Origin of the sequence: Pseudomonas sp. UBA5666, from assembly GCF_002420785.1 — a bacterium.
Classification (GTDB): domain Bacteria; phylum Pseudomonadota; class Gammaproteobacteria; order Pseudomonadales; family Pseudomonadaceae; genus Aquipseudomonas; species Aquipseudomonas fulva.
In genome coordinates this window covers 1-54,053 of sequence record NZ_DIIQ01000018.1, presented here as the reverse complement: position 1 = coordinate 54,053, position 54,053 = coordinate 1, and the positions used below count along the sequence as shown (strand labels likewise).

60 protein-coding genes (1 of these 60 running past the window's edge) are annotated in these 54,053 nt (G+C 62.8%); 26 read left to right on the top strand and 34 right to left on the bottom strand.

Features of this window, described 5'->3' with window-relative positions; genetic code table 11:
- From B2Y33_RS10905 to B2Y33_RS10850, 12 genes are all read left to right on the top strand, one after another.
- Positions 1–662, top strand: partial view of a CheR family methyltransferase gene (locus B2Y33_RS10905; protein WP_028686910.1) — the 3' portion only. The gene continues 604 nt to the left of window position 1, outside the view; 662 of the gene's 1,266 nt are visible here — the last part of the coding sequence; its start codon lies beyond the left edge, outside the window; its stop codon occupies positions 660–662.
- Complete coding sequence (locus B2Y33_RS10900; protein WP_028686909.1) at positions 659–1,327, top strand: chemotaxis protein CheW; 669 nt, start codon at positions 659–661, stop codon at positions 1,325–1,327. Before B2Y33_RS10905 ends, B2Y33_RS10900 begins: the two co-directional genes overlap by 4 nt.
- Complete coding sequence (locus tag B2Y33_RS10895) at positions 1,324–3,627, top strand: hybrid sensor histidine kinase/response regulator (RefSeq protein WP_206405456.1); 2,304 nt, start codon at positions 1,324–1,326, stop codon at positions 3,625–3,627. The genes B2Y33_RS10900 and B2Y33_RS10895 overlap by 4 nt, the downstream gene beginning before the upstream one ends.
- Complete coding sequence (locus tag B2Y33_RS10890; protein ID WP_027913836.1) at positions 3,624–4,637, top strand: chemotaxis response regulator protein-glutamate methylesterase; 1,014 nt, start codon at positions 3,624–3,626, stop codon at positions 4,635–4,637. The genes B2Y33_RS10895 and B2Y33_RS10890 overlap by 4 nt, the downstream gene beginning before the upstream one ends.
- A 51-nt stretch (positions 4,638–4,688) precedes the next feature.
- On the top strand, positions 4,689–5,693 hold the full coding sequence (locus tag B2Y33_RS10885; RefSeq protein WP_206405455.1) for a response regulator: 1,005 nt from the start codon (positions 4,689–4,691) through the stop codon (positions 5,691–5,693).
- Positions 5,694–5,833: 140 nt separating this feature from the next.
- Positions 5,834–6,929, top strand: a protein-coding gene (gene prfB / locus B2Y33_RS10880) for a peptide chain release factor 2 (protein ID WP_097223500.1) whose coding sequence is annotated in 2 segments (ribosomal slippage) — positions 5,834–5,905 and positions 5,907–6,929 — 1,095 coding nt in all. Because the reading frame shifts where the segments join, the coding sequence is not laid out codon by codon here.
- Between the two features lie 92 nt (positions 6,930–7,021).
- A complete protein-coding gene (gene lysS / locus B2Y33_RS10875; RefSeq protein WP_028686905.1) occupies positions 7,022–8,524 on the top strand; it encodes a lysine--tRNA ligase in 1,503 nt (500 codons plus the stop codon).
- 188 nt (positions 8,525–8,712) lie between these two features.
- On the top strand, positions 8,713–9,417 hold the full coding sequence (locus B2Y33_RS10870) for a TetR/AcrR family transcriptional regulator (protein ID WP_027913840.1): 705 nt from the start codon (positions 8,713–8,715) through the stop codon (positions 9,415–9,417).
- Positions 9,418–9,444: 27 nt separating this feature from the next.
- Positions 9,445–9,993, top strand: coding sequence for a hypothetical protein (locus B2Y33_RS10865; protein ID WP_206405454.1), 549 nt, complete (start codon positions 9,445–9,447; stop codon positions 9,991–9,993).
- 103 nt (positions 9,994–10,096) lie between these two features.
- Positions 10,097–11,395: a flavohemoglobin expression-modulating QEGLA motif protein gene (locus B2Y33_RS10860; protein ID WP_177438137.1), complete on the top strand. Its 1,299-nt coding sequence runs from the start codon at positions 10,097–10,099 to the stop codon at positions 11,393–11,395.
- Positions 11,367–12,290, top strand: a complete 924-nt coding sequence (locus B2Y33_RS10855) for an alpha/beta hydrolase (protein ID WP_206405453.1) — start codon at positions 11,367–11,369, stop codon at positions 12,288–12,290. The genes B2Y33_RS10860 and B2Y33_RS10855 overlap by 29 nt, the downstream gene beginning before the upstream one ends.
- Entirely contained in the window at positions 12,287–12,613 is a 327-nt protein-coding gene (locus B2Y33_RS10850) for a hypothetical protein (protein WP_206405452.1), read from the top strand. Before B2Y33_RS10855 ends, B2Y33_RS10850 begins: the two co-directional genes overlap by 4 nt.
- 88 nt (positions 12,614–12,701) lie before the next feature.
- Here B2Y33_RS10850 and B2Y33_RS10845 read toward each other — a convergent pair whose 3' ends face one another.
- The 3 genes from B2Y33_RS10845 to B2Y33_RS10835 form a co-directional block, all read right to left on the bottom strand.
- A complete protein-coding gene (locus B2Y33_RS10845; protein ID WP_027913844.1) occupies positions 12,702–13,484 on the bottom strand; it encodes an OmpA family protein in 783 nt (260 codons plus the stop codon).
- Positions 13,485–13,534: 50 nt separating this feature from the next.
- Entirely contained in the window at positions 13,535–13,948 is a 414-nt protein-coding gene (locus tag B2Y33_RS10840; RefSeq protein WP_023534068.1) for a DUF4398 domain-containing protein, read from the bottom strand.
- 279 nt (positions 13,949–14,227) lie between these two features.
- Positions 14,228–14,569, bottom strand: coding sequence for a hypothetical protein (locus B2Y33_RS10835; protein WP_027913845.1), 342 nt, complete (start codon positions 14,567–14,569; stop codon positions 14,228–14,230).
- Between the two features lie 197 nt (positions 14,570–14,766).
- Between B2Y33_RS10835 and ppc the strand changes: the two genes are divergently transcribed.
- From ppc to B2Y33_RS10800, 7 genes are all read left to right on the top strand, one after another.
- Positions 14,767–17,394, top strand: a complete 2,628-nt coding sequence (gene ppc, locus B2Y33_RS10830; RefSeq protein ID WP_027913846.1) for a phosphoenolpyruvate carboxylase — start codon at positions 14,767–14,769, stop codon at positions 17,392–17,394.
- Between the two features lie 256 nt (positions 17,395–17,650).
- Positions 17,651–18,301: an adenylate kinase gene (gene adk, locus B2Y33_RS10825; protein ID WP_140174108.1), complete on the top strand. Its 651-nt coding sequence runs from the start codon at positions 17,651–17,653 to the stop codon at positions 18,299–18,301.
- Between the two features lie 166 nt (positions 18,302–18,467).
- Entirely contained in the window at positions 18,468–19,142 is a 675-nt protein-coding gene (gene tsaB, locus B2Y33_RS10820; protein ID WP_206405451.1) for a tRNA (adenosine(37)-N6)-threonylcarbamoyltransferase complex dimerization subunit type 1 TsaB, read from the top strand.
- Between the two features lie 130 nt (positions 19,143–19,272).
- Positions 19,273–19,563, top strand: a complete 291-nt coding sequence (locus B2Y33_RS10815; protein WP_049695516.1) for a hypothetical protein — start codon at positions 19,273–19,275, stop codon at positions 19,561–19,563.
- Positions 19,564–19,566: 3 nt separating this feature from the next.
- Positions 19,567–20,436 carry a DUF72 domain-containing protein gene (locus tag B2Y33_RS10810; protein WP_027913850.1) on the top strand — a complete coding sequence of 290 codons (870 nt, stop codon included), beginning with the start codon at positions 19,567–19,569 and terminating at the stop codon, positions 20,434–20,436.
- Between the two features lie 30 nt (positions 20,437–20,466).
- Complete coding sequence (locus tag B2Y33_RS10805; protein ID WP_028686900.1) at positions 20,467–21,300, top strand: isocitrate lyase/PEP mutase family protein; 834 nt, start codon at positions 20,467–20,469, stop codon at positions 21,298–21,300.
- Entirely contained in the window at positions 21,297–21,986 is a 690-nt protein-coding gene (locus tag B2Y33_RS10800; RefSeq protein WP_206405450.1) for an extensin family protein, read from the top strand. The genes B2Y33_RS10805 and B2Y33_RS10800 overlap by 4 nt, the downstream gene beginning before the upstream one ends.
- A gap of 2 nt (positions 21,987–21,988) precedes the next feature.
- On the opposite strand, the gene B2Y33_RS10795 is transcribed toward B2Y33_RS10800, so the two are convergent.
- Positions 21,989–22,609, bottom strand: a complete 621-nt coding sequence (locus tag B2Y33_RS10795; RefSeq protein ID WP_027913853.1) for a hypothetical protein — start codon at positions 22,607–22,609, stop codon at positions 21,989–21,991.
- A 104-nt stretch (positions 22,610–22,713) separates the two neighbouring features.
- Between B2Y33_RS10795 and B2Y33_RS10790 the strand changes: the two genes are divergently transcribed.
- The gene (locus tag B2Y33_RS10790) at positions 22,714–23,490 is read left to right on the top strand and encodes a class I SAM-dependent methyltransferase (RefSeq protein ID WP_027913854.1); all 777 of its coding nucleotides are present in this window, start codon (positions 22,714–22,716) and stop codon (positions 23,488–23,490) included.
- Positions 23,491–23,568: 78 nt separating this feature from the next.
- Here B2Y33_RS10790 and B2Y33_RS10785 read toward each other — a convergent pair whose 3' ends face one another.
- Positions 23,569–24,210: a TetR/AcrR family transcriptional regulator C-terminal domain-containing protein gene (locus B2Y33_RS10785; protein ID WP_027913855.1), complete on the bottom strand. Its 642-nt coding sequence runs from the start codon at positions 24,208–24,210 to the stop codon at positions 23,569–23,571.
- Between the two features lie 173 nt (positions 24,211–24,383).
- On the opposite strand from B2Y33_RS10785, the gene B2Y33_RS10780 reads away from it, so the two are divergent.
- Both B2Y33_RS10780 and B2Y33_RS10775 read left to right on the top strand, forming a co-directional pair.
- On the top strand, positions 24,384–25,481 hold the full coding sequence (locus tag B2Y33_RS10780) for an efflux RND transporter periplasmic adaptor subunit (protein WP_027913856.1): 1,098 nt from the start codon (positions 24,384–24,386) through the stop codon (positions 25,479–25,481).
- Positions 25,482–25,487: 6 nt separating this feature from the next.
- Positions 25,488–28,556 carry an efflux RND transporter permease subunit gene (locus tag B2Y33_RS10775; RefSeq protein ID WP_206405449.1) on the top strand — a complete coding sequence of 1,023 codons (3,069 nt, stop codon included), beginning with the start codon at positions 25,488–25,490 and terminating at the stop codon, positions 28,554–28,556.
- Positions 28,557–28,613: 57 nt separating this feature from the next.
- Here the strand turns inward: B2Y33_RS10775 and B2Y33_RS10770 are convergent, their stop codons facing one another.
- Together B2Y33_RS10770 and plsB are read right to left on the bottom strand one after the other, a co-directional pair.
- Entirely contained in the window at positions 28,614–29,300 is a 687-nt protein-coding gene (locus B2Y33_RS10770; protein ID WP_206405448.1) for a DUF4197 domain-containing protein, read from the bottom strand.
- A gap of 28 nt (positions 29,301–29,328) precedes the next feature.
- Positions 29,329–31,815 carry a glycerol-3-phosphate 1-O-acyltransferase PlsB gene (plsB, locus tag B2Y33_RS10765; protein ID WP_028686894.1) on the bottom strand — a complete coding sequence of 829 codons (2,487 nt, stop codon included), beginning with the start codon at positions 31,813–31,815 and terminating at the stop codon, positions 29,329–29,331.
- Positions 31,816–32,059: 244 nt separating this feature from the next.
- Between plsB and B2Y33_RS10760 the strand changes: the two genes are divergently transcribed.
- Positions 32,060–32,269: a cold-shock protein gene (locus tag B2Y33_RS10760; RefSeq protein WP_023534051.1), complete on the top strand. Its 210-nt coding sequence runs from the start codon at positions 32,060–32,062 to the stop codon at positions 32,267–32,269.
- 60 nt (positions 32,270–32,329) lie between these two features.
- Here B2Y33_RS10760 and B2Y33_RS10755 read toward each other — a convergent pair whose 3' ends face one another.
- From B2Y33_RS10755 to B2Y33_RS10740, 4 genes are all read right to left on the bottom strand, one after another.
- Complete coding sequence (locus tag B2Y33_RS10755; protein ID WP_023534045.1) at positions 32,330–32,710, bottom strand: hypothetical protein; 381 nt, start codon at positions 32,708–32,710, stop codon at positions 32,330–32,332.
- Positions 32,711–32,727: 17 nt separating this feature from the next.
- Positions 32,728–33,540, bottom strand: a complete 813-nt coding sequence (locus tag B2Y33_RS10750) for a putative RNA methyltransferase (RefSeq protein ID WP_110607004.1) — start codon at positions 33,538–33,540, stop codon at positions 32,728–32,730.
- A complete protein-coding gene (dapE, locus tag B2Y33_RS10745) occupies positions 33,540–34,691 on the bottom strand; it encodes a succinyl-diaminopimelate desuccinylase (protein WP_027913861.1) in 1,152 nt (383 codons plus the stop codon). Before dapE ends, B2Y33_RS10750 begins: the two co-directional genes overlap by 1 nt.
- Before the next feature lie 181 nt (positions 34,692–34,872).
- Positions 34,873–37,470, bottom strand: coding sequence for a glycosyltransferase (locus tag B2Y33_RS10740; protein ID WP_027913862.1), 2,598 nt, complete (start codon positions 37,468–37,470; stop codon positions 34,873–34,875).
- Between the two features lie 118 nt (positions 37,471–37,588).
- On the opposite strand from B2Y33_RS10740, the gene tcdA reads away from it, so the two are divergent.
- Positions 37,589–38,398, top strand: a complete 810-nt coding sequence (gene tcdA / locus B2Y33_RS10735) for a tRNA cyclic N6-threonylcarbamoyladenosine(37) synthase TcdA (RefSeq protein ID WP_023534048.1) — start codon at positions 37,589–37,591, stop codon at positions 38,396–38,398.
- A 13-nt stretch (positions 38,399–38,411) separates the two neighbouring features.
- Here the strand turns inward: tcdA and B2Y33_RS10730 are convergent, their stop codons facing one another.
- The 12 genes from B2Y33_RS10730 to B2Y33_RS10675 all read right to left on the bottom strand — a co-directional run bounded on the left by B2Y33_RS10730 (position 38,412) and on the right by B2Y33_RS10675 (position 45,753).
- A complete protein-coding gene (locus B2Y33_RS10730; protein ID WP_206405447.1) occupies positions 38,412–38,822 on the bottom strand; it encodes a SufE family protein in 411 nt (136 codons plus the stop codon).
- Entirely contained in the window at positions 38,819–40,024 is a 1,206-nt protein-coding gene (locus B2Y33_RS10725) for an aminotransferase class V-fold PLP-dependent enzyme (RefSeq protein ID WP_027913865.1), read from the bottom strand. Before B2Y33_RS10725 ends, B2Y33_RS10730 begins: the two co-directional genes overlap by 4 nt.
- An 81-nt stretch (positions 40,025–40,105) precedes the next feature.
- On the bottom strand, positions 40,106–41,140 hold the full coding sequence (gene dapD / locus B2Y33_RS10720; RefSeq protein ID WP_027913866.1) for a 2,3,4,5-tetrahydropyridine-2,6-dicarboxylate N-succinyltransferase: 1,035 nt from the start codon (positions 41,138–41,140) through the stop codon (positions 40,106–40,108).
- Between the two features lie 31 nt (positions 41,141–41,171).
- On the bottom strand, positions 41,172–41,519 hold the full coding sequence (locus B2Y33_RS10715) for an ArsC family reductase (RefSeq protein WP_027913867.1): 348 nt from the start codon (positions 41,517–41,519) through the stop codon (positions 41,172–41,174).
- A gap of 67 nt (positions 41,520–41,586) precedes the next feature.
- A complete protein-coding gene (locus tag B2Y33_RS10710) occupies positions 41,587–42,693 on the bottom strand; it encodes a phage integrase Arm DNA-binding domain-containing protein (protein ID WP_288632921.1) in 1,107 nt (368 codons plus the stop codon).
- Positions 42,674–42,916, bottom strand: a complete 243-nt coding sequence (locus tag B2Y33_RS10705) for an excisionase (protein WP_206405446.1) — start codon at positions 42,914–42,916, stop codon at positions 42,674–42,676. The genes B2Y33_RS10710 and B2Y33_RS10705 overlap by 20 nt, the downstream gene beginning before the upstream one ends.
- A 37-nt stretch (positions 42,917–42,953) precedes the next feature.
- Positions 42,954–43,277 (bottom strand): hypothetical protein, encoded by a 324-nt coding sequence (locus tag B2Y33_RS10700; protein WP_206405445.1) that lies wholly within the window; start codon positions 43,275–43,277, stop codon positions 42,954–42,956.
- A 56-nt stretch (positions 43,278–43,333) separates the two neighbouring features.
- Positions 43,334–44,257 carry a phosphohydrolase gene (locus B2Y33_RS10695; protein ID WP_241195007.1) on the bottom strand — a complete coding sequence of 308 codons (924 nt, stop codon included), beginning with the start codon at positions 44,255–44,257 and terminating at the stop codon, positions 43,334–43,336.
- Positions 44,258–44,308: 51 nt separating this feature from the next.
- Positions 44,309–44,509 carry a hypothetical protein gene (locus B2Y33_RS10690; protein ID WP_206405444.1) on the bottom strand — a complete coding sequence of 67 codons (201 nt, stop codon included), beginning with the start codon at positions 44,507–44,509 and terminating at the stop codon, positions 44,309–44,311.
- On the bottom strand, positions 44,506–44,871 hold the full coding sequence (locus B2Y33_RS10685; RefSeq protein WP_206405443.1) for a phage protein NinX family protein: 366 nt from the start codon (positions 44,869–44,871) through the stop codon (positions 44,506–44,508). Before B2Y33_RS10685 ends, B2Y33_RS10690 begins: the two co-directional genes overlap by 4 nt.
- A 235-nt stretch (positions 44,872–45,106) precedes the next feature.
- Positions 45,107–45,373: a hypothetical protein gene (locus B2Y33_RS10680; RefSeq protein WP_206405442.1), complete on the bottom strand. Its 267-nt coding sequence runs from the start codon at positions 45,371–45,373 to the stop codon at positions 45,107–45,109.
- Entirely contained in the window at positions 45,370–45,753 is a 384-nt protein-coding gene (locus tag B2Y33_RS10675) for a hypothetical protein (protein WP_206405441.1), read from the bottom strand. The genes B2Y33_RS10680 and B2Y33_RS10675 overlap by 4 nt, the downstream gene beginning before the upstream one ends.
- Positions 45,754–45,933: 180 nt before the next feature.
- Between B2Y33_RS10675 and B2Y33_RS10670 the strand changes: the two genes are divergently transcribed.
- Complete coding sequence (locus B2Y33_RS10670; protein ID WP_206405440.1) at positions 45,934–46,233, top strand: hypothetical protein; 300 nt, start codon at positions 45,934–45,936, stop codon at positions 46,231–46,233.
- A 46-nt stretch (positions 46,234–46,279) separates the two neighbouring features.
- Here B2Y33_RS10670 and B2Y33_RS10665 read toward each other — a convergent pair whose 3' ends face one another.
- The 3 genes from B2Y33_RS10665 to B2Y33_RS10655 all read right to left on the bottom strand — a co-directional run bounded on the left by B2Y33_RS10665 (position 46,280) and on the right by B2Y33_RS10655 (position 48,615).
- Positions 46,280–47,137, bottom strand: a complete 858-nt coding sequence (locus B2Y33_RS10665; RefSeq protein ID WP_241195008.1) for a hypothetical protein — start codon at positions 47,135–47,137, stop codon at positions 46,280–46,282.
- Positions 47,138–47,414: 277 nt separating this feature from the next.
- Positions 47,415–48,134 carry a DNA cytosine methyltransferase gene (locus tag B2Y33_RS10660; RefSeq protein WP_241195009.1) on the bottom strand — a complete coding sequence of 240 codons (720 nt, stop codon included), beginning with the start codon at positions 48,132–48,134 and terminating at the stop codon, positions 47,415–47,417.
- Between the two features lie 67 nt (positions 48,135–48,201).
- Positions 48,202–48,615, bottom strand: coding sequence for a hypothetical protein (locus tag B2Y33_RS10655; RefSeq protein WP_206405439.1), 414 nt, complete (start codon positions 48,613–48,615; stop codon positions 48,202–48,204).
- Between the two features lie 183 nt (positions 48,616–48,798).
- Here B2Y33_RS10655 and B2Y33_RS10650 point away from each other — a divergent pair, with 183 nt between their 5' ends.
- Positions 48,799–49,686 (top strand): hypothetical protein, encoded by an 888-nt coding sequence (locus B2Y33_RS10650; RefSeq protein WP_206405438.1) that lies wholly within the window; start codon positions 48,799–48,801, stop codon positions 49,684–49,686.
- Positions 49,687–49,769: 83 nt separating this feature from the next.
- On the opposite strand, the gene B2Y33_RS10645 is transcribed toward B2Y33_RS10650, so the two are convergent.
- The 8 genes from B2Y33_RS10645 to csrA form a co-directional block, all read right to left on the bottom strand.
- Complete coding sequence (locus B2Y33_RS10645; protein ID WP_206405437.1) at positions 49,770–50,585, bottom strand: DUF2303 family protein; 816 nt, start codon at positions 50,583–50,585, stop codon at positions 49,770–49,772.
- 26 nt (positions 50,586–50,611) lie between these two features.
- Entirely contained in the window at positions 50,612–50,959 is a 348-nt protein-coding gene (locus B2Y33_RS10640) for a hypothetical protein (RefSeq protein ID WP_049696056.1), read from the bottom strand.
- 88 nt (positions 50,960–51,047) lie between these two features.
- Positions 51,048–51,506 (bottom strand): hypothetical protein, encoded by a 459-nt coding sequence (locus B2Y33_RS10635; protein WP_206405436.1) that lies wholly within the window; start codon positions 51,504–51,506, stop codon positions 51,048–51,050.
- Positions 51,503–51,769 carry a hypothetical protein gene (locus tag B2Y33_RS10630; protein ID WP_206405435.1) on the bottom strand — a complete coding sequence of 89 codons (267 nt, stop codon included), beginning with the start codon at positions 51,767–51,769 and terminating at the stop codon, positions 51,503–51,505. Before B2Y33_RS10630 ends, B2Y33_RS10635 begins: the two co-directional genes overlap by 4 nt.
- Before the next feature lie 14 nt (positions 51,770–51,783).
- Positions 51,784–52,167 carry a response regulator transcription factor gene (locus B2Y33_RS10625; protein ID WP_206405434.1) on the bottom strand — a complete coding sequence of 128 codons (384 nt, stop codon included), beginning with the start codon at positions 52,165–52,167 and terminating at the stop codon, positions 51,784–51,786.
- 187 nt (positions 52,168–52,354) lie between these two features.
- Complete coding sequence (locus B2Y33_RS10620) at positions 52,355–52,549, bottom strand: hypothetical protein (RefSeq protein ID WP_206405433.1); 195 nt, start codon at positions 52,547–52,549, stop codon at positions 52,355–52,357.
- Positions 52,546–52,983: a tellurite resistance TerB family protein gene (locus tag B2Y33_RS10615; RefSeq protein ID WP_206405432.1), complete on the bottom strand. Its 438-nt coding sequence runs from the start codon at positions 52,981–52,983 to the stop codon at positions 52,546–52,548. The genes B2Y33_RS10620 and B2Y33_RS10615 overlap by 4 nt, the downstream gene beginning before the upstream one ends.
- A gap of 67 nt (positions 52,984–53,050) precedes the next feature.
- A complete protein-coding gene (gene csrA / locus B2Y33_RS10610; protein ID WP_206405431.1) occupies positions 53,051–53,230 on the bottom strand; it encodes a carbon storage regulator CsrA in 180 nt (59 codons plus the stop codon).
- Positions 53,231–54,053 lie beyond the last annotated feature (823 nt).

Here is a 54,053-nt window from a genome sequence, read left to right as displayed (position 1 = left end):
TCGTGTTCTGCCGCAACCTGCTCATCTATTTCGATGTGCCTACTCAGCAACGGGTGTTCGAAACCCTCAAGCGCCTGCTTCATCCTCAAGGCGTGCTGTTCATCGGGCCTGCCGAAGGCAGCCTGCTGGCTCGCCTTGGCATGCGCCCGGTGGGTATTGCCCAGTCGTTTGCCTATGTCCGCCAGGACGATGTGACCCAGCAACGCCCGGCGCCGGCCGTGCCGATTCAACGCGACCCCATCAAGCCGTTGACCGGCTACCGCTCGGCCAGCGCCCCGGTGCCGCGCTTGCGCGGGTCCCTTGGGCCTGTGCCTGACCGGCAGACCGTCGAAGCCCCCCGGACCGGCCCCCACGAATTGCTGGCAAGCATTGCCGAGCATGCCAATGCCGGCAATAGCCAGCAGGCGCGTGATGCCTGCCAGCGCTACCTTCGCCAGTACCCGCCGTCGGCCCAGGTGTACTACTGGTTGGGCCTGCTCAGCGACACCGAAGGTGATTTGCAACAAGCACAGGTTCACTACCGCAAGGCGCTGTACCTTGAGCCGCAGCACCCAGAAGCGCTCGTTCACCTGGCCGCGCTGTTGCAGGCCCAAGGTGACCAGGCCGGGGCCCTGCGTTTGCAGAGCCGTGCCATGCGTGCCGGTCGGGAGGCTGACCGATGAACGATGAGGCTGTGACCGACCTGCTCGCCGAAACCGATGTGCGCATCGACGACTGCTGGAATCGCATCGGTGTGCATGGCAACAAGCAGTGCCCGCTGCTTGAGCGTCATGTCCATTGCCGCAACTGCGAGGTGTACGCCGCCGCTGCCACGCGTCTGCTGGACCGCTATGCACTGGTGCAGGACACCGATGCCCAGCCGGACTTGGAGCCAGTCGAGCAGGCCTGTACAGGGCGCTCGATGCTGTTGTTCCGCCTGGGGGAGGAGTGGCTGGCGTTGCCTACCGCATGCCTGGCCGAGATCGCGCCCTTGCAGGCCGTGCATTCGCTACCCCATCAGCGCTCGCGCGTGCTGTTGGGCGTTGCCAATGTACGCGGTGCCTTGGTGCCGTGCCTGTCGTTGCAGGAGCTGCTGGGTACGCCTGGCAGCGTGACTGAACAGCGCAGCACTCGTGGCTTGCCGCGCATGCTGATCCTGGCGGCCGAGGGTGGCCCGGTGGTCATGGCCGTCGAGGAAATCGACGGCATTCATCGGCTTGATCGGCCCATGGACCCTGCTCACGACGCCATGCGCTTCACGGCAGCGGTGCTGCAATGGCGCGGGCGCAGCGTGCGTGTGCTGGATGAACAACAGCTGTTGTCTGCCGTACAGCGGAGCCTGTCATGACACCTGAGCAAATGCGCGACGCCTCGTTGCTCGAACTGTTCAGCCTTGAAGCCGAGGCCCAGACGCAGGTGCTCAACGCCGGGCTGCTGGCCCTTGAGCGCAACCCCACGCAGGCCGACCAGCTAGAAGCCTGCATGCGCGCGGCCCATTCCCTCAAAGGGGCTGCACGCATCGTTGGGGTGGATGCCGGTGTCACCGTTGCGCACGTGATGGAGGACTGCCTGGTGGCAGCCCAGGAAGGTCGCCTGCGCCTGAGCGCGGAGCATATCGACGCGCTGCTGCAGGGCACCGACCTGTTGATGCGCATTGCCACACCTGGCGACACCGCCGCCCAGGACGATGTGCCCGGCTTCCTGGTGCTGATGGCCGCCGTATTGGAGCCCGGGGGGCCGAGCGCAGCACCTGCCGTTCCCGCACAGGCCGGTGCACCGATGGCGCCGCCGCCGGTGGCGAGCCAGGCACCGGCGGCGGCGCCTGTACCAGCGTCTGAGCCGCCAGACGATGCTGAGCCTGCGCCGCGTCGCAAGGCCGGCAAGCGCACAGTAGAGGGGGGCGAGCGGGTGCTGCGGGTGACCGCCGACAGGCTCAACAGCCTGCTCGACCTGTCCAGCAAGTCCTTGGTGGAAACCCAGCGTCTCAAGCCCTACCTGGCCACCTTGCAGCGTCTCAAGCGCATGCATGGCCAGGGCATGCAGGCGCTCGATGGGCTGCGCCTGCAACTCGAAGACAGCGGCCAGGGTGGCGAGGTGCTCGAGGCCTTGGCCCAGACCCAACGCTTGTTGGCCGAAACCCAGCAGATCCTGCGTCAGCAAGCGGCCGACCTGGACGAGTTCGGCTGGCAGGCCAGCCAGCGTGCACAACTGCTCTACGACACCGCCCTGGCCTGTCGCATGCGACCATTTGCCGATGTGCTGGCCGGGCAGAGCCGCATGGTGCGCGACTTGGGCCGCGCCCTGGGCAAACCGGTGCGCCTGATCATCGAAGGGGAGAAAACCCAGGTCGATCGTGACGTCCTGGAAAAACTCGAAGCGCCGCTGACCCACTTGCTGCGTAACGCGGTCGATCATGGCATCGAACTGCCAGACAGGCGGCTGTTGGCGGGCAAGCCCGAAGAAGGGCTGATCCGCCTGCGCGTCTCGCACCACGCCGGGATGCTGAGCCTTGAGCTGATGGACGACGGTGCCGGCGTGGACCTGGATCGCCTGCGTGCCAGCATCGTGGAACGTGCCCTGTCTCCGGCCGAAACCGTCGAGCGCATGAGTGACGATGAATTGCTCACCTTCCTCTTCCTGCCGGGTTTCAGTCTGCGGGATACGGTGACCGAAGTGTCCGGGCGGGGTGTGGGGCTTGACGCCGTGCAGCACATGATCCGCGAATTGCGCGGGGCAATCGAATTGACCCAGACGCCTGGGTTGGGGTGCCGCTTCCACCTGCAGGTACCGCAAACCTTGTCGGTCGTGCGCAGCCTCGTCGTGGAAGTCGGCGGGGAGGCCTATGCCTTCCCTCTGGCGCATATCGAACACACCCTGGCGGTGGACGCCAACGACATCGTGCAGATAGAAGGGCGGCAGCACTTCTGGCATGACGGCCAGCACATCGGCCTGGTAGCCGCCAGCCAGTTGCTGCACCGGCCGGCCGGGCAAACCGATCAGAACAGCCTGCGGGTCGTGGTCATCCGCGAGCGCGAGCGCTTGTATGGCGTGGCGGTCGAGCGGCTGATCGGCGAGCGGGTGCTGGTGGTGATGCCGCTCGATCCGCGTCTGGGCAAAGTGCAGGACATTTCTTCAGGGGCGCTGCTGGACGACGGCTCGGTGGTGCTGATCGTCGATGTGGAGGACATTCTGCGCTCGGTCGACAAACTGCTCAGCACCGGTACGCTCGAGCGCGTCGAGCGCGGCGGTGCCGGCGCCTCTGGCCTGGCGCGCAAACGCATCCTGGTGGTCGACGACTCGCTGACCGTGCGTGAGCTGCAGCGCAAGCTGCTGGGCAATCGCGGCTATGACGTCGCGGTGGCGGTCGATGGCATGGATGGCTGGAACGCTCTGCGCGGCGACGATTTCGACTTGCTGATCACCGACATCGACATGCCGCGCATGGACGGCATCGAGTTGGTCATCCTGGTGCGCCGTGACCAACGCTTGCAATCGCTGCCCGTCATGGTGGTTTCCTACAAGGACCGGGAGGAAGACCGACGGCGCGGCCTGGATGCCGGGGCCGACTACTATTTGGCTAAAGCCAGTTTCCACGACGATGCGTTGCTGGATGCTGTAGTCGAACTGATCGGAGGTGCTCACGGATGAAGATCGCCATCGTCAATGACATGCCCTTGGCAGTGGAGGCCTTGCGCCGTGCCGTCGCGCTGGAACCTGCCCATGAGGTGGTGTGGGTGGCCAGCAACGGCGCCGAAGCCGTGCAACGCTGTCAGGAGCAGCAACCGGACCTGATCCTGATGGACTTGATCATGCCGGTGATGGATGGCGTGGAAGCGACTCGCCGGATCATGGCCGACACCCCGTGCGCCATCGTCATCGTTACGGTCGATCGCAAGCAGAATGTGCACCGGGTATTCGAAGCCATGGGGCATGGTGCACTGGATGTGGTCGACACACCGGCGCTGGGTGCGGGCGACGCCCGCGAAGCCGCCGCGCCATTGCTGCGCAAGATTCTCAACATCAGCTGGCTGATTGGACAGCAGCGCCCGCCGACGCCCAGGCCGGTTGCCGCACCGCTGCGTGAAGCGAGCCAGCGACGAGGGTTGGTGGCCATCGGTTCCTCGGCAGGTGGTCCGGCGGCCCTGGAAATACTGCTCAAAAGAGTGCCAGCCGGGTTCCCGGCCGCGATCGTGCTGGTCCAGCATGTGGATCAGGTCTTTGCCGCCGGCATGGCCGAATGGCTCAGCAGTGCGGCCGGGCTGCCGGTGCGCCTGGCGCGCGAAGGCGAGCCACCGCAACCTGGCCAGGTGCTGCTGGCCGGAACCAACCACCATCTGCGCCTGCTACAGAACGGGCAACTGGCCTACACTGCCGAACCGGTCAATGAAATCTACCGCCCCTCCATCGACGTTTTCTTCGAAAGCGTGGCGCGCTACTGGTCAGGCGAGGCAGTGGGGGTATTGCTCACCGGCATGGGGCGTGACGGAGCACAGGGGCTCAAGATGATGCGCCAACGGGGTTTTCTGACCATTGCCCAGGACCAGGCCAGCAGTGCTGTCTATGGCATGCCCAAGGCTGCTGCGGCGATCGATGCCGCAGTGGAAATCCGCCCGCTTGAAGGCATAGCCGGGCGTCTGACGGAAATTTTTTCACAATGATGAAGCGTAACGAATCATGCCGCCCGGCCGGCAGTGTTCAGGTGAACAGCCATGAATGAGCTCCCCATCGAAGGGTTCGCCGCCGCCGATGAAAATTCGGCGATGGTGCTGCTGGTCGACGATCAGGCCATGATCGGGGAAGCCGTGCGGCGGGGCCTGGCCCATGAGGACAACATCGATTTTCATTTTTGCGCCGACCCGCACCAGGCGGTGCAGCAGGCCATGCGCATCAAGCCCACGGTGATCCTGCAGGACCTGATCATGCCCGGGCTCGATGGCCTGACGCTGGTGCGTGAGTACCGCAGCAACCCGGCCACCCAGGACATCCCGATCATCGTGCTGTCGACCAAGGAAGAACCGCTGGTCAAGCGCGCCGCGTTCGCGGCCGGGGCCAACGATTACCTGGTCAAACTGCCCGACACCATCGAGCTGGTGGCGCGCATTCGCTATCACTCGCGTTCCTACCTGACCTTGTTGCAGCGCGACGAAGCTTACCGCGCCCTGCGGGTCAGCCAGCAGCAGTTGCTCGATTCGAACCTGATGCTGCAACGGCTGATGAACTCCGATGGCTTGACGGGCCTGTCCAATCGACGCCATTTCGATGAGTACCTGGAGCTTGAGTGGCGACGGGCGATGCGCGAGCAGCAACAGTTGTCGCTGTTGATGATCGACGTCGATTATTTCAAGGCCTACAACGACACCTTTGGCCACCTGGCCGGAGACGAAGCGCTGCGGCGCGTGGCAGAAGCCATCCGTGGCTCGTGCTCGCGGCCTAGCGACCTTCCGGCCCGCTACGGCGGCGAGGAGTTCGCCCTGGTGTTGCCCAACACCTCCCCAGGTGGCGCCAGGCTGGTTGCCGAGAAACTGCGCCAGAGCGTGCTGGGCCTGGCGATCGAGCACACGGCACCGGCTGCCGGAGCGTACCTGACCGTCAGCGTGGGCCTGGCCACGCAGGTTCCCGCTATCGGCAGCCTCTGTCGGCAATTGATCTCGGCGGCGGACAAAGGGCTGTACCAGGCCAAGAACGGTGGCCGCAACCAGGTGGGTGTCGCCTAGCGCGCTGGGCGAGGGGTGCTCCTTTCGAGCGGCTGCACCCGGCGGCTGGTTGTCGATGCCTGCCAGGCGGGTCTGCCGCCACGCGGCCGACTCGGTTATACTCGCAGGCTTTTCACCGAATTCGCACGAGTAGCCTGCCCATGGAAATCCAACCGATCCTGAACACCATCAAGGACCTCTCCGACCGCTCCCAGTCCATTCGGGGGTATCTTTGACTACGATCTCAAGCATGACCGCCTGATCGAAGTCAATCGCGAGCTGGAAGACCCCAACGTCTGGAACAAGCCCGAGTACGCCCAGGCCCTGGGCCGTGAGCGGTCCATGCTGGCGCAGGTCGTCGAGACGCTGGACAAGCTGTCCAACGGCCTGGCCGATTGCAAGGACCTGCTGGACATGGCCGTCGAAGAGGGCGACGAGGGCGCTGTCGGCGACGTCGTGACCGAACTGCATGGCCTTGAAGAAAACCTGGCCCAGCTCGAGTTCCGTCGCATGTTCAGCGGCGAGATGGACATGAACAACGCCTACCTCGACATCCAGGCCGGCTCCGGCGGGACCGAGGCGCAGGACTGGGCCAACATTCTGTTGCGCATGTACCTGCGCTGGGCCGACAAGCGTGGTTTCGACGCCACCATCATCGAACTCTCCGAGGGCGAAGTGGCTGGCATCAAGGGCGCCACCGTGCACATCAAGGGCGAATATGCCTTCGGCTGGCTGCGCACCGAGATCGGCGTGCACCGCCTGGTGCGCAAGAGCCCGTTCGACTCCGGCGCCCGCCGCCACACCTCGTTCTCGGCCGTGTTCGTCTCGCCCGAAATCGACGACAAGGTCGAAATCGAGATCAACCCGTCGGACCTGCGCATCGACACCTACCGCTCCTCGGGCGCCGGCGGCCAGCACGTGAACACCACCGACTCGGCAGTGCGTATCACCCACGTGCCGACCAACACCGTGGTGGCGTGCCAGAACGAACGCTCCCAGCATGCCAACAAGGACACCGCCATGAAAATGCTGCGGGCCAAGTTGTACGAGCTGGAGATGCAGAAACGCAATGCGGCCTCGCAGGCGCTGGAAGACAGCAAGTCGGACATTGGCTGGGGCCACCAGATCCGCTCGTACGTGCTGGACGACTCGCGCATCAAGGACCTGCGTACCGGCGTGGAACGCAGCGACTGCCAGAAAGTGCTGGACGGTGACCTTGACCAGTACCTGGAAGCGAGCCTCAAACAGGGGCTGTAAGCCACACCCTATCGCCGCGCCACCGGCCTCGTGCCGGTAGCGCGCGCCCTGCCCGCCAAGGGCAACGAATACCTGATGGAAACAAAGACGACATGAGCGACCTGAAGACCGAATCGCAAGACCTGCAACAGGAAGAAAACGCCCTGATCGCCCTGCGTAAGGAAAAGCTTGCAGCAGAACGCGCCAAGGGCAATGCCTTCCCCAACGACTTCCGTCGCGACAGCTACTGCAACGACCTGCAGAAACAGTACGCGGACAAGACCAAGGAAGAGCTGGAAGCAGCCGCGATCCCGGTCAAGGTGGCGGGCCGCATCATGCTCAACCGTGGCTCGTTCATGGTCATCCAGGACATGACCGGCCGCATCCAGGTCTACGTCAACCGCAAGACCCTGCCCGAAGAAACCCTGGCTGCGGTCAAGACCTGGGACCTGGGCGACATCATCAGCGCCGAGGGCACCCTGGCTCGCTCGGGCAAGGGTGACCTGTACGTCGAAATGACCCAGGTGCGCCTGCTGACCAAGTCGCTGCGTCCGCTGCCCGACAAACACCACGGCCTGACCGACACCGAGCAGCGCTACCGCCAGCGCTACGTCGACCTGATGGTCAACGAAGAGACACGCCACACCTTCCGCGTGCGCTCCCAGGTCATCTCGCACATTCGCAAGTTCCTCATCGAGCGCGACTTCCTCGAAGTCGAGACGCCGATGCTGCAGACCATCCCGGGCGGTGCAGCGGCCAAGCCGTTCGAAACCCACCACAATGCGCTGGACATGGCCATGTTCCTGCGTATCGCGCCTGAGCTGTACCTCAAGCGTCTGGTCGTCGGTGGTTTCGAGAAGGTCTTCGAAATCAACCGCAACTTCCGCAACGAAGGGGTTTCGACGCGCCACAACCCCGAGTTCACCATGCTCGAGTTCTACCAGGCCTACGCCGACTACCGCGACAACATGGACCTCACCGAGGAACTGTTCCGCGAGCTGGCGCAGCTGGTGCTGGGATCTACCGATGTGCCGTACGGTGACAAGGTCTTCCACTTCGGCGAGCCCTTCGTGCGCCTGTCGGTGTTCGACTCGATCCTCAAGTACAACCCGGAGCTCACCGCTGCCGATCTGCAGGATGTCGACCGCGCCCGCGACATCGCTCGCAAGGCCGGTGCGAAGGTGCTGGGCCATGAAGGCCTGGGCAAGCTGCAGGTGATGATTTTCGAAGAGCTGGTCGAGCACAAGCTGGAGCAGCCGCACTTCATCACCGAGTACCCGTTCGAGGTCTCGCCGCTGGCCCGTCGCAACGACGAGAACCCTGCGGTGACCGACCGTTTCGAACTGTTCATCGGCGGGCGCGAAATCGCCAACGCCTACTCCGAGCTCAACGATGCCGAAGACCAGGCCGAGCGCTTCCTGGCCCAGGTGGCCGAGAAGGATGCCGGTGACGACGAGGCCATGCATTACGACGCCGACTTCGTGCGCGCGCTGGAATACGGCATGCCGCCAACGGCGGGCGAGGGCATCGGCATCGACCGCCTGGTGATGCTGCTGACCAACTCGCCATCGATCCGCGATGTGATCCTGTTCCCGCACATGCGTCCGCAGGGCTGAGTGAAGTCGAAAAAGCCGCCTTTTCAGGCGGCTTTTTCTTGCCTGAAGCATTATGTTGTCATTACCGGCCCGCTCGCGATCCAAGCGCCTGCGAAGCAATCTGCGATTCCAACGCCTGGGGGCAGATCGGACGCGAACGGGCATGCTCCGACCAGACACCGTACATGAGGTACTCCATGACAACCGCCATGGCTCAACAAGGGGCTGCAGGCATCGCCACTGCCGTTGCCGAAAGCGTGCGCTACCAGGGCCGCAAGACGGCCCGGCAAGGCAGTGAGCAGCGTCGCCAACTGATTCTGGACGCCGCCATGCGCATCGTGGTGCGCGATGGCGTGCGGGGCGTGCGACACCGTGCCGTCGCCGCAGAGGCAGGGGTGCCGCTGTCGGCCACCACCTACTACTTCAAGGACATCGAGGACCTGCTCACCGACACGTTCGCCCAGTACGTCGAACGCAGCGCCGCCTACATGGCCAAGCTCTGGCTCAACACCGAAGCAGTGTTGCGCCAACTGCTGGCCCAAGGTGACGGCAGTCCCCAGGCACGGGCAAAACTGGCCGATGAAGTGGCGCGCATGACGGCCGATTACGTGCAGCGCCAACTGCTCACCCGCCGCGATTTCATGATGGCCGAGCAGGCGTTTCGCCAGGAAGCGCTGCTGTGCCCACGCCTGGCCGAGCTGGTCTGTGCTCACGAGCAGATTCTGCTGCACGGTACGCGCCAACTGCTGCAGGTCGTTGGCTCGCGACAGCCCGAACAGGATGCACAGATGTTGACGGCGATTATCGAGCAGATGGAATATCAGGGCCTGCTCAAGCACGCCGAGGCGCAGGCCGATGGGCCGATGCTGGCGATGCTTACCCGATACTTGCAGTTGGTGCTGGCGTCGGCTTGAGCCCGACCTTTTCGAGGAAGAAACCTGATGAAAGCCTGGCGTGTGGTGCTGTTGACGCTGTCATTCCTGATGCTGGGCGGTTGTCTGGTGACCTTTTCCGAACCGCTACCCGGTAAGTCCTCGGCCCCCAAGGGGCTGGTGGGCAGCTGGACCACCAAGAACGCCTGGGGCGAGCCGCTGAAGCTGGTCATCACGCGTGCCGACGCAGGTGCCTACAAAGCGGTGGCCACACCCAAGGGCAAATCTGCCCAAACCTATGTATTCAATGTGGCCCAGCAGGGTAACCGCTGGTACCTGTCGGCGCGAGTGCCTGGCGACCTGGGCGGCAACTACGTGATCGGTGGTTTCGATATCGTCGATGGCAAGGAGCTGGTGGTCTATAACCTCGATCTGCAGCAAGTGCAGCAGGCCGTGGACAGCAATGAATTGAGCGGGCACAGCACCGAGGTGGCGCAGGACAACGGCGAGGGTCTGCTGGTCGACAGCCCACCAGCGCGTGTCCTGGCCTACCTCAACGACCCAGCGAATTCGGACCTGTTCGTGGAGGCAGTGCGCTTCAAACGCGCTGGCCAGTGACAGGGCAAGTCTCTGGTGATTCGCGGATGCGCCAAGGGCGCACTCTCGCCTCGGCTGCTCGACACTTGAGTCGGCCGACACGAGCGGGACATGGCTTGGCCTGATGGCCGATAAGGATTTCTTTGTGGACGAGTACCAGCAAACCATTCGCGCACTCTCCGACCGCATCGTGGCTGCGCAAACGCCGATTCGCGTGCTCGATGCAGTCAAGTGGGACGATGGCATCCGTCGCGGCTTCTTCGAGGCCAAGGGCAAGATCCCGCCTGCCGTGGACCGTGCCTATTACCAGGCGCGCTCACTGGGGTTCGACTCCAGCGCTGTGAAGGCGGAGTTCCAGGCCATCGAGCGTGACATCATTCGCCAGCTTGGCCAGTTCAGCCCCGTGGGGCAGATCATGAAACGCATGTGCCGCGAGTACCGCATGGTCGTGCGCATGCTCGAGGCCAGGGGTACGCAAGATTTCGGTCTGATTTCCCAGGAGCTGTACGGCGCTGCCTCCGATGTTTTCCATGCCGGTGACCCGACCCTGGCCGACCTTGGCCTGATGCTGTCGGACTACCTGAACAACATCGATGGACGCGGTGACCTCAAGGACGAGCCGAAGGACCTGACGGCCAAGCAGGCGGTGGAAATCCTCCAGTGCCGGTTGAACAAGGTGTTCGGTGAAGCCGAGGGGACCATTCGCGTGTTCGAGTCCGACGGTATCGTGGCCGATGCCGCCGCCGGTGCCGACTACATCAAGGTGCGTGCCGATGCCATGTTCAACGCGCGCGATGTACGGGCCCTGGAAGTGCACGAGGGGTTGGTGCACGTGGGCACTACCCTCAATGGCCTGAACCAGCCTATCTGCACGTTCCTGGCCAAGGGCCCGCCGTCCTCGACGGTGACCCAGGAAGGCCTGGCCATCCTGATGGAAGTCATCGCTTTCGCCTCCTACCCCAGCCGCCTGCGCAAACTGACCAACCGCACCCGCGCCATACACATGGTCGAGGACGGTGCGGACTTCATGCAGGTGTACCGGTTCTTCCAGGAGCAGGGCTTCGACATGGGGCAGAGCTACAGCAATGCCAGCCGGGTATTCCGTGGGTCGGTGCCCAATGGCTTGCCATTCACCAAGGACTTGTCCTACCTCAAGGGCTTCATCATGGTTTACAACTACATTCAGTTGGCCGTGAAGAAGGGCAAGCTGGAGCAGATACCGCTGCTGTTCTGTGGCAAGACCACCCTCGAAGACATGCGCACCCTGCGCCAGCTTGTCGAGGAGGGCCTGGTGGAGCCGCCCAAGTACCTGCCTGAGCAATTCCGCGACTTGAACGCCTTGTCGGCCTGGATGTGCTTTTCCAACTTCCTCAACCACTTGAGCCTGGACCGTATTGAAACCGACTACGCGAATATCCTTTGACGGGCTCCGCCTGCTGACGGCGGGCATGGTGCTGGTGCTGCTGGGCGGGTGCAGCGGCTTGCTGTTCTACCCTGAGCGGGGCCAAGCGTTCACGCCAGAGCGCGCCAGGCTCGCCTACAGCGATGTCACCCTGGTCGCCGCCGACGGTGTACGCCTGCATGCCTGGTGGCTGCCGGCCAAGCCAGGTGTGGCGGTCAAGGGCACGGTACTGCACCTGCACGGTAATGGGGGCAATCTGCCCGGTCACCTGGGCGGCAGCTACTGGTTGCCGGAGCAGGGTTACCAAGTGCTGATGATCGACTACCGAGGCTACGGCCTGTCCGATGGCAAGCCGCGGCTACCTGAGGTCTATCAGGATATCGCCGCCGCCATGGCCTGGCTCGACCAGTCTCCGCAGGTCAAGGGCAAACCCCTGGTCTTGCTGGGGCAGAGCCTGGGCGGTGCCATGGCCATCCACTACCTGGCCGCCCATCCCGAGCAGCGCGAACGCTTCAGCGCTCTGGTGTTCGACGGCGTTCCGGCCAGCTACCGGGCGGTGGGCCGATACGCCTTGAGCACCTCGTGGATGACCTGGCCGCTTCAGGTGCCGTTGTCCTGGCTGGTGCCCGATGCCGATAGCGCCATCGACTCCGTCGGGCAGCTGACCAGCCCGCCCAAGCTCTTTTTCCACAGCATCGATGATGACCTGGTGCCCATGAACAACGTCATCCGCCTGTATCAGCAGGCACCCCCTCCACGGGTGCTGCAGTTGACCCGAGGTGGACACGTGCAGACGTTCGCCGACCCTACCTGGCGTGAAGTGATGCTGCGTTTTCTGGATGACCCCAGCCACTTCACCGGCCTGCGGCGGCTCGCCGAAGTGCCCAATGCCTATGACGAGAAGAACCCGCAATGAGCGAAGAACGCAACGCCATACCGCTGATCCTGACAGGAGTCGGCAGCATTATCGTGACGGTGGGGGCCCTGTGGTACTACGGCTACCTGCACTTCGCCAAGCCTGAGGATGCCTTGTTGCTGCAGGATTTCACCATGCTCAAGACGGTACCGGGCAAAGACTACAAGGTGTCACTGGAGCCGGCAGCGCAGGTAGCCCAGTGCGCCGATGGCGTGCTGGTACTGTTCGACACCCAGCAAAAAGGCCTCAGTGGCGTGCTCGTCGACAGCCGCAAGCGCGCCGTACGCTGCGTGGGCGCCGATACGCCGCAGCAGGTGCGATAGGGCCTACTTGGCTAACCGGTAGCACCAAAAAAGAACCCCGCGCTGGAGGGACGCTCCAGCGCGGGGTTCTTGTTCCTGCCGTGCAGCGTTACTTCATCGAAGAACGCGGTGCAACTGGCTGGTTGTCATTGGAAATGGTCACTTCCACACGACGGTTCTGGGCGCGGCCCGAGTTGCTGGAGTTATCCGCTACAGGATATTCCTTGCCATAGCCCTGGGCAACGATGCGCGCTGGGTCTACACCTGCGCGGACCAGTGCCATGCGTACGCTGCCGGCGCGACGCTCGGACAGGGACTGGTTGTAGCTGGCCGAGCCGACGCTGTCGGTGTAACCCTCGACGATCACTTTGCGCTCAGGGTTTTCCTGAAGGAACTGAGCCAGCTTGGTGATGTTCGGGTAGGCATTGCTCTTGAGCTCAGCCTTGTTGAAGTCGAACAGCACGTCGCCGAAGGTTACCAGGGTGCCGCGCTCGGTCTGCTTGGCGTTCAGGCTTTGCTGCAGCTTGGCGATCTGGGCGTCACGGGCGTCCAGCTTGGCCTGTGCGCGCAGCGCGGCGGCGTTTTTCAGGTCGCCTTCAGCAGTGCGCAGGGCGATGGTCTGCTTGGCCACTTCAACACGCTGGTTGGTCAGGTAGGCCAGTTGGTCGACCTTCTGCTCGTCTTCGCGGTCCATGTAGGCTTTGTCAGCCTTGTTCAGCCAGTCCTGGGCGTCCTTGGTTTCAAGGGCAGCCACTTTGCTGGCCTGCGGATCGCTCTGCAGGGAAGAGAAGTTGGTGCGAGCCGCTTCCAGGTTGGCGTTCGGGTCGTGCGAGCAGGCAGCGAGACCGACGCTCAGGGCAAGGAGGGCGGGAATCATGACGTGTTTGCGCATAGTGTTCATCCTTTGATCGAGTGCGAAGGCTAAGGGAGACAGGGCAGGGCTCATTGAGCGCTGCGCAGGCCTTCCTCACGTACGTCCTGGGCGCCTTGACGGGCGTCCTGTACGGCCTTCTGGGCCTTGGCCGCCTGGGCCTTACGTTCGGCGAGACGCGCGTCCCATTCGGCCTGTTCGGCCAGACGCTTGGCTTCGTCGTACTTCTTGTCATGCATGGCGATTTCGGCCTGCTTGAACTTGTCCTGAGCTGCTTTCATTTCGACAGCAGCGTACTCGGTGCCGCCTGCGCTGACGGCAGAGTTCACGGCGGACTGGGTCACAGCATACTGTTCGGTTGGCGGGTTGCCTGCACAGCCAGCCAGGACCAGGCTACTGCCCAGGGCCAGCGCGGCCAGCTTGAACCCGCGCACGTAAGTGGATGAAGGTTTGACAGTGCGGGTTTTCATGGTGGTCAGCTCCATTGGATCACTCCTGATAATGACGATGTCCGTAGCAGTCCATCGCTCATTCCCCGGACCGTTTTCATGCGCTTCAGCTGAATGGCGCACAAGTACCGGTGTGCAGGGTTTTAGCGTGATGGCTATTGGCTCCGACTGGAAGAATTTTCGAATAGTTCAGTAAAAAGTCCAGATTACGAGTAACTCTTTCTGACTAATCGGTCAGCTGAAATTCAGCGGAACTTTTGCCTGCCCAAGCGGTTTTCGCTACGGCCAGCAACCGAAGTCTTGGTCGGGCGACGGTCATTTCTCATCTCCCCCCGCCCCGTTCAGCGCATGCAAATGCTGACGCGAAAGTGCGAGGAAGCGGGGCGTGGGCCCTACGTCTTCGTACAAGGGATCACCCTCTTCATCGGTGGCGATGACCTGGCGTCCCTGGACATAGGGGAAGCTTGCCTCCAGCTCCTCCAGCGCCGCACCGACCAGTTCGCCAAGTAGCGCTTCGGCGGTTCGCTTGGGGTACATGTCGATGAGCGCCGCCAGGCGCGCTTCGGACTCCAGATCAAGGTGCAACACATGTTCGGTACGGCTGAGGGTGCCGGCCGCGTTCTGTTCCCAGTGCTGGGCGAGTTCACGAATTTTCATGATGACCTCTGTTAGCGCCTGCTAGGGCACGCAAGGCATGAGAGTGGTGAGCATCCACATTAGTTTGCTTTGGGTGTGCATGGCTTGCCATCGCCGCCTTGCTCTTGGCACTCTGGCATGAGGTCGCGGCCTCACAGGCAGCGCGATGAGCCTAACAAGGCATGCCAGGCGCTTGAGCTGCGCCACGGAGAGGGCCAATGACCGATATCGATGTGCGTTTGCGTGAAGATGTCCATGTGCTGGGAGAGCTGCTCGGCGACACGATTCGTCACCAGTATGGCGATGAATTTTTGCAGAAGATCGAGGATATTCGTCACAGCGCGAAAGCTGATCGACGCAATGCCGGCGAAGAGCTCAGCTCGACCTTGGGTGATCTGGACGATGACGAACTGTTGCCGGTGGCCAGGGCATTCAACCAGTTCCTCAACCTGGCCAACATGGCCGAGCAATACCAGTTGATACGACGCCGCGATGCCGACCAGCCCGAGCCCTTCGAGGCCCGCGTGCTGCCGGAGCTGCTGGCCCGCCTCAAGCAGGCCGGCCATGACGATCAGGACCTGGCGCGGCAGTTGGCTGGCCTGGATATCCAGCTGGTGCTCACTGCGCACCCTACCGAAGTCTCGCGGCGTACCCTGATCCAGAAGTACGACGCCATCGCCGCCCAGCTGGCTGCCCAGGATCATCGCGACCTGACCCCCGCCGAAACCGCGCAGATCCGCGACCGCTTGCGCCGTCTGATTGCCGAGGCCTGGCATACCGAGGAAATCCGCCGTACACGCCCCACGCCCGTGGATGAGGCCAAATGGGGCTTCGCCGTGATCGAGCACTCGTTGTGGCACGCCATCCCCAACCACCTGCGCAAAGTCGATCACGCCCTGCAGGAGGCGACCGGCCAGCGGCTGCCACTGACGGCGGCCCCCATCCGCTTCGCTTCGTGGATGGGCGGCGACCGGGACGGCAACCCCAATGTTACCGCCAAGGTCACCCGGGAAGTCCTGCTGCTGGCGCGTTGGATGGCAGCGGACCTGTTCCTGCGCGATATCGATGCGCTGGCGGCCGAGCTTTCCATGCAACAGGCCAGTACGGCCTTGCGCGAGCACGTGGGCGACAGCCCGGAGCCTTACCGTGCGCTGCTCAAGCAACTGCGCGAGCGCTTGCGGGCAACTCGCAGCTGGGCCCATTCGGCACTGTCTGCCAACGTACCGCCTGGGCCTGACGTGCTGGTGGACAACCGCGAGCTGGTTGCACCGTTGCAATTGTGTCACCAGTCGCTGCATGACTGCGGCATGGGCATCATCGCCGATGGCCCGCTGCTGGACTGCCTGCGCCGGGCCGTGACCTTCGGCCTCTTCCTGGTCAGGCTGGACGTGCGCCAAGACGCCGCGCGTCACCGTGATGCGCTGAGCGAAATCACCGAGTACCTAGGCATGGGCCGGTATGCCGACTGGGATGAGGAACAGCGTATCGACTTCCTGGAACAGGAGCTGGCCAACCGTAGGCCGCTGCTGCCAGCCCACTTCGAGCCTCAGGACGAGACGGCCGAGGTGTTGGCCACCTGCCGGGAGATCGCCGCGGCGCCAGGCGCCTCGCTGGGCTCGTACGTGATTTCGATGGCAGGTGCTGCGTCGGACGTGCTGGCGGTGCAATTGCTGCTCAAGGAAACCGGCCTGACCCGTCCGATGCGGGTGGTGCCGCTGTTCGAAACCTTGGCTGACCTGGATAACGCGGGCCCGGTGATGCAGCGTCTGCTGGCGCTGCCCAGTTATCGCGCCGGCCTGCATGGCCCTCAGGAGGTCATGATCGGCTATTCCGATTCGGCCAAGGATGCGGGCACCACGGCCGCGGCCTGGGCCCAGTACCGCGCCCAGGAAAGCCTGGTGCGCATTTGCGCCGAGCACCAGGTCGAGTTGCTGCTGTTCCATGGCCGGGGCGGTACGGTGGGGCGCGGCGGCGGCCCGGCTCACGCCGCCATTTTGTCGCAACCGCCGGGTTCGGTCGCCGGGCGGTTCCGCACCACCGAACAGGGGGAGATGATCCGCTTCAAGTTCGGCTTGCCTGGCATTGCCGAGCAGAACCTCAACCTGTATCTGGCCGCCGTGCTCGAAGCCACGCTGCTGCCACCGCCGCCCCCGCAGCCGGCCTGGCGCGACCTCATGGATCAGATGGCTGCCGATGGGGTCAAGGCCTACCGCGACGTGGTGCGTGAGCACCCGGACTTCGTCGAGTACTTCCGCCAGTCGACCCCCGAGCAGGAGTTGGGGCGCCTGCCGCTGGGCAGTCGCCCGGCCAAGCGACGTGCCGGCGGTATCGAAAGCCTGCGCGCCATCCCCTGGATCTTCGGCTGGACCCAGACTCGACTGATGCTCCCAGCCTGGCTGGGTTGGGAGACGGCACTGAACAACGCGCTGGCTGCCGGGCAGGGCCCGTTGCTTGCGCAGATGCGCGAGCAGTGGCCGTTCTTCCGCACGCGCATCGACATGCTGGAGATGGTCCTGGCCAAAGCCGATGCCCAAATTGCAGAGGCCTACGACCAACGTCTGGTGCAACCGCACCTGCTACCTTTAGGTACACAGCTGCGCGACCTATTGTCGCAGTCGTGCCAGGTCGTGCTGAGCCTGACCGGGCAGCAGGTGCTACTGGCGCATAGCCCCGAAACCCTGGAATTCATCCGCCTGCGCAATACCTACCTGGACCCGCTGCATCGGCTACAGGCAGAACTGCTGGCGCGTTCGCGTGACCGCCAGGCCGCTCTGGACAGCCCGCTGGAGCAGGCGTTGCTGGTGACCATCGCCGGTATCGCCGCGGGGCTGCGCAACACCGGTTGAGGGGAGGGGGCGGGGCTGCTTCAGAAAGGTGCAGGGGTGCATCGAACAGCGACGGCACGGGGGTTGCGCTGGGCGCAACCACTGACCCGCTCGACCTGAAGTGGTGCATTCATGCAACTTTGGGACGCTTGTCGGGCTGGCAGGCGCTGTGTATCTTGAGCAGCCTTCTGACCGATTCATGGTCATACCTAATTTCCGGACTTGGCCCTGGTTGCCGAATCCATTGAATTGCATACAAAAATTTGAGGAGCACAAGATGCGCGTAATTCTGCTGGGAGCTCCCGGGGCCGGTAAAGGTACTCAGGCAAAGTTCATCACCGAGAAGTTCGGTATTCCACAGATCTCCACCGGTGACATGCTGCGTGCGGCGGTCAAGGCCGGCACGCCCCTGGGCCTGGAGCTGAAAAAAGTCATGGATGCCGGCCAACTGGTCTCCGACGAGTTGATCATCAGCCTGGTCAAAGAGCGCATCGCCCAGCCTGATTGCGCCAACGGCTGCCTGTTCGACGGTTTCCCGCGCACTATCCCGCAGGCAGAGGCCATGGTCGCTGCAGGCGTGGACATTGATGCCGTGGTCGAGATCGCCGTGGACGACGAAGAGATCGTTGGCCGCATGGCAGGCCGTCGTGTGCACCTGGCCTCGGGCCGTACCTACCATGTCCAGTACAACCCGCCGAAAATCGAAGGCAAGGACGATGTCACTGGCGAAGACCTGATCCAGCGCGATGATGACAAGGAAGAAACCGTTCGCCATCGCCTGTCGGTCTACCACAGCCAGACCAAGCCACTGGTAGACTTCTACCAGAAGCTGTCGGCGACCAACGATGGCAAGCCCAAGTACAGCCACATCGAAGGTGTGGGCTCGGTAGAAGCGATCACTGCCAAGGTACTGGCCGCGCTGAGCTGATCGGCACGTTGTCATTGAACGACGGCCCGCTTGCGGGCCGTTGTCGTTTTTGGCCTTGTGCGGTGTGGGCGCATCCCCGGCAGCCCACACGGCGGCCCTTTGGGACACGAAGGCGCGGCTGCTCTATACTCGCGCTCTTTCCCACTCACACCTGGATACCTGTTCGATGACCACCTTGTTGGCCCTGGATACCGCCACCGAAGCCTGTTCCGTTGCACTGCTGCATAACGGTGAGGTAACCAGCCATTACGAGGTGATCCCACGCATGCATGCTCAGAAGTTGCTGCCAATGATCAAGCAACTGCTGGCCGAATCCGGCGTAGCCCTGGGCACGGTCGATGCCATTGCGTTCGGCCGTGGCCCGGGTGCGTTCACTGGTGTGCGCATTGCCATCGGCGTGGTGCAGGGGCTGGCTTTTGCCCTGGAGCGGCCCGTGTTGCCGGTGTCCAATCTCGCAGCGCTGGCCCAGGGCGCACTGCGTCAACAGGGTGCCCAGCAAGTGGCCGCCGCCATCGATGCGCGTATGGACGAAGTGTACTGGGGCTGCTATCAGGCCATAGCCGGGGAAATGCGCCTGCAAGGCGCTGAAGCGGTGCTGCCACCCGAACGTGTGGCGTTGCCAGCAGGGGCGCAAGGACTATGGTTCGGAGCAGGTACGGGTTGGGGCTATGCCGAGCGCCTGGCGGTCACTGCTGACGCAAGCGACCCCTCGGCCTTGCCCAGTGCCCTTGATGTGCTGAGCCTGGCGCGCTTTGCCTGGGCCCGGGGTGAAGCCATCGCAGCTGAGCAGGCTCAGCCGATTTACCTGCGCGATAACGTGGCAACGCCCAAAAAGCAGTAAGGCTGTTCGTCGGGCGCGCTCGATAGTGCTACAACCTTTTGCATAAAGTGTGGTCAAGTTCTCAATCGAGCATTAGCGGCGGGCCATCAATGCTGCTAAATTGCCATCATTGGTCCTGGGTGCTCATGCCATGCGTGTCGACGGTTTCTCATCACAGTCCTTTCCGATCAAGCGTACGCCGCGCAAGGCAGCGGTGCATGATGACGTGGCGGATGATGGCGAACTGGTGGAAGAGGTCGCCATGGCAGCCCAGGAGCCTGCTGCTCGTCGCCGTACCGGGACGCTGCCAGCCCGTCAGCAGGACATGGTGTTCCCCCGCGCCCGTGACCGGCGCACCGCCTCGGCACTTGCCAGTTACCTGAGCACAGCGGGCTTTACCGACTGGGACATGGAAGTACTGGGGCTCGACCTGTACATTTGACGGATGAGCCTGCCGTCCATCCCCTATTTCATTGGCTGCCCCTCGTGGAGCGAAAACGCCTGGCGTGAGTACCTGTACCCTGCCGACGCCAGCGCCGCGCAGATGCTTGGGCTGTACAGCCAGGTCTTCAATGCCGTCGAAGGCAATACCACGTTCTATGCCAGGCCATCGCCTGCCACGGTGGTCCGGTGGGCGGCAACGATGCCAGCGCATTTTCGCTTCACGGCCAAGTTCCCCCGCGACATCAGCCACGGTGGCGACCTGCGCGACCATCTCGAACCTGCCTTTGACTTCATTCGCCTGATGGCGCCGCTCGGGCCGCGCGTGTCCCCTTACTGGCTGCAGTTGCCCGCTTCGTACGGCCCGGGGCGACTGGCAGAGCTGAGCCAGTTCCTGCAGCAGGTGGGTGTAAACGTTGCAGTGGAGGTGCGCCATCCGGCGTTCTTCGCCAAGGGCGAGGATGAACGCGCGCTCAACCGCCTGCTGGCCGACTTGGGTGTCGAGCGGGTGTGTCTCGATCCCAGGGCGCTGTTCAGCTGTACCTCCACTGACCCCGCCATCGTGCATGCCCAGTCCAAGAAGCCCAACGTTCCGCCGCGACCAGCCGCGTTCAGTCAGCGTCCGCAGGTGCGCTTCATCGGCCATCCGGCGCTTGAGTACAACGAACCCTTCCTGACCCCTTGGGTGGACAAGCTGGCTGCGTGGATCGAAGAGGGGCGCAGCCCGTACATCTTCTTGCACACTGCTGACAACCGCCTGGCGGCCGCGTTGGCGCAACGTTTCCACCAGCGGCTCATGTTACGCCTGCCCGGGCTGGCCGCACTGCCGGAATTGCCGCGAGCGCCGGAGGTCGAACAGCTGGGCCTGCTCTGATTTCTTCCCCCATTGCCGGAGTGCTTGATCATGGATGTGCAAACCCTGCGAGCCGAAGCCTTCAAGGCCTTGCATCAACGCGATGGCGCCTTCGTCATGGCCAACCCCTGGGACGCCGGTTCAGCCAAGCTGCTGGCCAGCCTGGGTTTCGAGGCCTTGGCCAGCACCAGCGCCGGGCTTGCCTTCAGCCTGGGGCGCCCGGATGCCGAAGGGGCGCTAAGCCTCGATGACGTGCTGGACAACGCAGGCGAAATCGTCGACGCCACCGCATTGCCAGTGGCTGCGGACCTTGAGAACGGCTTCGGGGATCTGCCCGAGGATTGCGCCCAGGCCATTCTGCGCGCTGCTGAGGCAGGGCTGGTCGGTGGCTCCATCGAGGACGCCAGTGGCCGCGCCGCCTCACCTATCTACGACAAGGGCCTTGCGGTGGAGCGTGTTCGTGCTGCCGTGCAGGCGGCGCGCAGTCTGCCTTTTCCCTTCACCGTGTGCGCGCGCGCGGAAAACCTGCTGCACGGGCGCCAGGACCTGGACGACACCATCGAGCGCCTGCAGGCTTTCGCCGAGGCGGGCGCCGATGTGCTCTACGCCCCTGGGCTGCGTACGGCCGAGGAAGTGCGGGCAGTGGTGCAGGCGCTGGCGCCTCGCCCAGTGAACGTGCTGATGGGCATGGCGGGGGTGCCGTTATGCGTCAACCAGCTTCAGGACCTGGGTGTACGGCGCGTTAGCGTCGGTTCGTCGATGGCGCGTGCGGCCTTTGGCGCCTTACAGCGGGCTGCGCAGGAAATCCGTGAACAGGGTACGTTTGGCTACGCCGAGCAGGCCTTGCCGTTCGATCAGCTCAATGAGCTGTTCCGCCGCGGATGAAAGTCGTTCTGCTGCTTCTGGGCGTGCTGGTGCTGGCCGCCGGCCAGGCGTGGCACCTGGGCTGGCGCCCGCCTGCGCAGTGGAACCCGCTTGCCCCCTTGGACGTCAGCCAGCCGCCCAACTGGCTGACTGGCTTCAAGCTCAAGCGTCTGCGCGACGACCCGGCGCTTTGCCAACAGGCGCTTCAAAGCAGTCAACTGCGCTACCGGGCGCAGGCTGACAGCCCAGCCTCGGCCAAATGCCCACTGAGCAATGTCTGGCGTATCGAAGGTGGGCAGGCCCGCTTCAGCAGCAGTTTCCTGGCCAGCTGCCCGCTGGCGGTCGCCTACGCCCTGTTCGAGCGCCACGGCCTGCAGCCGGTGGCTCAGCGCGTGCTGGGCCAGTCGGTGGTGCAGGTCGATCACCTGGGTAGCTTTGCCTGCCGCAACGTCTACAACCGCAAGGCAGGGCGCTTGAGCCAGCATGCCAGCGCCAACGCCCTGGACATTGCAGGTTTTCGTCTGCGGGACGGCCAACGCATCGTCCTGGCGCGCGACTGGCAGGGGACCGGGGATAAGGCGATGTTCTTGCGTGAGGTACGTCAGGCGGCGTGCGAGCACTTCAGCACGGTGCTGGGGCCGGAGTACAATGCTGCGCACCGCGATCACTTTCATGTAGACATGGGCCGTTGGCAGGTGTGCCGTTAGCCTCAGGCGTAAGCGCGCACGTTGTTCAACACCACTGGGCGCGCCCAGTGCATGTCGAAGGCCAGGTCGTGCTGCTGGCGTGCCAGGGTCGGTTCATCGAACGGTTCAGGGGCCGGGTCCAGCAACGTGCTGTCGAACTCGGCGATCGGCAGGAACAGAGGCCGTGGTGCAGGGCCGGGACCCGGTTCAGCTAAGGGTTGGCCCTGACGGGCGACCACGGGCCGAACCCAACTGTTGTCGATATCAAGCTGACGCTGCTGCTCGATCATTTCCAGCGCACCGAACGGCTCGGGGGCGGGCGGCAGCAGGTTGGCCTCCAGTTCGGCCTTGGGCAGGAACAACGGCTCGGGTGGCGCGACCACGGTGTCTTGCACCGGGCAGGCGCGTTGCGCGTCGATCAAGGCCAGGGCACGGGCGCCGCCGACAGGTTCTCCGCTGGCCTGGTCGTACTGCACGAATGACTGGCTGACGCTGTCGACGGGCGTTTCAGATTGCTCCGCCATTGCCCGGGCGAAGAAATCCTGCCACAGGTGGCTGACGCCCCCCAGTGCCTGGGTGTTGTGCTGACTGTAGTTGTCGACAGGCGACAGGTAGGTCAAGCCGATAGGAAGAATTTCTGACATGGCAGTCGCGCGCGTTGTGCTCTGGCAGAATAGCGGGATATTGCCTGTATCGGCCGCGTTGGCCGGTTCATTAAGGGCCAGGTTGTTTTTTTCAGGTGTGAGCGATGCAAGAGCAAGGCGTGGGGATCAGGGTCGAGGCGATGTCCGAGGAGTATGCGGGCCAGGCGCAGGCATGGGCGCAGCGCTTGGGCTTGCCCTTGCAGGATGACGACGCGCAGTTCGCCGTTCAGCTGGGCCCCGAGGGTTTGCAGGTCCAGCAGTTGGGGCCCCAGGCCCCCGGCCCGGTGCGGGTCGACTTCGTCGAAGGCCAGGCTGCCCACCGGCGCCAGTTCGGCGGTGGCAACGGGCAGATGATCGCCAAGGCCGTGGGCATCGCCCAGGGTGTGAGGCCGGTGGTACTCGACGCTACCGCAGGGCTTGGCAAGGACGCCTTCGTGCTGGCCAGTCTGGGTTGCCACATGACCCTGATCGAGCGCCAGCCGCTTGTGGCTGCGCTACTGGAAGACGGGCTGGTGCGGGCCCGTGCCGATGAGGACGTCGGGCCAATCGTCGCGCGCATGCGCCTGCTGACGGGCAACGCCATCGAGTGCATGCGCAACTGGGAAGGCGAGCCGCCGCAGGTGATCTACCTGGACCCGATGTTTCCCCACCGGGACAAGAGCGCACTGGTGAAAAAGGAAATGCGCGTGTTCCGCCCGTTGGTCGGCGACGACCTGGACGCCCCGGCGCTGCTCGAAGCGGCGCTGGCGTTGGCGACCCACCGCGTGGTGGTCAAGCGACCGCGCAAGGCGCCGATCATCGACGGACCCAAACCCAGCCACGGCCTTGAGGGCAAGTCGAGCCGCTATGACATCTACCCCAAGAAGGCCTTGAAAGGCTGAGCACCGCATGAGAGTGGCCGGGCCCTGCGCCGCAGGCAACCCTGGACGATCAACGTGGGTTGTCGAGTCTGGCCCGACTCAGGGCCTGAATGCGCGCAGAAACACCTCGACCACCTCGCACACATGCGCCTCGGCCGCTTCGCCGCACAGCGGCTCGGCGCAGCCCAGCATCAGGCGGTAATCCGGCGCGCCTTTTACCAGGCAGAAGAAATGCTCCGCTGCCCTGAGCGGGTCATCGATCCGCAACAGCCCGCGCTCGTCGGCCCCGCGCAGCAAGGCCTCCATTCCCGCCAGCACCCGCTTGGGCCCGGCCTCGTAGAAATACTCGCCAAAGCCTGGATCGCTATTGCCCTGGGCCATGATCAGGCGACTGAGTTTGACGGCTTCGTCACTGCTGATCAGGGCCTGGAAACTGCGGGCGATGGTCAAGAGCACTTCTTCTATCGGCGCGTGCTCGGGGTATTCGAACAGTTGATCGGGCAACTGCAACTGACACGTGGCCATGACCGCCGAGCAGAACAGTGTCTGTTTGTCGGTGAAGTGGCTGTACACCGTCAGCTTCGATACACCCGCTGCCGCCGCGACCGCATCCATGCTGGTACTTGCGTAACCCAGGCTCAGAAACAGCGACTTGGCCGCTTCGAGAATGGCCTGGCGCTTGGCAAGGTCCTTTGGGCGGCCTGGGCCGCTGGAGACGTCGTTGGACATTGGGATCTGCATCTGCCTTGAAGGTTGCCTATCTTATACGGCTTGGGCGTGGCTCGCTGTTCTTGACCGCAATAGCGCGCAAACGCTCCAAAAAAACCTCGGGACGCTCTTCCCGTGCCTTGATGGCTGACTTACTATACCGGCCAGTTCAAATATTCGATCAGCATTTTGCGAAGGGATTCCCGATGTTGCCCCGTGCCCTCAGCCTTGCCCTGCCCATGGTCCTCTTGATGCTTACGGCGTGCAATCAGGAACCTGCATTACCTGCGGTGGTTCGCCCTGCTTTGGTGGTTCAGCCGCGGCCAGCCGAGGCGATGGCCGATAACTACCCAGGCGAGGTGAGGGCGCGACTGGAGCCGGAACTGGCTTTTCGCATTGGTGGCAAGGTCAGCAAGCGGCTTGTCGAAGAAGGGCAACGGGTCAAGCTCAACCAGCCGCTGGCTGAACTGGACCCGCAGGATGTGCGCCTGCAGTTGGAGGCTAACCGCGCGCAGGTAGCCGGTGCCGAGGCCAACCTGGCGCTGGTGCGCACCGAGCGTGACCGTTACCAGAAGTTGCTCGACAAGCAGATGATCAGCCACTCGCAGTACGACAACGCCGAAAACCTCTATCGCGCTGGGGTCGCCCGGCTCAAGCAGGCCAAGGCCGAGTTCGACGTGGCGGGTAACCAGGCCGACTACGCTGTGTTGCGCGCGCCTCAGGCAGGGGTGATAGCCAGGCGCCTGGTCGAAGTCGGTCAAGTCGTCGCTGCGGGTCAGACGGTATTGACCTTGGCAGCTGACGGCGAGCGCGAAGTGGCCATCGCCGTCCCCGAGCAGCAATACGCCCGCTTCGCCGTGGGCCAACCGGTCACCGTGGAGCTGTGGTCGCACCCGGGGCGGCGCTTCGAGGGGCGGATCCGCGAGCTGTCGCCGGCCGCCGATCCGCGCTCCAGAACCTACGCGGCTCGGGTTGCCTTTACCTCCAACGAGGTGCCGGCAACGCTGGGGCAGAGCGCCAGGGTATTGGTCGCCCACCCAGGGCAGGTGCCGTTGTCGGTTCCCCTGTCGGCCGTCACGGCTGAAGCCGGCCAGGCGTACGTCTGGCGGGTCACTGGCGAGCACCGTGTGCAGCGGGTCACGGTGCAGCTTGGCGCCTATGGGACTGACAGCGTGCCTGTGCTCGCGGGGCTTGCGGCTGACGACTGGGTGGTGGCAGCCGGCGGTCATGTGCTGCGCGAAGGCCAGCAGGTGCGACCCGTGGACCGCGCCAACCGTACAGTCGACCTGACGGGCAAGGAGTAACTCGGGATGGGTTTCAACCTCTCTGCCTGGGCGCTGCGCAACCGCCAGATCGTACTCTTTTTGATGATACTGCTCGCGGGCGTTGGCGCGCTGTCCTACACCAAGCTGGGTCAGAGCGAAGACCCGCCCTTCACCTTCAAGGCCATGGTCATCCGCACCCTGTGGCCCGGCGCCACCGCTGAGGAGGTGGCGCGCCAGGTCACGGAGCGCATCGAGAAAAAGCTCATGGAAACCGGCGAGTACGAAAAGATCGTCTCGTTCTCGCGCCCCGGTGAATCGCAGGTGACCTTCATGGCCCGCGACTCTCTGCACTCGGCCGATATCCCCACATTGTGGTACCAGATACGCAAGAAGGTCGCCGACATCCGCCACACGCTGCCACCCGAGGTGCAGGGCCCGTTCTTCAACGATGAGTTCGGCACCACGTTCGGCAACATCTATGCGCTGACTGGGCCGGGTTTCGACTACGCGGTCCTTAAGGACTATGCGGACCGTATTCAGATCCAGCTGCAGCGGGTCAAGGATGTGGGCAAGGTCGAGCTGATCGGTTTGCAGGACGAGAAGATCTGGATCGAACTGTCCAACGTCAAGCTGGCCACCCTCGGCATCCCTTTGCAGGCGGTGCAGCAGGCGTTGCAGGAGCAGAATGCGGTGAGCACGGCCGGGTTCTTCGAAACGCCCAGCGAACGTGTGCAACTGCGGGTCAGTGGGCGATTCGACAGTGTCGAGCAGATTCGCCAGTTGCCACTGCGCGTGGGCGAGCGCACGTTTCGCCTGGGCGATGTGGCGCGCGTGTACCGGGGCTACAACGATCCGCCTGCGCCGCGGATGCGCTTCATGGGCGAAGACGCCATCGGCCTGGCGGTGTCGATGAAGGATGGGGGTGACATCCTGACCTTGGGCAAGGCCCTGGAAGCGGAATTCGAGCGTCTGGCCCGCGGCTTGCCGGCCGGCTTGTCGCTGCGCAAGGTGTCCGACCAGCCCGCTGCGGTGAAGGCAGGGGTTGGCGAGTTCGTCCAGGTGCTGTGCGAGGCGCTGGTGATCGTGTTGTTGGTCAGTTTCTTTTCGCTGGGCGTGCGCACGGGGTTGGTGGTGGCGCTGGCCATCCCCCTGGTGCTGGCCATGACCTTCGCCGCCATGTACTACTTTGGCATCGGCCTGCACAAGATCTCACTGGGTGCGCTGGTGCTCGCCCTGGGGTTGCTGGTCGATGACGCCATCATTGCCGTGGAGATGATGGCGATCAAGATGGAGCAGGGCTTCGACCGCCTGAAAGCGGCAAGCTATGCGTGGACTAGCACGGCATTCCCCATGCTGACCGGCACCCTGATCACCGCAGCCGGGTTCCTGCCCATTGCCACGGCTGCCTCCAGCACCGGCGAGTACACACGGTCGATCTTCCAGGTGGTGACCATTGCGTTGCTCACCTCCTGGGTGGCCGCCGTGCTCTTCGTGCCCTACCTGGGCGAGCGGTTGCTGCCGGATCTGGCCAAGCGACACGCCGCTCGCCACGGTAACGGCGGCGCTGCACCGGACCCGTATGCCACGCCCTTCTACCAGCGTGTGCGCCGTGTGGTGGCATGGTGCGTGCGGCGCCGCAAGACCGTTATCGTGCTGACCATCGCCGCGTTCGTGGGCAGCGTGTTCCTGTTTCGCTTCGTACCGCAGCAGTTCTTCCCGGCCTCCGGGCGTCCTGAGCTGATGGTCGACCTGAAGCTTGCCGAAGGCGCATCGCTGGTCAACACGGGCGAGAAAGTCCGGCAGCTTGAGCAGTTGCTCAAGCAGCAACAGGGCATCGTCAACTATGTCGCCTATGTCGGTTCAGGGTCGCCGCGCTTTTATTTGCCTTTGGATCAGCAACTGCCCGCTGCCAGCTTCGCCCAATTCGTGGTATTGGCCGACTCCATGCAAGCACGCGAAGACTTGCGCAGTTGGCTGATCAGCACGGTCGAGCAGCAGTTCCCTGATCTGCGCGCGCGCGTCACCCGGTTGGAAAACGGCCCACCGGTGGGCTACCCCGTGCAGTTCCGAGTGACAGGCGAGCACATCGAACAAGCACGCGCCCTGGCCCGGGAAGTGGCAGAAAAGGTGCGGGAGAACCCCCAGGTGGTCAATGTGCACCTGGACTGGGAAGAGCCCAGCAAAGCCGTGTTCGTGGAAATCGACCAGGACCGCGCCCGCGCCTTGGGCGTCAGCACCCGCCAGTTGTCCAGTTTCCTGCAAAGCTCGCTCACAGGCACCGCGGTCAGCCAGTACCGCGAAGACGATGAGCTGATCGAAATCCTGCTGCGAGGCACCTCACAGGAACGCAACGACCTGAGCCAGCTCGCCAGCTTGTCGCTGCCCACGGACAACGGGCGTAGCGTGGCCCTGTCACAGGTGGCCACGCTGACCTACGGCTTCGAGGAAGGCATCATCTGGCACCGCGACCGTCTGCCGACGGTGACCGTGCGGGCCGATATCTACGACAAGGTACAGCCGGCCACTGTGGTCAAGCAGGTACAGCCTACCTTGCAAGGCATCCGGGCCAAGTTGCCCGATGGCTATCTGCTAGAGGTGGGTGGCACGGTGGAAGATGCCGAACGTGGGCAGAAATCGGTGAATGCCGGCATGCCGTTGTTCATCGTGGTCGTGTTGAGCCTGCTGATGATTCAGCTGCGCAGTTTTTCTCGCACGGTCATGGTCTTTCTGACGGCGCCGCTGGGCTTGATTGGCGTGACCCTGTTCCTGCTGGTGTTCAACCAGCCGTTCGGGTTCGTCGCCATGCTGGGGACCATTGCCCTGGCGGGCATGATCATGCGCAACTCGGTCATTCTGGTGGACCAGATCGAGCAGGATATCGCATCCGGGCTGGGGCGCTGGCAGGCCATCGTCGAAGCCACGGTGCGCCGTTTCCGGCCTATCGTGCTGACGGCCTTGGCGGCCGTGCTAGCCATGATCCCGTTGTCGCGCAGCGTGTTCTACGGGCCAATGGCCGTGGCGATCATGGGCGGGCTGATCGTCGCCACCGCCTTGACCCTGCTGTTTCTGCCGGCGTTGTACGCCGCCTGGTTCAAGGTCAGGGAACGCGACTAGCGGCCTTTTTGCTGCGGTGTAAAAAGGGCCCGCGGCGGGGCCCCTTTCAGGTAGCGATCAGAGTGCGCCAAATACCTTCTTGGCCAGGCTCGTGGCGGCCTGGGCAGGGTTCTGCCGAATGCTCTGCTCCTGCTTGGCGATCATCTCGAACAAACCGTCCATTGCCTTTTCCGTCACGTAGTTCTCGATGTTGGCGTCATTCTTGATCAGCCCCAGGCCTTTGGCCTGTGCGGCGAAGGCGTTGTACTGCTGGGCCACGCCGACCTGGTCGGTCGCTTGCTTGACGATTGGCAGGAACTTGGCACGGATCTGCTCGCGGCTGCTTTTGTTCAGGTACTGGGTGGCCGAATCCTGACCGCCGCTTAGAATGCCCTTGGCATCGGTCACGGTCATGTTTCTCACGGCGTTGACGAGAATCGCCTGGGCCTGCGGCACGGCCGCCTCAGCGGCCTTGTTCATGCCGGATTCGAGCGCGTCCACCTGGTCGCCTTTGCCGAACATTTTCATGGCCTTGGCCGCCTTGCCCAGGTTGCCGGGCAGCTCGATACGCACGTCCGGGTTGTTGCTGAAGCCGCCCGGCGTGCTCAGCTGCTTGACGGCCAGTTGCGCGCCTTGGGTCAGTGCGTCTTTCAGGCCACCGGTGGCGTCCTTCTGGCTGAGGTCGCCAAGCGACAGGGCAAAGGCGCTGGCCGACAGCAGCAGGCCGGCGCACAGGGTGGTCAGACGCAGGGAGGAGCGGGTCATGGCAGTGTCCTTGTATTCAGAAAAAGGTTCATAGGGTCGCCGTTGCCAGGCCATCATCCCCGTGCAGGGCAACCTGGCGGATCGACAAGCGCAACTCGGCCGACAGCACGCGCTTGGCCACGCCTTCGGCCAACCCGCCTAGCTTGTTGCTGTAGCTCAGTTTGCCGTGTGCATTCTCGCGCAGCACACCTTGGTCGATCAGCGTCTGGATGAAGTGGCGGAACAGGCTTTTGTCGAAAAATTCCGGTGCGTTCAGGCCATGCAAGATCGAAAGGCGCTGGGCCATCATCACGCACAGTGCTTCGAGCGCTTCGGCGCTCAGGGTACCTTGGCCGCTGTTGAGCAGCAGCGAAGTCGCCATGTAGAAGCGCTGCAGGGTCTGGGTGATGCTGCGCGCCAGCAGGGTCAGCAGCACGAACTGACGAGAACTGGGCGCTGCACGGACAAAGATGTCGTGGTCCTGGCGAAGCAGGCCTTGCTCGACCAGCGCGCCAAGCCACTGGTCGATCACCTCGTCCAACTGCTCAGGTTCCCAGCGCAGGAACAGCTCCGCCTGCAGGTAGGGGTACAAGGCATGGACATATTGGCCAAGCAAGGCGCGGCTCATGCGCGAGCTACTCAGAAAGAAGCTTGCCAGCAGGGCAGGCAGGGCAAAGATGTGCAGGACATTGTTGCGGTAATAGGTCATCAGTACCGCGTTGTTTTCATCCAGGTACAGAATGCGCCCAAGCGCGTCCTTCTGCTCTGCCACCAGGTCCATCCCGCGCACATGCTCGATCAGGGCCTGACCGTCGCCTTCCGGCACTGTGGTATGTGAGGAGTAGGGCACCTGGCGCATTAACGCCAGGTACAGGTCGAGCACGCGCACCAGCGCACGTTCGTCCAGGGCCAGCTTGCTGGTGGAAAGCAGGGCCAGCGCCACCAGGTTGACCGGGTTGATGGCCGCTGCGCCGTTCAGGTGCCTGGCGACGGTATCGCCCAGGCGCGTCGTGGTTTCGCTGAGCCAAGCCGGGCGGTACTGTGGCCCGTGGTCCTGGTCTCGCCAGCCGGGTTGCTGCTGGTCGAGAAAGCTGGCCAGGCGGATGGGTTCGCCGAAGTTGACGTAGACCTGGCCAAAGCGTTGCTTGAGCGCACCTAGCACTTTGAAAATGTCGAAAATGGATTCTTTCTTCTTGCTCGCCCCGCGCAACTCCCCGAGGTAGGTACGGCCTTCGAGTACGCGCTCATACCCAATGTAGACAGGCACGAACACGATCGGCGTGCGTGAGGAGCGCAGGAAGCTGCGCAGGGTGATGGCCAGCATTCCCGTGCGCGGCTGGAGCATGCGGCCGGTACGCGAGCGGCCGCCCTCGACGAAGTACTCCACCGGGAACCCTTTGGTGTACAGCGTATGCAGGTATTCGTTGAACACGGCGGTGTAGAGCGGGTTGCCCTTGAACGACCGGCGCATGAAGAACGCGCCACCACGGCGCAACAGGTTGCCCACCACGGGCATGTTCAGGTTGATGCCGGCCGCCACATGCGGTGGTGTCAGGCCGTTCTTGAACAGCAGGTACGACAGCAGCAGGTAGTCGATATGGCTACGGTGGCAAGGGACGTAGATCACCTCGTGGCCCGGGGCGATGCCCTGGACCTGCTCGATGTGGTTGACCTTGATGCCGTCATAGATCTTGTGCCAGAACCAGCTGAGTACCACTTCGAGAAAGCGAATGGCCGTGTAGGTGTAGTCCGAGGCGATTTCGTTACCGTAGTGGCGGGCCTGTGCCTCGGCCTTGGCTTGGGGCACGTGCTCGCGCTCAGCGTGCTCGGCGATGGCCTGGCGCACCAACGGCGCATGGATCAAGCCTTTGACCAGGTTGCGTCGGTGGGAGATGTCCGGCCCGATGACCGCTGTCTTGAGGTTGCGCAGGTGCACGCGCATCAGGCGCTGGGCCATGCGCACGGTGCGGGCGTGGCCCTTGTTGTGCTGCACGAGTTCGCGCAGGTGAATCGGGGTGGAGAACTGCACCCGGGTCTTGCGTCCCAGGATCAGCACGGTCAGCAAGCGGCGCAAGCGGCCGGTCACCGCCCAGCTGTCGGCAAACAGCAGCTTCCACGGGCTTGACTCGCTGTCGGGCGATTGCCCCCAGAACACACTGACCGGAATGATCTGCGCATCTTCCTCGGCGTGCTGGCCGAGCACTTCGACCAGACGCTCCAGGGTAGGCGGGGCGCCACTTTTGTCATGGCGCCCCAGCCAGTCCGGGTCGGGGGTGAGGTAGAAGAACGCAGCCGCCTCGTGCAGGGGGCCGACGACCACTGGCAGTACCGGGCGTGGCAGCCCTGCCTTGGTGCATTCGTGGTCGAGCACCGCCAGGTCCGTCAGCGCAGGCGAAGGCAAGGCGTAGAACACAGGGCGACTGCGGTCGAGCTTGAGGGTCAGGGCTGACTGATTGATGGTTTCGGAGCGCACCCACAGGTACAAGAACCGGCGCAGAACGCCGAATACCAAGCGGTGCAGGGGAGAACGGGTCATGAAAAGAGCCCTGGTTGAGGGTGAAGAGTGCCGAGCGCAGCGATCACTGCGCGGTTAGCCCAGATAGGCCAGTCGTTCGCATTGCGCCTAGCTTGACGTGCACGTGGCCTGTCTTCAATTTTTTTATGCGCCAGCACCGATCAGGCCTGCCGCTTGCAGGAGATTTACGCACGCGGCGCTGATTCGGGGCGATTGTCTCGTGTCTGCAAGGCGATTTTCACAATAAAAATCCGGAGTAGTGCAGATGTCGTCTCGTGAGACTGGGAACGTGAAGTGGTTCAACGATGCCAAGGGCTATGGCTTCATTCAACGGGAAGGGGGCGCAGATGTCTTCGTTCACTACCGGGCCATCCGGGGTGAGGGGCATCGTAGCCTGGTCGAGGGCCAGCAGGTCGAGTATGCCTGCGTGCAGGGCCAGAAAGGCCTGCAGGCCGAGGATGTCGTGGGTCTCTGAGCGACCAGGCTCAAGCCTGAAGCTGCAAGCCGGCTGTGCTTGCAGCTTCAGGGACGCCCATCAGGGCGACGTGCGCCAGGTGATTTCCTCTTCGCCGTCGGCACTGATACGCACCCAGCGGTCAGCATCTTCCTCGCCGTCTTCCTCTACCCAGCCGCCGGGTGCACAGCGTACTTCCACACCCAGAGCCGCGTGGGCATCACGACCACAGGCGATATCATCGGCCCAGGGCGTCTGGTCGCTTTCCAGGTACAGGCTGTTCCATTTCCCTACAGCCTTGGGTAACCAAGTGACCGGAATGTTACCGGCCTGGCACTTGTAGGTCTGGCCTTTCTGCTTCCATTCGGTGCACGGGCCGATGGCCTGGGTCAGCCAGGCTGCAATCTGCTTGTGGTCGACTTCGGCGTCTTTGAGATAAATCTCGATATCAGGTTGGCGCATAACACCTCCGGGTGTGCTCATGCTTGGCGCACGAAATAGTCAAAACGCATGGAGACGGTGACCTCGAACGGTTCCGGCTGCTCGATCACTCGCGCCCGACGCTCTGCACTGGCGCGCCAGCCATGCGGGGTCATGGCGAGCAGGGCAGCGCGGGCTTGGGGTTCGGCCAGGCTCAGGCGAAATTCCAGGACCTCGCCATGGGCGTGATACATGCCCTGGGGCACCAGGGCCAGGTGCTTGTCGTCAGCATAGGGGCGCACGTGGTCGTAGAGCACTTCGCGCAGCTCCATCAGGTGGCCGCTGGTAGGGCCTACGCGCATCAGGCCACCGCCTGGGCTCAGCACACGGCTGGCTTCGGCCCAATCGAGCGGGCTGAAGACGCTGGCGATGAACTGGCAGCTGGCATCGGCCAGCGGCACGCGCGCCATGCTGGCTACCATCCAGGTGACGTCCGGTGCGCGGCGGCAGGCACGCTTGACGGCCTCGCGGGAGATATCCAGGGCGTAGCCTTGGGCATCAGGCAGTGCCTGGGCCAATTGCGCGGTGTAGTAGCCTTCGCCGCAACCGATGTCCAGCCAAGTACCTGGCTGGCGCTCGACCGCCAATTGCGCCAGCCGTCCGGCCACCGGTGCATAATGGCCAGCGTCCAGAAAATGACGGCGTGCCTCGACCATGGCCTGGTTGTCACCTGGGTCGCGACTGTTCTTGTGCTGCACCGGCAGCAGGTTCAGGTAGCCCTGGCGCGCGCGATCGAAGCGGTGGCCCGCTGGGCACACCACACCGTTGTCCAGCGGGCTCAGGGCAGCCTGGCAGAGTGGGCAGGTCAGCATCAGGCGAGCAACCGTACCAGGGTCTGGTAGTAGATTTCGGTCAGCAGGTCCAGGTCGCTGGCCAGGATGCGCTCGTCGACCTGGTGAATGGTGGCGTTGACCGGGCCGAGTTCGACCACTTGGGTGCCCATGGTGGCAATGAAGCGGCCATCGGAGGTGCCGCCGCTGGTCGAGGGTTGGGTGTCGCGGCCGGTGACGCCCTTGATGCTGGCCGAAACCGCATCGAGCAGCTCGCCCGGCTCGGTCAGGAACGGCAGGCCGGACAACGCCCACTCCACCGACCAATCCAGTTCATGCTTGTCCAGGATCGCCGAGACCCGAGCCTTCAGGCCCTCCACGGTGGACTCGGTGGAGAAGCGGAAGTTGAACAGCGCCGTCAGTTCGCCGGGCACCACGTTGGTTGCACCGGTCCCGGCGTTGAGATTGGAAATCTGGAAGCTGGTCGGGGGGAAGAAGGCGTTCCCCTGGTCCCAATGCTCGGCTGCCAGTTCGGCCAGCGCTGGCGCGGCCAGGTGGATCGGGTTGCGCGCCAGGTGCGGGTAGGCGACGTGGCCTTGCTTGCCGCGTACGGTCAGCGTGGCGCCGAGCGAGCCGCGACGGCCATTCTTGACCACATCGCCCAGCACGTTGGTGCTGGAGGGCTCGCCGACGATGCACCAGTCCAGGCGCTGGTTGCGCGCCTTGAGGCGCTCGACCACGGCCTTGGTGCCGTGATGGGCCGGGCCTTCCTCGTCACTGGTGATCAGGAAGGCAACCTGGCCCCGGTGGCCTGGGTAGTCACGCACGAAGCGTTCGCTGGCCACCACCATGCACGCCAGGCTGCCCTTCATGTCGGCCGCGCCACGGCCGCAGAGCATGCCGTCGGCATCGATCAGCGCCTGGAACGGCTCGTGTTGCCACTGCTGGACCGGGCCGGTAGGCACGACATCGGTATGGCCAGCAAAGCACAGCACCGGGCCTGCCTGGGTGCCATGGGTGGCCCAGAAATTGTCGACGTCCTCGATGCGCATCGGTTCAAGCTCGAAGCCCACGGCGCCCAGGCGCTGCATCATCTGCGCCTGGCAATCGGCGTCGATGGGGGTGACCGAGGGACGACGTATCAGGTCGCAGGCCAGTTGAAGGGTAGGCGAGAGCTCGGCAGGGGCCGTCATGGGGAACTCCGGGGCAAGGCAAGGCGGGAAAGCTGAGGGGCGTTATCTTATATCAAATGATGTCGGGCTTCACGGCCCAATCGCCGACAAGCCGGCCCCTGCACGCATTCGCACAACACGCAGTCCTTTTGCAGGCGACTTGCCGGTGATGGCCGGCAAGTCGGCCTGCAAGGCCTCACGCCTAGGGCGTCTCGACAGCCTTTTCCGTAGCCTTTGCTTCAGGCTTGGGCAGTGATGACAGAAACGCCATCACCAGCGCGGCCAGGTAGGGCAGCGACTGCACCAGGAGCATGGCGACCCAGAAGCGCATGTCCGAGCTCGGCAAGCCCTGCACCAGGTAAATTCCGGCTGCAGCGCCCCACAACAGCAGCATGATGAACAGTTCTTCCCGCGCTTCGGAAATCGCCACCAGCAAGCCATGGCTGTCGGCATTTTTCGGCGTGCGGAAGAACGGCATGCTGCTGGTGAAGAACCCGTACAGCACGGCCTTGGCGATGGTGTGCGACAACGCCAACCCGGCCAGCGCAGCGGCCAGTGCATCCTTGAGGTTGACCCCAACGGCGCGGCGATACAGGAACACGATCTTGCCGACCTTGAAGAAGAACAGCGCCAGCGGCGGGATGGCGAAGATCATCAGCGGCGGGTCCACCCGGTGCGGCACGATGATCATGGCGGCAGACCACAACAAGGCCCCCACCGTGAAGAAGATGTTCATGCCGTCGGCAATCCACGGCAGCCAGCCGGCCAGGAAGTGGTAACGCTGGCCGCGGGTCAATTCACTGCCTTTGCCGCGCAGCAGGGCAGCGGCGTGGTGCTTGATGATCTGGATGGCGCCATAGGCCCAGCGGAAGCGCTGTTTCTTGAAGTCGATGAAGGTGTCAGGCATCAAGCCCTTGCCATAGCTGTTGTGGGCGTAGGCCGCCGACAGGCCCTTCTCGAACACCCGCAGGCCAAGTTCGGCGTCTTCGCAGATGCACCACTCGGCCCAGCCCAGTTCGTCCAGCACGCTGCGCCGGGTCATGGTCATGGTGCCGTGCTGGATGATCGCATCGCGGTCGTTGCGGGTGACCATGCCAATGTGGAAGAAGCCCTTGTACTCGCTGTAGCACAGCTTCTTGAAGGCGCTCTCGTGCTGGTCGCGGTAGTCTTGCGGCGACTGCACCACGGCGATCTTCGGATCGGCGAAATGCGGCACCATGTGCTTGAGCCAGTTGCGGTCGACGCAGTAGTCCGAGTCGATCACCGCGATCACTTCGGCATCCTTGGCCGTGTGCGGGAGCAGGTAGTTGAGCGCGCCGCCCTTGAAACCGGCCAGGGGTGCGACGTGGAAGAACCGGAAGCGCTCGCCGAGCTTTTCACAGTGGGCCTTGAGCGGCTCCCACACGGCCGGGTCCTTGGTGTTGTTGTCGATGACCAGCACTTCGTAGTCCGGATAATCCAGCGCGGCCAGGGCATCGAGGGTCTGTTTGACCATTTCCGGCGGTTCGTTGTAGCACGGCACATGCACCGACACTTTCGGTCGGTAGGCACTGTCGCCGTGCACCGGCAGGAATTCGCGCCGCCGCTTGTGCGTCCATACCGCCTCGGCCAGCTCATGGGCTTCGGTCAGCAGCACGATGAACACCCCCAGTGCGCCAAGGGCCAGGAGCACGCCTACCGTAAGGCTGAACCAGGTGCTGTACTGCTGGCTGTAGTCGTAGGCGATCCACACCAGCACCGATCCGCACAGGAACGTGATGAACGTCAGGAAGGTGCGCCCACGCTGGCGCAGGGCCGAGCCATCGATGAACAGCACCATCAGTGCAATCATCGCCAGCACCACCGAGGCCACTGCCAAGGCTCGCCATTGGGGAATGGCGACCACGGGGCCTTCGAAGTTGAATTTCTGCTGGCGTTCGGCGTTGAATACGCCCCAATAGGCCCCGACCGAGCCTTCATCGCTGGCTTTCCAGGGTTGGTCGTAGGCTTCGATCACAAAATAGTTGAAGCCGCGTCGGTTGAGCGTGTTGACCAGGGTGCGCAGGTAGATGGCCTGGTCGGCCTGGGTGGCATCGGCACCACCGCGCATCCGGCCATTGCTCGGCCAGCCCACTTCCGAAAGCAGCAGCGGCTTGCGGGGAAACTGGTGTTTCAGCTCCCGCGCACGGTCGAGGACGAACTCGACCGAGTCCTTCATGGGCACGAATTCCCAGTAGGGCAGGATGTGGGCGGCGATCAGGTCCACATGCTTGGCCAGTTGCGGGTTCTGTTTCCAGATGTGCCACTGCTCGCTGGTGGTCACCGGCACTTTCACGGCCGCGCGTACACGGTCCAGGTACTGGATGAGGTTTTCCGGCGTCACTTCCTCGCGGAACAAGGCTTCGTTGCCGACCACCACCCGTACCACGCTGCGCGAGGTGTTGGCCAGTTCGATGGCCGTGGCGATCTCGCGCTCGTTACGCTCAAGGTCCGGGCTGATCCAGATCCCCACCGTTACCCGCAGCCCGAATTCCTCGGCCAGCTTCGGGATGTGCGCCTGGGTGCCTTCGACGGTGTAGATACGGATGCTGTCGGTGAGCTTGCTCATCTGCTCCAGGTCCTGACGCATCTCGTTGTCGTCCGGGTACTGACCCTTCTGCGGGCTTTCACCCAGGCGAAACGGCGAGTAGGAAAAGCCGGAGATTTGTTCGGGCCAGGCCGGTGCCGATACCGGGCGATTGATCAGCGCCCAGAAACCGGTGAACAGCGCCGCGATGGCCAGGACCACTACCAGGTTCAGGCCGAATTTACGTGAAGACATTGTCGTCCATAAGTGTCGAAGTGTTACGACATTAAAGCAGGGTTAAGGTGTCTTTCCTAACCGTGCAGGGCATGGCCTGGCTGGCCTATAATGCGCGCCGGTTTTTTGGGGTATTGACATGAGCACAGAAGATCCACGTTTTGCAGGGGTGGCCCGGTTGTATGGCGACCAGGGCCTGCAGCGCCTGCAGCAGGCCCACGTGGGCATCGTCGGGATTGGCGGGGTGGGCTCGTGGGTGGCCGAAGCCTTGGCCCGCTCGGGGGTGGGTGAGATCACCCTGTTTGACCTGGATGATGTGTGCGTGAGCAATACCAACCGTCAGGCCCATGCGCTGGAAGGGCAGGTGGGCCGGCCCAAGGTCGAGGTGATGGCCGAGCGCCTGCGGGCCATCAACCCGGCGTGCAAGGTCCACGCGGTGGCCGATTTCGTCACCCGCGAGACCATGGCCGAGTACATCACCGAACAGTTCGACTACGTGGTGGACTGCATTGACAGCGTCATGGCCAAGGCAGCCCTGATAGCCTGGTGCCGGCGGCGCAAAATCGGCATCGTCACCACCGGTGGTGCAGGTGGCCAGATCGACCCGACCCAGATCCAGATCGCGGACTTGAACAAGACCTTCAACGACCCGCTGGCCTCAAGGGTGCGCTCGACCTTGCGCCGCGACTACAACTTCTCGCGCAATGTCAGCCGTAACTATGGCGTGCCCTGTGTGTTTTCCAGTGAACAGCTGCGTTATCCCAAGGGGGATGGCAGTGTATGCCTGCAGAAGAGTTTCGTGGGCGAGGGCGTACGGCTGGACTGCTCCGGCGGCTTTGGCGCGGTGATGATGGTGACGGCCACGTTCGGCATGGTTGCCGCCAGCAAAGCCGTGGAGAAGCTGGTAGCGGGCGCCAGGCGGCCATCGGAGCGTGTCCGGCCGGAGTGAATGCGCAGTGGCATCAACGCCCAGAAGCCAGCACCGCCATTCGCTGCACCACGGCATGCAAGCCGTTGCTGCGTGAGGGTGACAGCTGGCGTTCAAGGCCCAGTTGCCCGAACCAGTCCTGCACGTCCAGCGCCAGCAGCGCCTCACCACTCAAGCCCTGCACCCTCACCAGCAGCAGCGCCAGCAGACCGCGCAGCAAGCGTGCATCGCTGCTGGCCTTGAATTGCCAGTGGCCGTCCACGGCATCGGCCACCAGCCAGACCAGGCTTTCGCACCCGTGAACGCGATTGGCTTCGGTCTTCTCGGCTTCAGTCAGCGGTTCCAGGCGGTCCCCCCACTGCATCAACAGCCGCGCGCGCTGCTCCCAGCCCTTGCTCTGCGCAAAGGCCTCCAGTGCCTGATCGGCTTGTGCTGTCAAGGTCATCGCAGCAACTCCAGCGCCTGGTCCAGCGCCTCGAAGAAGCGTTGCAGGTCGGCCTGGTCATTGTAGAGGCCCAGCGACACGCGGATCGCCCCGTCCAGGCCCAACCCCTGGAGCAGGGGCATCGCACAGTGATGGCCTGCCCGCACGGCAATGCCTTGTTCGGTGAGCAGGTGCGCGATATCGGCGTTGTGCACCCCTTCCACGACGAAGCTGGCCAACGCACACTGCGGCAGGCCTAGCAGGCGAATACCTTCGCGTTGCGTGAGGCCCTCGATCAGCCGGGCATGCAACCCGGCCTCGTGAGCCAGCACCGCCGCCGCGTCCAGGCTCGCCAGATAATCGAGCGTAGCGCCAAGGCCGATCACCCCGGCGATGGGCGGTGTGCCGGCTTCCAGGCCCAGCGGCGCCGGCCTGAAGCTCGCGCGCTGGTACTCGGCCAGTTGCACCATCTCTCCGCCGAACTGCCAATGGCGCAGCAGCCCCAGCGCCTGGTCGCGCCCGTACAAAACGCCCACCCCGTCCGGCCCGTACAGTTTGTGACTGGAGAACACATAGAAGTCGCACCCCAGTTGCTGCAGGTCCTGGCGCCCATGCACCACACCCTGGGCGCCGTCTACCACCGTCAGTGCACCCTGTGCGCGGGCATGGGCGAGCAGGGCCGGCAGCGGCTGCCAAGTGCCCAGCACGTTGGACAACTGGCTGACGGCGAGGACGCGGGTGCGTGGCCCGATCATCTGCAGCGCCCGCTCCAGGTCGATGAAACCGCGTGCATCGACCGGCAATATCACCAGGCGCAGGTTGCGTCGGTGTGCCAGCTGCTGCCACGGGAGCAGGTTGGCATGGTGTTCGAGGGCGCTGATGGCAATCTCGTCGCCGGCCTCGAAACGAGACTCCAGGCCGTAGGCCAGCAGGTTCAGCGCAGCCGTGGCGCCATGGGTGAACACGATCTGGCCGGTCTGTCCGACATTCAACCAGCGGGCGACCTTGTCGCGGCTGGCTTCGAAGGCCTGGGTTGCCCGCGCGCCAGGCAGGTGCTGGGCACGGTGGACATTGGCCGCGCCGCTGCCATAGTAATGGCCTAGAGCGTCGAGCAGCGCCTGGGGTTTCTGAGCGGTGGCGGCGCTGTCCAGGTAGGTCTGGTGCTGGCGTTGCAGGGCGTCGATGGCAGGAAAATCGGCACGCCAGGGGGAGGGCTGGAACATATTCGCGGGGCCTGGAATGAAAATCGGGTCTGGCGCTGAGGCGCCAGACCCGATCTTAACACTTCATACCCGGTGGGGTTTTCAGTTGTGTGCGTGCAAGGCTTCGTTCAGCTCGATGGCCGATTTGTGGGTCTTGCACTCCACGGCGCCATTGAGCGAGTTGCGGCGGAACAACAGGTCGGCCTGGCCCGCCAGGTCGCGTGCCTTGACGACCTTGACCAGTTCGTTGTGCTCGTCCAGCAGGTTCACCTTGGTCCCGGCGGTGATGTACAGGCCCGCTTCGACGGTATTGCGGTCGCCCAGTGGAATGCCGATACCGGCGTTGGCACCGATCAGGCAGCCTTCGCCGACCTTGATGACGATGTTGCCGCCGCCGGACAGGGTACCCATGGTCGAGCAGCCGCCACCGAGGTCCGACCCTTTGCCGACGAAGACACCGGCCGACACACGACCTTCGATCATGCCCGGGCCTTCGGTGCCGGCGTTAAAGTTGACGAAACCTTCGTGCATGATGGTGGTGCCTTCGCCAATGTAGGCGCCCAGGCGTACCCGTGCAGTGTCGGCGATGCGCACGCCGGCCGGGACCACGTAGTCGGTCATCTTCGGGAACTTGTCCACCGAGAACACTTCCAGCAGCTCGCCACGCAAGCGCGCTTCGAGTTGCAGCTCGGCGAGCTCGGCCAGGTCCACGGCGCCGATGTTGGTCCAGGCCACGTTTGGCAGCAGGGGGAAGATACCGGCCAGGCTCACGCCGTGCGGCTTGACCAGGCGGTGGGACAGCAGGTGCAGCTTGAGGTAGGCCTCGGGCGTGGAGGCCAGTGCGGCGTCTTCAGCCAGCAGGGTGGCCACCAGCGGCTTGTGGCTTTCTGCCAGACGCGTGAGCAGGGCGGCTTGTGCGGCATCGACGCTTCTGACGGCGTCGGCCAGTTGCGCGGCCTGGGCGTTGCTGAAGGTGATGGCCTGGTTGCCACCCTCATAGCCAAGGATTGGTGCGATGGCCGCGACCAGCTCGGGGCTCGGGTCGATCAGGGGCTGTGCGTAGAACACTTCCAGCCAGGCGCCCTGGCGGTTCTGGGAGCCGACACCAAAGGCCAGGCTGAACAGGGAATTGGACATGTGGTTACCTCTTGCTAAATAGGGTAGGGACTCAGGCCAGGGCGGCGGCGTACAGGTCGGGTTTGAAGCCCACCAGCGTGCGCGTACCCAGGTCGAGTACCGGGCGCTTGATCATCGAAGGCTGGGCCAGCATGAGCTCGACGGCCTTGGCCTGGTCGAGATCGGCTTTGCTGGCGTCGTCGAGCTTGCGGAACGTGGTGCCGGCGCGGTTGAGGAGGGTTTCCCAGCCGTGCTCGTCGCACCAGCGGTTCAGGCTGTCACGGTCGATGCCTTGAGTCTTGTAGTCATGGAATTCGTAGGCGATGGCCTGGTCGTCGAGCCAGGTGCGAGCCTTTTTCATGGTGTCGCAGGCTTTGATACCGTAAAGAGTGTAAGTCATTGAATTTAAAGGGGCTGGGATTACTCCCCAAAACCTCCCCAATATCTCCCAAAAATTAGTCGCAGGATTATGCGACATCGATCCACTCAGCGCCACGACTGTCACGGTATAGATCGGTCATCTTGGCCGAACGGTGACCTAGCAGTCGCTGTGCATCTCGACCTTCTTCGTCATGTAGCCTGGCCGCCAGGGACCGCTGCTCATGGAAGGTTGGAGGGCTGGCGCCCAGGTCGAGGCCAAGTTTCACTGCAGCCCGGTCACGGGCCGCGGCGAACTCTTTGCTGATTGTGTCGAGCATGATGGGAGATCCCGCCTTTGCGCGGCTGATTGTCCGGTGGTGGTGCACCAGGTGCTTCGACAGCACTCGATCCCGGCAACGCCGTATCACTTCACCCAAGCTCAGGCTGATGCATTCCAGCGTTACGCTGGTGCTGATCCTTAGCCTGGCCCCCGTCTTCGATTGGATGACCTGCAGGAATCCGTCCACCTCATCCCTGAAAACGAATGAAGCAATGTCCTCACGGCGCTGCCCGGTTATAAGAGCGAGCTCCATGGCGCGCTTGAGCCATGGCTGTGCAGCCTCCTCATAGATCGCTTTCCACAACTCTAGCGTCAGGCGCTGGCGCTTGATCTTAACCCGTGCGGCTTTGGTAGCTTCGACTGGGTTGTAGTCGACCCAGCCCCTGGCCATGGCCCCCATGAAAAGGTCGCGCAGTAAGGAGCGCATAGCCCTGGCCATCTGGGCCTTACCCTCTTTGACGTAGGTCGACAGGTAATCAGCGATGTCCATGGTCGTCAGCGTGCGGATACCGCGCTCTCCGAATGCTTTCTCGACCCGGTTCAGTCGCATACGAAGGTTGCGCATGCTCGATTCTGAAAGCTCACGGTCCTTTAGGTCTGCCAAGTACTCGACGATCCACTCGCTGAAGTTCCGATCAGGCGCGCTCGGTTCGGGCGCTATGCGCGCTGACAGGGTGGGCGGCGCGACCTGCAGGGCCATGTTGGCGGAGACCGCCTCAGCGATCGCTTTTGCCTTGTCACTGCCCAGGCCAAACATCCGATTGCTCACGGGGTCGCGATACGTGTAGTAGGTGACCCCGTTACGCTTGTCGGTCTTTCTGTAAAGGTTGGGCGGTAGGTCCTTTGATCCAGGATTACGCGGCCTGGGCGCCATATCGTGCACTCGCAATTCGATTAACAAGGGAACTGCCCACTGGAACGCGGGACAGCGGCTCTGGCTCCCGGTAGCAGGCATCGGCCTCAACATAGTAGCTGCGACCGTGCTTTACCGGGGTCGGGGTGATCAGGCCCTCACGGGCCCAACGTCGAAGAGTGTTGCTGCTGGGCGGCGTTCTGAAGTGATCGTGCGCCCATTCGTCGAGGGTGACTTTGCACATGATGGTCTCCACGCCGCCGGCGGCGGCAGGTTGGCGGTTAGTCGAGCTGGTAGTAGACGTAGCAGTCGACGCCTTGGTATTTGAGCGACTCGTGCATGGCTCGCACGCCCGCACTGCGCTGGTTGCCTTGGCCGGGCCAGGGCGTATCGAGGTGGATGCCCTGGCGGTGCCAAGTGGTGCGCTGTTGGATATAGCCGGGAAGGCTCGGTACCTGACTGGCGCGAACACCGGGAATGGGGATGACGACGCGGTCGAGGTTGGCGCTGCCGACGTCGTGAGCGCAGGCGGCAGCTGCAGCCTTGCCGGCCTCGATGGCAATACGCACCTTCTCGGGCAGGCTGGCGAGTTCTTCTTTCGTCATGGCAATAGCTCTCCATGCCCGCGAGCGTCTGCCGGCGGGCTGAGTTAACGGGCGGGTTACTTGGTCAGGTCGTGACCGAACGGAACTCGGAAACCGGAGGCGTTGCGGTGGCCACCACCACCGTACTGCTTGGCGATCTCCGACACATCCATGCCCTCGTCGGTGCTGCGCAGGCTGAACACGCGCCCCTCAGGTGTATCCCAGTAGCAGGCGGCGAATGGTTCGCCTTGGGCCATGAGGTGGCCCGCATCGCTGGTGAGCGTGTATGGCAAGCTGGCCACCGGCACATCGTGACCGGCGATGACCAGGCGGCGCTTCATTACCGCGACCAGCTCGGCAATGTCCTTATGGTGTTTGCGCTCAATCGCGGCGCCATCAGAGCGAAGCGTTTCCACGTCGGCGGCCATCAGCTTGTCCCAGACCTCGAAGTCATAGGGGTAGCTGAATAGGTTGGCCTGGATCTCGCGGGTTCCGTCCAGCTGGAATAGCCAGAGGTCGCGATCCTGAATATGGCGCAGCAGTTTCGGCGGCTGCTGTCCAGGGTGGAAATGGTCCCAAGCAAGCATGGCGCCACTGCGGTGCATGTCGAAGCAAACCGCGACTCGAGGTGCGCCGCGTTCCGATGCAATGCCGATGGCCGTCTCCCAGCCGAGTTGCTTTGTCGCTCCCGGGCAGTCAGCGCGATCGCTGCGCACGCCGGCCTCGAAAGGATCAAAGCAGTCCAGATCCGCCTGCGCTGTTTTGTGGTGGTCCAGCACCAGAACCCGGTTGGCGACTTTGCCCATTTCAGCCAGCACGTCCCGCTTGTAGCTGAAATCGACGATCACCACGTCACGGCCGGCCACGTCCGGCGGCGTGTCACCGTGCTTTGCGGCCACGAACTCGACTCTGTCGCCCAGCGCATGGCGTACCGCCCAAGCTGCGCCGAAGCCATCCGCGCAGTTGCCGTGGTAGATGCAGATCGTTTTTTGTACAGACATTGGTAATCCTCGCCCGCGCATGTCGGCGGGCTTGAGTAGTAGGGAAAGGGGTTAGGCGAGTTCGGCGGCGAAAGCGTCGACTAGGGCCTGGCTGGTGAAATTGATCGGCAGGGCGTCAGTGCTCTTGCCATCGCTGATCAAGACCCAGCCATTCTTGTAGAGGGTGCAGGTGTTACGACCAAGTCGGACGCGGGCGATCGGCAAGCCACTGAACGGTAGCCACCGATAGAAGCGGTATACCAGTTTCCTCACGGCATCAGCTCCTTGGGTACCTGGACGGTATCGCCAAGCTTTGCCTTGACCAGGCTGCGACAGAAGGCGACCAGAGCTGTTGGGCCATAGCACCAAAAGCCGCTGCCTGCTGGGCCAGCACTGTAGCGAAACTGAGCATCTGCCAGATGAGCCTGGTAGTGGGAGCTTGCATGATGCTTGTCCAGCAGCGGGCCGCCCTGACTCCAGTTCCAGCTTGGCCGCCATGCGCTGGTGTCATCTGGAAGTTTTCGTACCCATCCTTGGTGATCGACGAAGACCGGTACCGATTCGGCCTTGGCCACCGCCCAGTCCAGCGCTGCGCCCACTAGGTTGGATACCCTCACTTCGATCAGGTCGGTCATGGCTTCATCTCGGGGCGCTCAGGGAACGATGCCTTAGCTTCGGTGCGAAACTCGATTTGCGCGCCATCGCCGTGTCGGCCTTCCGACCACGTGATCCGCTTCCCGCAATGGCAGCCCGTCACTTGGGACAAGTCGAAGTTCTGTCTGAACTCCATGGTGATCCCTGTCATGCCGTGCTGGCGCGCTAGGGCAACTACGGCCTGCGCGAACTCAACGTCTTGCTCAGTAACTGCGCTCACAGCTCATACCTCTCATCAATCCAGCGCCCAGGCGCCATAGCGGGTGTAGGTTCGGGTTGGGTTTCGTGCGGGGAGAGATGGCGCTCTTTGCCGGCCTGCAGCTGGCTGTCGGGGATGCAGCTGATGCCACCCTTGTAGGAAGCGCGGAACACCCAGCAGGTTACGGCGCGCTTGTCGTCGTGGATCACCTCCACATCAGGGGTGAGCTGCTCTGCGCTGGCGCCGGTGGCCAGCAGCAGGAGGCAGAGGGCGAGGCGGGTCATGGCTTGAACTCGACTGCTGGGGTGACCTGACGGGCGAAGTCGAGCACGCTCTGCGACCAGTCCTCACCTACGCCGTCGTCAAAGGCGAAAAGCATGCCGCCGAGGGCGCGGCGCAGGCTGCGGATCTCTTCAACCATTGCCAGCACAGTTTCAGGATTGGAGCTGGCGATGAATTCGGCATCTGGCTTCTGCGGTATTCCGCATAGACCGGTGCCCCACCAGCAGACCACCTGGCCATCTGCGGTGTCGATTCCGGGGTTTGTGGAGCGATCTGAGCTGCCGAATTCCATGCCGTCTGCGTGAACCACCCATGGGCCGGGACTAGCAGCGCGGGCTTTCTGCTCAAGGCTTTCGAGGTCAATCAACGTTTCTTCAGGCACGGGGATTCCTTGGCCGCCATATCGCGGCAGTAAGTTGTACAAGGGGTTGGGTTGGGTACAAGAAAATCGGCCGGTTGTCCGATTCAGTTCTCAAAGTGCGGTAGTGCGATTGCGTGCCGGTTCGCTTTCGCTAATGTGAGAGTTCACCTATCGCATACAACTAAGATCGTAGGAGGCGGCATGAGAATTCGCGGTGATGTTTTTTGGGACTGGGCAGACCCCACGTTGCACCATCGCACTCACGACGAAACGCTCAGTGACGGCACCTTCATTGATGTTCAGGTGCGCCTGTCGCGAACCGGCACGACCCAGATGTTCATCGGCGTATACGCATCCAGCGGCATGGCCATCCATGAAGAGGCTTTCGATTCTCGGCCAGGTGAATCGATGACCAGGGCGCTCGCATGGGGTGTGGGTCGCGCTCGCCGTATTGCTGTTGAGGGTGTGTCTGCTGCTGATCGTCTCGCCGCATCGAGGTAGAGGGGAGAGGGGTTACAGCGAAAGGAGTACAGATGTACTCCTATGGTCAGGAAGGCTTGCGCTCTAGGGCGGTGCGGGCTTCCTCAACGGCGGCAGACAAATTACCCAGGCCCTGGCTGCGCAGAACGCAAACCGCAGCCACAAGTGCGTCATGGTCGACCTCAACCGCCGCGCACGGCTCTGCGCTGGCGGCTAGGGTTTCGACCTTGCGCATCAGCTTGCCAAATCGCTCCTTGCCGTCATGGGAATTCCAAGCACAGTCCAGCGAATGCAGCAGCGCGTCCCGCTCGGCCAGCTGGGCGCGCATATACGCCAAGTGATCGGTCTGCTCTCGCACGGTTTTCTCGTGCATGCGGATGATTCCACGCAGCCGCTCAACCTCGGCAGGATCGGCATGGGTGTAGCGCTCCTCAACCAAGCGACCCATCGCGATATAGAACATATCGTTATCTCGGTCTGCGTGAGGGGCGGCTTTGTTAGCCATTCTGATTAACTCACCCTCCCTCAATTTGGCCACCGGCTCGCCCTGGTGCTGCTCGGCTGGCGCTGCGCAGGTCATCGGCCCCAGCCCAACAATCGGCAGCCCAGTCGCCGCCGCATCCCTCTCTGCCTCTTCTTTGGTCCGCCATAAGGCAGTACCAACCATCCAGGCTATAGAGTCGGGGTGGGGCTGCAGGGTTGGAAGCAGGTCGGACAGGGCGATATAGGGCGCTTTGCACTGGGCGGCATCTATGGCAGCCATCGCCAAGTCGCAGTCGCGCATGCCTGGCACGCCCTTCAGGCGAGTGATGCACGCTGTGGCTGCCTCGACCTGCTGCTCTGTCCAGATGCTGCGCTCTACCAGCATGAACCCTTCGGGCACGCTGACCATCTCTGTGTTGCTGGATCGGTTTTCTGTGGGCATGGGGATACCTCGCCGGAGTTATAGGGTTTCGAGATAGGCGGCTATGAAGTGCGCCGCCGCTTCAGCATTGATGGCGTTTCCGTAGGCGCGCAGGCGTCCCACTCGGCTGGTAGCCCCATGAGCCAGCGGGAATGTGCCGGGTTCAACTGGCCGCCACTTTCCATCCCGGCAGAAGAGCCAGTCAGCTTCTGCCCACAGGCCGTTAACCGGGCCGGCTGTGGCGATTCTCGTAGAAGGGCTACCGTCTCCGAAAGCCCCATCATTCCGGGGCGAGGAGCTACATTGCCCTGCTTGATGGCATCGGTCGCCGTGCAGGTTGGCCATCCCGAGAGGCTGGCCTTTTGCCCTGGGCACCGGCCGATCCCCCTTGTGATCCCGTGTGGTAGGTGTCACCCAGCCCGTCAGTTGCGCCACATCCCCCAGTCTCGGTCCTCTGTTCCTGCCGTCGTCGCGCATCGCCCGCTGGTCGAGCCCTGAACGATTGTCTGAAGTTATTGGCGTTGGCCACCCAGTACGTCCGGTCTCGGATGTGCGGAGCACCGACGCCCGCAGACGGGAACGCAACAGCCCCGAAGGCATAAGCCATGGCTTCCACGTCAGCTTGTACAAGGTCGAGCCAAGGCTCTGCGTCCTTGCTTGCAACCTGTTCTCCAAAGACGATTGCAGGCTGGCGCTCGCTGATGAGCCAATGGAAGTGTGGCCAGAGGTGCCGCTGGTCATCAAACCCAGCTCCCGCGCCTGCCGCGCTGAAAGGTTGGCACGGACAGGAACCGGTCCAAACAGGTCGATCATCTGGCCAGCCAGCGCGACGAAGGGCATAGGACCAAACGCCGACGCCGGCGAAGAAGTGGCATTGGGTGTAAGGCTTGAGTTCATCGGGGTGTACATCCTCGATTGATCGTTCGTCAACGTCGCCTGGCGCGATATGGCCCGCGGCAATGAGGTTGCGGAGCCACTGCGCGGCGTATGGGTCGATCTCGTTGTAATACGCAGCCATACGGCTCCTCGCCGGGGAGGCGTTCATCGTTTGAGAGGGGAAGGCGCTGGAGGTCAGCGCTAGAGGGTCAGGCGGCGCGAACCTTGAAGGTCAGCATGGCGGTCGCGTCATCGTTGAAACACTCGGCCAGCTCCTGATAGGCACGATACTTGGCCTGGCTTCGGGTAGCTGCCCAGATTCGCCGCACGTAGTGGCGGGCATCGCCAAGCATGTACTTGACGTCATCCCAGTCGTACATGCCGTTGGTGAGCACTTCCCATTGCTTGAGCGGCAGCTTCTCAGCCATCTCGCCGTACTGCATTTCCCAGGTGGGGTGGTAATTGCGGATACGCTTCTTCGGATCGCTGTCGAGGATCACGCCAATGTAGTGGCCTCGGTCGGCCATGATGACGCCTGGCTCGCCGTTGGCGATCACCCGGCGCCCGATCTCGGCCGGCACATCGTAGTGGCGGCGGACGTAGTCGCAGTTGTAGTTGCTCATGGCTTTCTCCATGCATGCGCCGCCCTCCGTAGCCGGATGCGGCATAGAAGAAATTTGGTGTGGAATAAGGTATTAGGGATGACCGTCAGCATTCCGGTGAAGAGGCAATCAATGCAAGATAATTCCCGATGTCAAATGCAGCTTTGAGTCTTTCGGAGAGTCATACGAAATCTAGGAGGAAGAATGAAGAATTTAGTTCTATTAGGGGCTGGTGCAAGTTATGGAAGCGAGCCGACCGGTCACGCTACTCCGCCACTGGGTAATCGACTGTTTGACGAGCTAGTTGCTAGACCAGGTCTAGCATCTAGCTTGCCACAATCCTTGAAGGAATCTTTTAAAGACTTTGAAGAAGGCATGGCTGAGCTTGCTAAAAGCCGTAGTGGGGATATTCAGCAATTCCAAAGAGAGATGGCTGGCTATCTTGCAGAGTTTACACCTGGCCCAGATAGTCTTTATCGAAAACTTCTCACTAGATTTGATCGTAAGGAAACGGTTTTTGCATCTCTAAACTATGATCTCTTGCTGGAAGAGGCAATGGAGGCAAGCGGGTATCATCCAGCGTATGGCCTTGAACTTCTTTACAAACACATAAGGCTTTTAAAGCCGCATGGATCTTCAAACTTCTGGTATGACTTGCCTGGATCAAGCTTCAGGGGCATTAGAATTGAAGGGTTTGGTACAGCTCTAGTGGCGCCAGTCAGGCCCAGGACTCGTGTGGAGTCGCTTGCGCTTTGTCGTCAGGACGATAGCTTTGCACCAGCGATGTCATTGTACGCCAAAGGTAAGGAAGTAAAAACCTGCCCTGACTTCGTCGTAGAGCAGCAACAGCTGTTTGCTGAGGCCTGTTCAAAGGTAGAAAATATTTACATCATAGGAGTCAGGGTGGTGCCTGAGGATTCTCACGTGTGGGAACCCCTAAAGCACTCGCCTGCACACGTTACATATTTTGGTGGTGAGCAGGATCAGTGCGAATTTCTAGGCTGGGCAAAAGCTTGCGGGCGCGAGGATTATTCCTTTGTGCAAGAGTATTTTGTTGGGGCGCTCGATTGCATAAGCCAGAATGATATTTGATAAGTATTCGTATTATTCAATGAAGCATGAGACAGGGGCAGAGCCACAGGTCCTAGAATTGGACGCTGGGCTCTCTAGCAGGCCTATTTAAGGTCAAAGTTTCCCAGAGTAAGCTTAGCGGCAGTGCAAGTTCTTGCTTCTAGAACCTCCTTAAACTCCTTGGCAATCGCCTCGCGCTGGGCCTCCTCTCCGAGCCAGCGCAGTTTCAGCTGCGGTTGCGAACCGCTGGTGATGACCGACACGCGCAGGCGGATGGTCTGCTCGCCCAGGCCTTCGAACGGGACGACCTTGAAGTCGAGCCAGGCGGGGAGGGTTTCCTTGCTGCTGGCCTCAATCGAATCCATGGCGCTGCGGCTGGCGCGGGTTTCGGTGACTGCGTGATCGCTCTCGGACGACGCCTTGACGGTGATGGTGCGCACGGCACCGATGGCTTTGGCGATCGTCATACTGGCGCCGTTTTCGTCGGTGGCGGTCAGGTGCTGGTGCCAGTCTTCGATCCAGTCACTCATGGCCTTCTGCACCAGGTTCTGCCCGCAGATGGCCTGCACGGCAGCGAACGCAGCGGATGGCTTGAGGCGCAGCACGGCGCGGTCATCAGCGTGGCCAGGCTGGTCTGGGGTGCCGAGGTTGAACAGCACGGTGCAGCTCATGGCGTCCTGGTCGATGAAGCCGCGGGCTGCTGGCGCCGAGCGTTCGACCACGTAGGCGCCGAAGTCGGCCAGCGAGTGGGTAGAGTAGGTGCCACGGAAGCGGGTGCGGCCGAGCTGGAAGCGCTCCAGGTCAATAACGGTGGAGCTGTCCGGTACGATCGCGGTGGGAATGGCGGTAGGAAGGGCCTTGGCAGCGGCGGCCAGGGCCTGGTCAGTGATGAGTTGCAATGCTTCTTTGGTGAGGGACATGCGGGTTTTCCTTGGTGGGGTAGGGGTCAAGTACGCGGATGGACCGGAGCTTCATCACGGTTGAAGAGCTGGTCGTGTTTCTCGGGGAACAGCGAAATGTTGCCGCCGGTACCGACGTACATCGGCGTGTCCAAGCTGGTGTTTTCGCTGCGATCACCGCGCTTGGTGGGCACCTTGTAGGCCAGCTTGTGCTTGATCTTCACCTGGTGGGAGTCACCGATTTGGCTGAAGTCCAGAGTGATGGTGATCTTGCCGGCCTTGCCGTGATCGACCACGCCGGCGGCTACTTCTGAGAGTGCGTGGCCAATCTGGCTGGCGAATGCGCCGCCGTTGAGCTCCTGGAGGAACTCGGTGGTGTCGGTAGGTTTTGGCATTGCTGAGACTCCGAGAGGACAAGGCCGCTGGGCGGCAGGCTGATGTATTGCTGACGCCGGCCGTGCCGGACGCGTGCGGTGGTGCGTTTCATGCTGCTTTCTGCTGGTTCCATGCGCCGACAGCGGCAAAGATCTTTGCGGCCTCTGCTTCGTCGAGCGTTGTGTCGGTTGGGATGGCGATCCAGCCGGCCGCGACCAGGTGCTTAGGGTTGGCCGTGGCCCGCAGGTCGGTGTAGGTAGCTTCGATTACGTCGGTCAGATGCTCAGCCCGGTAGTTGCCCAGTGGCGCGACCTCTACTGACTTGTGGTACCGCTCGCCAAACTCAGTTCGGCAAAGCACGCTGAGGTAGATGGTCCAGCGGTGAGGGATATCGCAGACGGCGTCTACGATCTGTCGGACGCGGATCTGCTTGAGGTTCTTCCAATTGATCAGCACCTGCTGGCCGCTGGGATCGATGTTCACCACGGCGGCATGGTTTGCTGACACCAGGGCGCGGCAGGTTCGATCCAACCGGGCACGCATGTTGTGAGGCTTGCGCTTGCTCATTGCCGCAGGCCTTTGCTGGCGGCGCCGGCTTCCATCGCATTGACGAATACCAAGGCAGTTTCGTACTGGTAAGCCATGCCCATGATGGCGCCGGTGCTGATCTCGACCACCTCCCAGATCTTCCCCCGTCCTTTCGCTTGAAACCGTGGGGTCGAAGACTTGATTCGGGCGCGAGCCTCGTCACGAGCAATGCTTGTACTTGCTAGAAGCGCCTTGAGTTTCGGTACGCTTTGAGCGAAGGCGATGCTTGTTGCAGTTTGCATAGGTTGATCCTCGGTCAGGCGTGGAGCTCGAAGGCTTCGGCTCTACGAACAATTCGGACTTGTGCAGTGCGGCGCTCCGGAGCGCGGCGGTCGCGGCGCATGGGGTCGCTATCGTTGATGGCAGCGTGCATGGCGATGAGTCCGGCCAGCACGATGCAGAGTGGGCTGATGAGCTGCTGGCGCATGGCCTTGGTGACAGCTTCGATGCGCCGCCCGGCTTCGAGCTTGAAAAGCGCGGCCTCGATTCGGTTAGCCACGGTTCCAGGAGTGACCGCCATCTGCCGCGCGATCTCTTTGGTGGTCAGGCCCTGGGCAACCCAGAGCAGTGCTTCCAGCTCGCGAGGTGCCAGCGTCTTGCCGAGCTGGCCAGTCCATGAGCCGCAGGTGATCGTTTCCATGAAGTGTCCTCGGTGGGCTGCATTGGCGTGTGATCTGGGGGATCTTCCAGGCGAGGCCTGCGAGGCCCTGTAGTCGTTCCCCATTTACTCGGGGCGGCCCGCCATTCAGTTTCAGATCACACGCCGATGCAGCCTGGTGATGGGGGGACCAGGTAGATCGGGCAGTTTTCGTCAGGCTGACGTGGTGCTACTGCTGGGTGCGCAGTTCGTTGCGTGGCACCCATCCGCTGCTGGTCTTCACCATGCAGCCGACGAATGCGGCGTAGCGGGTGTCGCGCTCGGTCTGATGGCCGTACCAAGCGCACGTCCCGTAATCGAAGCCGCGCATGATCAGCCATACAGCGGCGATGGTCATGATCGCGAAAGATCCGATTCGGATCACAGGTAGTCCTTTAGGCTGAGGCCCATCAGCTTCGCTGACTTCTCAAGGACGGCCATTTCCTTGTCGTCGATGTCGCCCGAGGCCTCGGCGATGGTCAGCATTACGTTGATGACGATGGCCGCCTCTTCGGATGAGTGGGCCAGATCCTTCAGTTCTTTCTCGGCGTTCATGCGCAGGATGCGATGGCCGCCGTCGTGGAAGTCCTTCTCGGCGCGGTCCATGGTGTTGGACAGCTCCGGCCCGAAGCCCTTGAGCTGAGGCGTGTTGGCGATCAGCTTCTCGGTCTTCTTGATCTCGTCTTCGCCGATCTCGCCGTCGGCGGCTGCTACATAGAACGCGCCATAGACGATCGCCTGCATCAGGTCGCGGTTTTGAACCATCTGCATCGCAGCGCGGGCTTCACGACCCTTCTTGCCGAACAGTTTTCCAAGCATGGGATGTTGCTCCGTGGGGTTGATTTCCCGTCTGGCCCTGTCGCCAAGGCCAGCCAGTGAAATCGGTTCAGGCGGCCGCATCGGCTTTTGAATTGATACGCTCCTGAATCTCCTGCCTGTGCACCGACACATCCTTCGGTGCTTCAATGCCTAGGCGAACCTGGCCACCCTTCACCTGCAGCACCGTCACCCGGATGGTGTCGTTAATCACGATGGTTTCGCCCACTTTGCGGGTCAGTATCAGCATGGTCCTACTCCTTGGTTGGTTTCCCGTCTGGCCCTCTTTCGAAGGCCAGCCAGTGAAACCTTGGTCGAGCTCCACCACCGATGGCTTCACCCGATCTTTTGTCTGGCCTTAAGCTTCCCTGGTCACCTCGCTTTGATCGGCCTTGGCGGGGTGGTCATGGGGTTAGGTGTTCGCTACACGACTGCCAGCTGCAGCTCGGCGGCCTACTGGGTAGGGCAGCTCGTCGTGGGTGGCCGGTCCGTTTTCCGGCTGGGCTTGCTACTTCATTGGCAGATTCCTCCTATGGTTTTTGATCCGCTCCATGCTCGGCGCCGGGTTTCCCCACCACTGCCTGCTGCAGCTACTGGCTACGCATCAGGTGGCTTGCATGGTTTGGCGTCCTCTCATGGGAGAGGCCGGCAGCTATCCAGAGGCTGCATGGTCGACGACTTAGCTTGTCCCGACCCAGGTGATGGCCTGGGTGCGTCGAGGTGGTCACGTCTGGTTGTGTAAAGAGCGGTGAGACTCGATTGCCTCGGCAGTCAGCGTTAGTGGCTGCGTGCTGATGCAAATATCACGCATCGTGTTTCCTGTGTCAACACGATGCGTGATTTATTTCCCTGATGGTGTGTTGAGGATTTTCCCTACGGTGCGGGTTCACGTTTCACAAGGCGTGATGTATCCTCACCGCAAAGACTGGATGGATATACAGTAAAGGAGATGGTTTATGTCCAGGCAGAAGAAGACGGCACCACAAGCACGCCAAGAAATGACCGGGGTAGAGCGTCTCGGCCTTCGTGTCTCATCGATGATCAATCACCCTATTGTGTTGGCGCTGATGGAA

Excerpts from the sequence above, each read along its gene's own strand:
- B2Y33_RS10700 (WP_206405445.1), bottom strand. The coding sequence starts at position 43,277 with ATGACGAAAGAAGAACTCGCCAGCCTGCCCGAGAAGGTGCGTATTGCC.
- B2Y33_RS10615 (WP_206405432.1), bottom strand. The coding sequence starts at position 52,983 with ATGCTTGGAAAACTGTTCGGCAAGAAGGGTCGTGAAGCCCGCGCTGCG.
- B2Y33_RS10865 (WP_206405454.1), top strand. The coding sequence starts at position 9,445 with ATGAAAGCCTGGCGTGTGGTGCTGTTGACGCTGTCATTCCTGATGCTG.
- B2Y33_RS10650 (WP_206405438.1), top strand. The coding sequence starts at position 48,799 with ATGAAGAATTTAGTTCTATTAGGGGCTGGTGCAAGTTATGGAAGCGAG.
- B2Y33_RS10890 (WP_027913836.1), top strand. The coding sequence starts at position 3,624 with ATGAAGATCGCCATCGTCAATGACATGCCCTTGGCAGTGGAGGCCTTG.
- B2Y33_RS10800 (WP_206405450.1), top strand. The coding sequence starts at position 21,297 with ATGAAAGTCGTTCTGCTGCTTCTGGGCGTGCTGGTGCTGGCCGCCGGC.
- B2Y33_RS10625 (WP_206405434.1), bottom strand. The coding sequence starts at position 52,167 with ATGGAAACGATCACCTGCGGCTCATGGACTGGCCAGCTCGGCAAGACG.
- B2Y33_RS10740 (WP_027913862.1), bottom strand. The coding sequence starts at position 37,470 with ATGTCTTCACGTAAATTCGGCCTGAACCTGGTAGTGGTCCTGGCCATC.
- B2Y33_RS10750 (WP_110607004.1), bottom strand. The coding sequence starts at position 33,540 with ATGCTGACCTGCCCACTCTGCCAGGCTGCCCTGAGCCCGCTGGACAAC.
- B2Y33_RS10710 (WP_288632921.1), bottom strand. The coding sequence starts at position 42,693 with ATGGCGCCCAGGCCGCGTAATCCTGGATCAAAGGACCTACCGCCCAAC.
- B2Y33_RS10655 (WP_206405439.1), bottom strand. The coding sequence starts at position 48,615 with ATGAGCAACTACAACTGCGACTACGTCCGCCGCCACTACGATGTGCCG.
- B2Y33_RS10805 (WP_028686900.1), top strand. The coding sequence starts at position 20,467 with ATGGATGTGCAAACCCTGCGAGCCGAAGCCTTCAAGGCCTTGCATCAA.
- B2Y33_RS10790 (WP_027913854.1), top strand. The coding sequence starts at position 22,714 with ATGCAAGAGCAAGGCGTGGGGATCAGGGTCGAGGCGATGTCCGAGGAG.
- B2Y33_RS10785 (WP_027913855.1), bottom strand. The coding sequence starts at position 24,210 with ATGCAGATCCCAATGTCCAACGACGTCTCCAGCGGCCCAGGCCGCCCA.
- B2Y33_RS10760 (WP_023534051.1), top strand. The coding sequence starts at position 32,060 with ATGTCGTCTCGTGAGACTGGGAACGTGAAGTGGTTCAACGATGCCAAG.
- B2Y33_RS10665 (WP_241195008.1), bottom strand. The coding sequence starts at position 47,137 with ATGCCCACAGAAAACCGATCCAGCAACACAGAGATGGTCAGCGTGCCC.
- B2Y33_RS10870 (WP_027913840.1), top strand. The coding sequence starts at position 8,713 with ATGGCTCAACAAGGGGCTGCAGGCATCGCCACTGCCGTTGCCGAAAGC.
- B2Y33_RS10755 (WP_023534045.1), bottom strand. The coding sequence starts at position 32,710 with ATGCGCCAACCTGATATCGAGATTTATCTCAAAGACGCCGAAGTCGAC.
- B2Y33_RS10670 (WP_206405440.1), top strand. The coding sequence starts at position 45,934 with ATGAGAATTCGCGGTGATGTTTTTTGGGACTGGGCAGACCCCACGTTG.
- B2Y33_RS10845 (WP_027913844.1), bottom strand. The coding sequence starts at position 13,484 with ATGCGCAAACACGTCATGATTCCCGCCCTCCTTGCCCTGAGCGTCGGT.
- B2Y33_RS10775 (WP_206405449.1), top strand. The coding sequence starts at position 25,488 with ATGGGTTTCAACCTCTCTGCCTGGGCGCTGCGCAACCGCCAGATCGTA.
- tsaB (WP_206405451.1), top strand. The coding sequence starts at position 18,468 with ATGACCACCTTGTTGGCCCTGGATACCGCCACCGAAGCCTGTTCCGTT.
- dapD (WP_027913866.1), bottom strand. The coding sequence starts at position 41,140 with ATGTCCAATTCCCTGTTCAGCCTGGCCTTTGGTGTCGGCTCCCAGAAC.
- B2Y33_RS10730 (WP_206405447.1), bottom strand. The coding sequence starts at position 38,822 with ATGACCTTGACAGCACAAGCCGATCAGGCACTGGAGGCCTTTGCGCAG.
- B2Y33_RS10900 (WP_028686909.1), top strand. The coding sequence starts at position 659 with ATGAACGATGAGGCTGTGACCGACCTGCTCGCCGAAACCGATGTGCGC.
- dapE (WP_027913861.1), bottom strand. The coding sequence starts at position 34,691 with ATGACGGCCCCTGCCGAGCTCTCGCCTACCCTTCAACTGGCCTGCGAC.
- ppc (WP_027913846.1), top strand. The coding sequence starts at position 14,767 with ATGACCGATATCGATGTGCGTTTGCGTGAAGATGTCCATGTGCTGGGA.
- B2Y33_RS10895 (WP_206405456.1), top strand. The coding sequence starts at position 1,324 with ATGACACCTGAGCAAATGCGCGACGCCTCGTTGCTCGAACTGTTCAGC.
- B2Y33_RS10715 (WP_027913867.1), bottom strand. The coding sequence starts at position 41,519 with ATGACTTACACTCTTTACGGTATCAAAGCCTGCGACACCATGAAAAAG.
- B2Y33_RS10725 (WP_027913865.1), bottom strand. The coding sequence starts at position 40,024 with ATGTTCCAGCCCTCCCCCTGGCGTGCCGATTTTCCTGCCATCGACGCC.
- B2Y33_RS10770 (WP_206405448.1), bottom strand. The coding sequence starts at position 29,300 with ATGACCCGCTCCTCCCTGCGTCTGACCACCCTGTGCGCCGGCCTGCTG.
- B2Y33_RS10795 (WP_027913853.1), bottom strand. The coding sequence starts at position 22,609 with ATGTCAGAAATTCTTCCTATCGGCTTGACCTACCTGTCGCCTGTCGAC.
- B2Y33_RS10635 (WP_206405436.1), bottom strand. The coding sequence starts at position 51,506 with ATGAGCAAGCGCAAGCCTCACAACATGCGTGCCCGGTTGGATCGAACC.
- tcdA (WP_023534048.1), top strand. The coding sequence starts at position 37,589 with ATGAGCACAGAAGATCCACGTTTTGCAGGGGTGGCCCGGTTGTATGGC.
- B2Y33_RS10640 (WP_049696056.1), bottom strand. The coding sequence starts at position 50,959 with ATGCCAAAACCTACCGACACCACCGAGTTCCTCCAGGAGCTCAACGGC.
- B2Y33_RS10810 (WP_027913850.1), top strand. The coding sequence starts at position 19,567 with ATGAGCCTGCCGTCCATCCCCTATTTCATTGGCTGCCCCTCGTGGAGC.
- adk (WP_140174108.1), top strand. The coding sequence starts at position 17,651 with ATGCGCGTAATTCTGCTGGGAGCTCCCGGGGCCGGTAAAGGTACTCAG.
- B2Y33_RS10835 (WP_027913845.1), bottom strand. The coding sequence starts at position 14,569 with ATGAAAATTCGTGAACTCGCCCAGCACTGGGAACAGAACGCGGCCGGC.
- B2Y33_RS10815 (WP_049695516.1), top strand. The coding sequence starts at position 19,273 with ATGCGTGTCGACGGTTTCTCATCACAGTCCTTTCCGATCAAGCGTACG.
- B2Y33_RS10840 (WP_023534068.1), bottom strand. The coding sequence starts at position 13,948 with ATGGAGCTGACCACCATGAAAACCCGCACTGTCAAACCTTCATCCACT.
- plsB (WP_028686894.1), bottom strand. The coding sequence starts at position 31,815 with ATGACCCGTTCTCCCCTGCACCGCTTGGTATTCGGCGTTCTGCGCCGG.
- B2Y33_RS10780 (WP_027913856.1), top strand. The coding sequence starts at position 24,384 with ATGTTGCCCCGTGCCCTCAGCCTTGCCCTGCCCATGGTCCTCTTGATG.
- csrA (WP_206405431.1), bottom strand. The coding sequence starts at position 53,230 with ATGCTGATACTGACCCGCAAAGTGGGCGAAACCATCGTGATTAACGAC.
- B2Y33_RS10885 (WP_206405455.1), top strand. The coding sequence starts at position 4,689 with ATGAATGAGCTCCCCATCGAAGGGTTCGCCGCCGCCGATGAAAATTCG.
- B2Y33_RS10645 (WP_206405437.1), bottom strand. The coding sequence starts at position 50,585 with ATGTCCCTCACCAAAGAAGCATTGCAACTCATCACTGACCAGGCCCTG.
- B2Y33_RS10685 (WP_206405443.1), bottom strand. The coding sequence starts at position 44,871 with ATGACCGACCTGATCGAAGTGAGGGTATCCAACCTAGTGGGCGCAGCG.
- B2Y33_RS10630 (WP_206405435.1), bottom strand. The coding sequence starts at position 51,769 with ATGCAAACTGCAACAAGCATCGCCTTCGCTCAAAGCGTACCGAAACTC.
- lysS (WP_028686905.1), top strand. The coding sequence starts at position 7,022 with ATGAGCGACCTGAAGACCGAATCGCAAGACCTGCAACAGGAAGAAAAC.
- B2Y33_RS10660 (WP_241195009.1), bottom strand. The coding sequence starts at position 48,134 with ATGGCTGCGTATTACAACGAGATCGACCCATACGCCGCGCAGTGGCTC.
- B2Y33_RS10850 (WP_206405452.1), top strand. The coding sequence starts at position 12,287 with ATGAGCGAAGAACGCAACGCCATACCGCTGATCCTGACAGGAGTCGGC.
- B2Y33_RS10695 (WP_241195007.1), bottom strand. The coding sequence starts at position 44,257 with ATGTCTGTACAAAAAACGATCTGCATCTACCACGGCAACTGCGCGGAT.
- B2Y33_RS10860 (WP_177438137.1), top strand. The coding sequence starts at position 10,097 with ATGGCCGATAAGGATTTCTTTGTGGACGAGTACCAGCAAACCATTCGC.
- B2Y33_RS10705 (WP_206405446.1), bottom strand. The coding sequence starts at position 42,916 with ATGTGCAAAGTCACCCTCGACGAATGGGCGCACGATCACTTCAGAACG.
- B2Y33_RS10680 (WP_206405442.1), bottom strand. The coding sequence starts at position 45,373 with ATGACCCGCCTCGCCCTCTGCCTCCTGCTGCTGGCCACCGGCGCCAGC.